Here is a 57671-nt window from a genome sequence, read left to right on the forward strand (position 1 = left end):
AAGCCACCTGGGGTGGGTCAAAATTATTGGCCAGAGGTGGGTCAGTTTAGATGGCCATTAACAATCGGCTCCTTTTGTGTCTGCTAGGTTCTTGGGCCCACCAGGGCGAACAATGCCCCCTGGGGATCGATGCCTTTGACGACAAAGTCTCCACCGGGAATTTCATCAGGGCCGTGGAGGATTTGCCCGCCGTTGTCGACGATGGCCTCACAGGCAATGTCGATATCGGCGCAACGAAAATAGTAATGCCACATCGGTATTGGCGCCTCCTTCGGTTTGGGCATGATGGCGCCAATAAGCCCATTGTGGCGGATAAATTCGTACAAGCCCATCGGGCCCATGTCCATGTCGCCGTCTTTGGTCCAGCCGAACGCCTTGAAGTAGAATGCCTTGGCCGCTTCGGGGTCGGTGGTAGCCAGTTCATTCCAGGCACAGTGTCCCACGCGAGGTTTGTCCGACGCAAAAGCCAGGCTGGCCTCATTGCTGCTGCCCTTCATGACATAAAAGGGAGTGCCTTGCGGGTCGCTGACCATGGCTAATCGACCGACATTGGGAATATCGGTAGGGGGCAGTTGGACACTGGCACCCATCTCTACGATAGTGGCAACGGTTCGGTCGACATCGTCCACGCCGATATAGCCCAGCCACACTGGCTTGAGGCCGCCTTCGCGCATCTCTTCAGTCATTTGCATTAGGCCGCCGACATCATGCGGTGCCCCCGCGTCCTCATCCCGGGCGCTGAGAATGCGGTAGTCCATATTGCGCTGGCCGCTGTCGGTTGCCTGCCAATCCAGAATGGCATTATAAAAGGCAATTGCCGCATTGCTATCAGTGCTGAGTAGTTCGTACCAGATAAATTCGCCGTGTTTGTTGGGCATGGCCTTCTCCTTTATGGTCAAAAGATGAGGGGTAGCACTGCCTAGTCGATGGCCGGCCGAGGATTTCGACAGGCGCAGAAGACCCGAAAGGCCCTCTGCAATGTGGGCATCCCGGCCGGAACACGGTAAACTCGCCATTAGGCCAATGGCTAGATAATAAACAGGATAGATGATGAATAGACTTCTCGTTGTTGCGCTTCTACTAAAAGCCCAACTGTGTTTCGGAGCGAACTTTGAGCAGGATTTAGTGGACGCCGCTATCGACCCTTTCTGACAGCCCCTTAATTGTTCACAATATTGGCGCCGGACCCCGCCTTGACGACATTCTCTTTGCTTTCAAGATAACCGGGCATTATCGGTTTGTTCCCCAAGGGTATCAGGCAGGGCCTACTGACAGTCACCAATAGGCGGCATACAGAATCCGCATTACTCTCAGCATGAATACTTCTGACCTGGCCACCGCCACACCGGATTTTCCGAAACTCCTGATCAACGACCTTGGTTTGCCCAAGCACTTTCTCAAGGCTGGGGGATGCGCTCCTGCGCCTCCTCCAGTGCCGCGACCAACCGGCTTGAATGGAGAGGCCTTGTAATTTCAGTGGGGAAAGGACTACCCTTTCCTATAAGGTAAGCTGTTGGTATCTCATAGGCTTTTTCAGCTTCTTGGCGGGAGTGAAAAAAGACGGATGCTACAGCTTGCCTCTCTTATTTTGTAGGTTGTCGCACTTAGTATATGAATTCGGGAGTCCTAACGATCCAAGGCCGCGGGACACTTCTTTAAGCCGTTTGGCATCTTCCCTATGCCGACCCTGGCCGTTAAGGAGGAGAATATATGGATTCAACAATCATCGCTGCGCTGATATCCGCTGCAGCGTCCATTGTCGCGGCGATCATAGGCAATGCAAGATCCAGTGGGGCGGAAAAAGGACATCCCAACCTGTTGATACCGAGACGCAATCAACGGATGTGGATCATTGCTGTTTCCGTCCTCCTTGGCTGGCTAATCTTCGCCGCGCTTTTCCTACACTGGGATTTGGCAGGAATGAGCGTTCTGGCAATCCCCGTAGTGATGTGGACCTTTGCTGCTGCATTCCCGATTCGGCCTTCCATCGCAGTTGCTGCCGTTCTTTTTCTCTTCCCGTTGGCGTTCACTGCGGAACCTATCGGTAAATGGCGCCGCGGAATGAGCTTCGATAACCACTTCGACGCTGGTGTGGTAGGAACCTTCGTCGGCATAGCATTTGGAACTGCGCTTATTACATGGATCATAGCTTGGTGGCGATCAAAGTCGCTTCCGAGGGAAACCCGAGACGAACAGCTGGCTCCGAACTCCGGAACCCTGGCCAAGGACCTTTCAGAACTTTCGGCACTTCATAAAGCAGGCGCTCTTACCGAAGAAGAATTCGTTCGTGCTAAAGAGAAGTTGCTGTCCAAGCATTGACATTAGCATTGCGGAAAAGGCCTAGCCGGTCCCTGACGCTAAGCTTCAGCTGGAACAGAGGCTCGCCAACAATTGCATGGAGGCGGGACGCTCAGAGCTGAGGCACCACCCACTGGACAATGTCGTTGCTTAAGTCATTGAGGCACTTTCCCGTGGCCGAGCAGACGGTGTGGGTAGTACCCATGTCCAGCACACTGCTGCTGGGCGTCAGCTCGGTCAACGAGGCGAAGCCACAGCTGTGTGTTGCGGTAACCAGGCTGCCGGGCTCGGTGGCGTGAATAAGCCCCGCCGTCACCTTAACCGCCGGCAGGTTGGAGCTGGAGTCCATCCCGAAGGTGAACTCTTCGCTGCCCAGCGCCAGGCCTTCTATATCGATGGCCAACACGGGTGTGTCACCGCCCTGGATTTTGTCGACGGTGCTTACCGCCTGCATAGCCAGCCCCTGCTTTGCGGCGCGCTCAAGGATTTTGCTCACCAGGCTTTCCTCGATCTCACAGGGCAGTTCTTTCTGGACGTAGTTGTAGCCCTCAATGTTAAAGCCCAGGTTTTCGTTCAAGTAGATTTGGGCCGGACGCTCGTCGGCCGATACGGCCGTCGCCAGAGACCCCAGCAACAGCAGCGCAAAGAGATTCAAAGGTTTCATGGTCAAGTTCCTCCCATCGGGGTGGATGGCTCCGGCCCTTAGACCGGCCCCCACATTCGTAATATAGAGCTTACGGCCCGGATTGCAATAACCGTTACCAACCGGCTTGGGTGAGACACTGTCCAGGCCTACGTGTGTTTTGAGGCATTCACGATCAGCCGCCCCAATGAGGGCAAAAAATCCGGGTGTAAGCTGGCCTCAGGCTCATTTAATACCATCGGCATTTGATATTTATTCGTATTTTCAGTCGCGCTTGATAGGGCTTTTAATCGGCTCTATACGAATTACATTAACGCCCTTCGCTTGCACGCAACAAACGTTAATCTCTTGCTTTATTGTGACCTGTGTCTACTCTTCTAAGTGAAGCTCGGAAACGAATTGTTCAGTGAATCCGCTCAATGTGGCGCATTATCACTCAACAAGGTACTGAAGTTTCCCTCAAGCTTCCAATGAATAAATGAAAGTGCTTTCAAGGATAATCACAATGAACGTTCCTCCCCTGAGCTGTTCACACCGCTTCACCATCACCGCCGCCTTGGCTACAGTCATTTACCTAGCGGGCTGCTCTGCAGATGAGAAACCCGAACAGGTTCATTCCCCCCAAACCGGGGAAGCGGCCGCTTCGATACAGCTAAGCCCGCACCTTCCGCTCGAGATTACCGTCACAAAAACGCCGCCAACGTTGGAGTCACTTCAGCATGATTTCGATGTATTTTCTTGGCAGTCGTTTATTGCCCTGAACTGGCCAGCCAAGCCCGACGGGAGCCCGGATACTGATCGGACGATCGGCGACGGTAAAGGCGGCCCCGTAGTGTGGCAACAGTGGAAAGAAAGTAGGGATTTGTTTCTGCCCGATGGCCGCAAGCCGCCCGACTGGAATCAACCCAACCAGCTGCCTGACGTTTGCCGGCACCTTGAGCCATCAAGCGCTCCTGCCAACAGAATGGAGCTAACGCAGGTGGGAAAGACCCCCAACCTTCTGGATGAGAGCGAAGAACCCTTTCAGACAGGGCCTCTGATTGATCAGAACGGCCAATATACCCGCTATGCCATCCTGACCAACGAGACCATGTTCAATTATGTACTGGACAATGAGCTCTACAGTAAAAAGGGCCAGAAGGCGTTTGATCAGGACGCGGACTTTCCTTCAAGCAACCCCAAAGAGAACAAAACCGGCTCGATCATGCTGAAGGCCGCATGGATCAAAATGGGAGGACAGTACGATCCCGACGACTTCCACACCCGTGAGGCATTGGTGTACAACAACCCCGACGAACAACCCGGCGTCGAACCGGCCTGCTCACTGGAGCAAGTGGGACTGGTGGGTTTTCATATTGCCCATAAAACCGAAGATGAGCCCCAGTGGGTCTGGTCGACATTTGAACATGTGGCCAACGCGCCCACAAAAGACCGGGACCGGAAGCGGGAGGCCTACAACTTCTTTGACCCGGACTGTAAGGATTGCGACATCAATGAGCCCCCGGCACGCCCCTGGAACCCCGGAACGCCTCACTCCCAGCCCACTCAGGTTGAGCGGGTGACGCCGATCACCCGCGAGGCTCAAGCTCTGAACAAACGCTTTCATGCGGCGCTGGAGGCCGCCGCTCCCGGCTCCGTCTGGACAAACTACGAGCTGGTCAGCACCCAGTGGCCCACGGATGCCGACAGTAAAACCGACCCCACCGGCGCACCCGCCCCCTCCTTTCTGGCCAACACCACGCTTGAAACCTACATTCAAGGGCACACTCCGCAGGGGTCCAGCAACTGCATGGGGTGCCACGGTAACGCCGCCGACACCAATGGGCGCGCCTCTGACTTCACTTACCTGTTGCAGCGTGCCCGGTAGTGCGGGCTTGAAAAGAGGACTATGAAATGAGCAACGAAATGAGCGAAGAGATGAAGCGGTTTATCGGCCTGAGCGCGGTGCTTACCGGCTTCTCAAAAAGTATTCTGGCACCGGGCATTGACCCGGTCGACATCAAATCGGACTACTTGCCGTTTTTCCGGAAGAAGCTGGCGGAGGAGTTTAAGGATTCGGACCTGTTCGACACCCTCCTGAGCACTTTCAGTGATCTGAGCGCGAAAGGCCTCACGGACACCCAAATAGGACAGCAGTTGTTGAATAACGACAACGGGGATTTTGTTACCGCCTGCCGAAAACTGATCTTCATGTGGTATTCCGGTGCCTGGCCCACCATTATTTCCGCTCGGGACGGTCAGCCCGAAAGCACGGTGAGCACCCTGATCTCCGCCAAGAGCTATACTCAGGGTCTGGTCTGGCAGGTAATGCAGTCCCACCCGATGGGCTCTTCCAATTACCGCTATGGCTACTGGGCCAAGGTGCCGCCCGAGCTGAGCGCCTACACCGGCCATGACAACCAGACGCAGGGAGCGAAGCAATGAGCGAGAACACCCACTACGATGTCGTTATCGTTGGCTCCGGCATTGCCGGAGCCATTGTGGCCTACCAACTGGGGAAAGAAGGCAAAAAAGTCTTGATTTTGGAAGCGGGCCAGAAGGTTCCGGCCAACCGCAATCACTACCTGGATACCTTCTTCAAGGCCAACGCCAAAACGCCCGAGTCCCCTTACCCGCCGACCACCCAGAACCCGGACGCGTCGACGAGCGACAACCCGCTGGGGCTGCCAGACCCGGCTACCGAAAATGCCCCGCGCTATACCGTATTGCAGGTTCAGCCTTGGCAGAACGCCCGGCAGTGCTACTTCGAGTACACGCCGAATGATCGCAAGCTCGCTCCGGATTCTCCCGAGGCGAAATTTGCCTTTGCAAGCTCTTACGAGCGTATCGGGGGCGGCACCACCTGGCACTGGCTCGGCACCTCCCTGCGACTGTTTCCGCAGGACTTTGAACTCAAGTCCCGCTATGGCCAGGGGGTCGATTGGCCGGGAGGTCGTGATTTTTACCAGGACCTGGTCCCCTACTATGAAAAGGCGACCAACGAGATTGGCGTTGCAGGAGATAAGGCATCACTCGACAGGCTCTACAAGCAGTTTGAGGTGGCGCCCGACGGGCACTACGGAGCCGAGTACGACTACCCCATGCCGGGTATCGAAGAAACGCTTGTGGACAACGAATACGTTGAACCGGTGAGCTCACTATCGGTCGACGGCAATCCGCTGTATGTCACGCCCACTCCGCAAGGCCGAAACTCACGGCCGGGCGAGAGAAGGCAATGCGCGGGCAATACCAACTGTATTCCCATCTGCCCAATCCAAGCCAAGTACGACGCCACCGTCACGCTCGCCCGCGCGTTACAGACGGGGAATGTGGAGATTCGCTACCAACACGTGGTAAGCAACATACGCTTGGATGAGGAGACGGACGAGGTTATCGGCCTGGACTATCTCCGGTATGAAGATGATGAAACCAAAACCCGGGCTCCGGAATCTGGGGCGGTCACTGCCGAGCGCTACGTACTGGCCGCTCATGCCATCGAGACGCCCAAGCTGCTTCTGATGTCAAACAAGAACAAAAAATTCCCCAACGGGGTGGCCAACAGTAGTGATCAGGTGGGGCGCAACCTCATGGACCACATTATGTATCTGGCCTGGGGGCTCGCCAAGGACCCCGTTTACCCGTATCGCGGCCCGCTATCCACCGCCGGCATCGAATCGCTGCGCGATGGTGGGTTCCGAAAATCCCGCTCCGCCTACCGCATCGAGATAGGTAATGAGGGCTGGCAGTGGGCCGCGGATGACCCTTTCACCACGCTGGCGGATTTCGTGTTCGGTCAGAACAACAGCCAGCTCAACGGCGACTCGGTCAACGAACACGGCCAGCCCCTTCGTTGGGACCACTCGTTGCCGGCCGGCAGCGCTCTCTTTGGAGAGAGCCTGGTAAACACCTTAAACGGCATCTACACACGCCAGTTGAGGCTGGGCTATCTGATTGAGCAACTGCCGGACCCCGACAACAGAGTGGAGCTTTCGACCACCGAAACCGACCACCTCGACCTCCCAAGGCCCAAGGTCACCTACCGCATTCGCGAAGACTATGTACGCAATGCCTTCGTTTCAGCCAAACAGGTCTCAAGCAAAATCTTCAAGGCCATCGGAGCGCTGGAGTACACTAAAGCTCCACCGCCACCCCAGTTTGATACCGAGGCATCCAAACAGACGCCCACCACCTTTCAATACCAGGGCCAGAACTTTACCTTCTACGGCGCGGGTCATATCGTGGGGACCTACCGCATGGGCGACCGCAAAGAGGATTCGGTACTCAACAGACGCCAACAGTCCTGGGACCACCCGAACCTGTACATGGTCGGCAGCGGTGTTTTTCCCACTGTGGCAACCGGCAATCCCACCTTAACCATCGCGGCGCTTGCCTTTCAGGCAGCGGACAATATTCTGGAGGACTTTTCTACTCATCCCAAACGTTAACCCGTCCAACAAGGAAATTCTGATCAGTTTCTGGAAAGGCGGCGCCCGCCCTCCAAGTTGGGGGCGAGCGCGCCGCCTCTGTTCGGCCTTCCGGTTGCAGCTGCCTTTACGTGACCGGCCGGCCTAAAGGCTCTAGCCAAGAACTCGCCAGAGTGGCTCCGTCGGATTGCGTATACTATATTTTTCTATAGCTAACATTGTTGAGCGGAAGGTTGCGAGCTTATTTACCTTTTCAGTGTTGGTGGTAGGGATCACCTCTTATGCCGCCCCTCGTCTCTTCCAGAGGCACATGGCCGGCGTTATGCGATCAGATTTCCCACAAGAAGAACACTGAGTAAGGATTTAGAATCATGAACTTCCGATACTTTCTTGCTACATTCATAACCTTTCTGGGTGCCTGCAGCACTCAACCGGTACCAGTACAACCTTCAGGGTTAGAGGTCTCCCATGATTGTACAGATGGATTATTCAATGGCTCTAAAGAGCGGGGGTTCGAAGAGCATGTCATCCGTATAAACCGTGACGGCCTTCTGATATCACAAGTAAAACCCTCTAGAAGTGACAGCGATATCAATGAGCTTCTCGACCAGACAAAAGCTGATTCCATGTACAAGAATATTTTCTGCGAGGCTGAAAACTTCGCGCGACATAGAAGCAATAGCGATTCCGAAACTGTGGTCAAATTTCTGGTTTACGTTCATGGCGGTCTGAACAATTTTGACTCTACGGAAGAACGGATTGTAGAAAGGCAGTTGCCCCGAAAGATTATGGACGAAAGCCACGAAGATAACTGGCACTATCCAGTGTTTGTATCATGGCCCTCTGGACCCGTATCCACCTACTTTGAGCAGTCATTCCTTATCCGAGAAGGCCGCAAGGTTAATCCGGCGATTGGCCTCGCGAGTTCCCCTTTTGCAATAGGGGCCGATATTTTCCGAAGTGTAGGAAACTATCCGGCTACCGCATACTATCAGTTATCCACTGAGAAAGATCGTTTTAGTTCTGCTTACAATTCTAGCTGGCTGTCTCAAGCGTGGAAAGACGCGGTCATGAGGTTCTGCAACGTGGAGAGGACCAACAGAACCCTCCAAGCTCCCAAGGATTGTGAAACCAACACCCTACCTCCCGATAGGTATACTGTGAAGGCCAACCTCAGCGGCTACTACGTGACTCCCTACGAGCGCTTCTGGCGGGGGTTGGGACAAACCGTAACTGTACCTTTCAGATATACGTTGTTTTCGCTTTGGCACAGTGGCATATCAGAATCGGCATGGGACAATATGAAGCGGCGAACGCAAAACATTTTCTCCCCTCCTTACGATTTTCATACCGATAAGACCGAAGGAGTCGCCGGCGGGAGTTTCTTTGAAGCTTTGCTCGATCGAGCAGATGAAGTTCAAGACAACTCTTCGATGCGCTACCAAATCACGCTGGTTGGCCACAGCATGGGTGCGATCGTTCTGAACACTGCCCTCGAACGCCATCAGGCTCAATGGGCCAACTCCGGCGCGCTGAAGAACATTGTCTATATGGGGGCAGCGGCGAGCATTGGGGACACGCTCGGCTCGTTGGCTCCTTTGCTAACTGACGCCACCGAGAACGAGAAGCCAATCAATTTTTACAACCTGACTCTCAACCGGGTTGCTGAAGTGTCTGAAACACACGGTTGGGGCGTGGTTCCCTTAGGTTCTCTGCTGGTCTCAATTGATCAGCACTACGAAAACCCAGAGCACCCCCTAAGGCGGACCATCGGATCAGAAGTAAATGTCCTGTCATCCATTGACGTGATTGAGCGGCGCTTACAGGGACTGGAGGGGGATGTGGTGTTTAAGGCGTTTGACCGCTGCACAGGTTACGCTCCCAGCGAACACGGAGATTTTGGGAACATGGCGTTCTGGCGTGAGGCGGCATGGAGTGCGGAAAACACCAGCTGCGCCCAACGGAACTCGATTTCGGAACGCCAGCGCAACTAAGATTCACTACGCAGCGAAGTACTTCTATCTATCAGAAGGTACGAAATTATACATAAAAGGATTATTACTTTTATTCAAGATCTTATTGAAAAGTAGTTAATAGAAATCCTGGTTGAGAATCACGTACTAGGCAGGATCAGCGCCAGAAAGTTGGATTTTTAGAGGTAGCTTTCATGATTTTTAAAACAGTCAACCAGCATAAAAAAGGAATATTATTACTATAAATTCCAATAGACGCCATACCGAGAATGAAGGCAACACCTATGGTATAAACAAAGCCACCGAAGGAGTGAGTCATGAACAGCAGAATTTTTATCATACTTTTTTACTTTCTAATATTTTTCTCTATGCAAAGCTTTTCTGATGGCAGAACAGATAAAGCAATTTTCACAGAGAGAATACAAGCCATTGAGGATAAATGCGACAGCAACAATTGTGGCACTGAAGATCTAAAGGAGCTAAAAGAGAAATCTAGTGCACTTGACGAACTAAATGAGAAATTTAAGTTCGGCGTAGCAATAGGCTTTGAGCATTACAAGGACGGATATATAACAGACACGGAAACGCTGGGCGACAATAGAACAGTAAGAGTTTCTGCTAGCCAGGACTACAAACCCTCCATATGGTTGGAAACGCACTATGTATGGGATAGATGGGGAGGGACACATTCTGCTCCGGGCTTTTATATTGGTGCTCGCTTACTTGGCCCGGATTCAAGTATTTTTGAGGCATTCAGCTTTGGCCCCATGTGGTCCTTTAAGCGCACGCGTATTGGAGATACTCCTCCAGAAGGGCAAATAGCCGAATCCATCAATATCGGGTTAGGTCCTGTATGGCACAAAACAAATAGGCTAGCTTTCGGCATCACTGAAAACGAGGCGCTTTCAGAAAATTTTAACGATGTACAGCTAGATTCGAGAGATGAGGTTAGCTGGATGTTGATGATATCTGCCGGATTCTAAGGTTAGCACAGCACCAATATTTCCGCCAAAATCAACTATTGGGCCTAACCTCCGTTTGGGTCCCATGAAGGTCTATAGGGTGGCACCGAACGTTCATCGTCCGCCGGTAACCAGTGAGAAATAGACGGGGCCGCATAAGCGCCCCACCTTTCTTCTTACAGGGTATTGCTATATGGCGTCTATTGTGGCAATTTGACGCCGTCAATGTACTGACATAACCAAGGTTGCAACCCACCAAAATGCAAGATTTTATTAGAAGGAAATCGTATTTCGCCTGTTCCTTATTAACCTCCAAAGAACAAGTGGTTGCGGCATCCTCCGAAGTAATATCGGGCTTCGATTGAGGCGAAATAAAGCATGCGTTAACCACCAATATTACATTTCGTAAGAGTATGCTATGAACTGGGAAATAATAAATGGAATCACCGGAATAGTTAGTGCTATCGGTGCATTCAGCGGTATTGGATACATGGCGTCGGGCACCCCAAAAACACCTCCATCCAACGGGGTCCTGAGTTTACATAAACTAGCATCATTTACCATTGCTTGCTGTGGATGGGCGCTAGGTTGTCTGGCTTTTCTTTGGATAGCCGAGCCATACGGGCCACTTATGATGGGTAGCGATTATAGGCAATTCTTTGGTATTATCCTCGCTTTTCCGGCCCTAGTAATCTTCTTTTTCGGTGTTGGCTTACTACAAGACGGAGAACGCACCTGCTCAAGCAAGAAGAGCGCGCAGAAGGCGTGCACCCTTTCTTAAAGAGTTAGGCCAGAATCGATTTATGAAAAAATGTACCGATCGACCCAATCCGTACCTGATGGCGCTAACGACTGCCGTGCTTTCTGGCTTGATTTCTGTAGGAGCAGCGTACTTTACCTTCAAGCTACAATCTGAGCAGCTAGTGGCCACAAGGAGCGCAGAGATGAAATCCCATGCGTACTTGAACTTCCTAGACAAGGCTGCCGAAGGCGAGATTAAGGCTGTGAGTCAGATTCAGCATGCAGGAAAGCTTTTAGAAAGGTCAATTACAGATGGCGAACTTCAAGAAGTAGAAGACGCTATTTCTCAGATCCCAGAAAACCTTAATACCCAACTACTAGTTGATTTAAATGCCGAGTTTAACTTGCTGCGGGTTGCCGGAAGTCAGAAGGTCAGGAAGACCATCGACGACTTATACTACGTGTTAGCGCATAGGTATCGAACGCTAGAGTTAGCTGACTACCCCATAAAGGTACAGAAAATTTTTGTTGGGATGCATCCCAACATTAACAACATTAGAAGAGGACAGCTTAGCGCGGAAGGCTGGGAGCTTCGCAACACCCTTGCACGCTTGGGGGAGAGCGACCATGAGTACATCGAGTTAAAGGTCAGTGACGAGGAGCGATTCTCGATTGTTCTAGCTGCAGCTATATTTGAGCACCTCCTAGATCTTGTTGTTGCAGAGCTGGACGCCGGACCCAGAAACACCTAACAGCATACGGCGCTTACGGAGGCCTATCTCAGTCAAAACACCCCCACTGCTCGCCCATTGTCAGTAAGTCACCAGAATGGATCGAAATTGGCGGCCTTACTTTCCTCTCAGATACTGTTTACTGGTGCCTGCCGGTGTCGCTCGTGGGGCTTTGAATGTACACACGTAGCCGTGGTGGCTATCTACCAAAAGGCGCGACCTTATGAAAGGCAGATTGTATTGCGCCCCTCCTAAAAGTACCTTTGACAAACAAGTGGTTACAACAGCAAGCGTGAGTGATGTCGCACACATGGTCTTACACATAACCTAAGAAGGTACTATTTATGATTGAGAGATTACTAGAAATGGCGTTCTCAGGGACGATTGGAAACTTTACCTATGATCGAGTTAAATCGCTATTGAACACACCTAAAGATGATAAAGATCTGGAATCAGAAAAGGAAGAGCCAAGTCTTGACCCAGATATCAAAGATAAATTCGGATCCAATATTATCTATAAGAACAACTATCGAACATTTGACATTGTTCACGACTTGTATGACATTGTGGGCCTCATTAAGTCTCCAATGGTTCATATAGTAATCGAAGACCAACCGTCCTCCGCATGGCACCTGCCTTTGGTTGTCGTCGAAGATACCGCTTCAAGAGAGTGGTACGTATTTTCTAAAGGCCGCATGGCATTTGAAGGTTCCGGGGGCGGCCTGGCAAACTCCAAGGAATTATTGCGATACCTTATAAACAATAGAATTAGGTTTTCAGGATGGGTTCTCGATTATGTAAACTCGGAGAAACTTTCTCAGGGCTGCTTGACCTGGCCTGCGCTAAGGGACCAGTGCTTGCCACTCATCTCGTATAATAAGAATCAATTTTTTACAAAATACGTAGTAGAAGTTTTTGGTGAGTTATCCAGTCCTAATAGGTAACTCAAATAAACTCCAACTTGCAGTGGCATAGTATGCCCAGCTACCTGTCGTGGCATAGTGATTTTGGCCAACTGACTTTGAGGAACACTGACACTTTGACCCACTTCTATTTAGTCTTTGAAAAAATCCCATTTTTGTGCACTCAACCCTTTATTTAGGTGCAAGGTTTACGTAAACTGGTTGCATATCCAGCTTCTGTAGCTTGGCCGTTTTGCTTTCCGTTACGCAATGCTCTGTGTCATTCAGGTTCGTGGCCTCGGCGGAAAATGTGCCAAAAGTTTGCCAAAGAGGGTGGATAGCGAAGAGGAGGAGGCCGAATGCAATAGCAGGCCTCTTTCATACATAAAAGGCGCTAGCCTTGGGTGCGCCAACACCCAAGACCAGCTAACCATCACCGACTAACACGGAGTCGATAATGGCTGACGCGAAGTTTACTCAAAATACGTCCAGCTGTCACAGCCTTCAAGCGCTGACAGCCCTCCCCACCCTTAAGCCGGTCATGTTCTTTGACCCGGCCGCCAATACGCTTGATTTGGTGGATACCGCCACTCACCGGCTGGGCGCGGCCCAGAAGCTACTGGAGCTCACCGCTTCCTGTCATTTGCAGGACGCCGATAGTCAGGCGCTTGGGGTGGTATCTGAAGCGGCCTACTTGCTGCTCTCCGACGGTTACGACCTATTCCAGGCCCTGACGGCCAGGGCGCTGGAGCCAGCGGGAGAAAATTAGCCGCGGGAACGGCCACCTGTCGGTGGCCGGGGTTACGCTCCGGGCTCAGCCGTTGCCGGTGAGCCCGGAGCGAGGCTAATCATCCACCAGGGCGCGGTAGAAGCTGCATACCTGCTCGGCGTATACACACCAATATTCGTGTTGTATCAGCACGGCGGCGGAGGCGTTTTCGAGGCGCTGAAGCGCTGCCAGCTCCGCTTCCAGTTGTAACCAGGCTTTGGCCACTGCCTTTAGCATGTCCGCTGGGCTGTAGCCGACCTGCTCCGCCCACTCCACCAGTTCCCCGACGGGGTACTGTGACGTCATTTCAAACCGGCAGAGACGGTGTTTTACGGTATTGATTAACGACATAAATCACTCCCTGTGAGGTTTTCTAACGTCTTCGACAGAACCGGCACGCTTGAAACCGGCTCGGTTGTTGGAATTATCGCACACTGCGTAGCGGCGCGCCTCTCGGTAGCGCCCCTTTCATGACGGTCCTTACGGAGACCCTTAGGCAATTCTTCCATCAAATGGCGATCTGTCGCAATATTCGTCTGGCCTGGGTCTTGGGAAATGATGCTTAGGCCCAGGAGGTCAAAAGAGCGGCTTAAAGAAAGGTGTATAATGCAACGTTTTCTGAACAAGGGGTGATTATGGAAGTCCGGGATATCAGGGTGTTTATACCCAGCAAGGATTACGAAGCCTCAAAATCCTTCTACCAGGCTCTCGGTTTCAAGATGTCACCAGCCTCTGAAGATCTATCAATATTTGAGTCGGGCAACAGTACTTTTTTTCTTCAGAGGTACTACAACAAGGATTTTGCTGACAACCTGATGCTTCAGCTAATTGTGCCGAATATCGAGGAAGCATATGCCAGCCTATCGAATATTCGTGGCCATAATTTCAGGTTCGAGCCCATCAAAGAAGAGCGCTGGGGAAAGGTGATTTATATGTGGGGTCCCTCCGGGGAGCTTTGGCACATCACCGAGTTGTTCAACTAGCAAGCTCCGATGTTAGAACCTTGACACCATACGGCCAGGCCCGGTGTTTATCGGCGAGCCCAGCCCTGGTGGTGGGGTCAAACATGTGAAGCCAGAGACCTCCAATAACGAATGGCAAGTTCGCTGTCAGCTTGGCTGAGCACGTTACTTGACGATTTCATCTCCCAACACGTCATATAATTGCGCGGTGCTTGATCTCACAAATAAATTGACATATAGTTGAGCGCTCAAACATCGCGCAAAAGGGGCAGATATGACGAAGGAAATAGAAAGCGGGCTGGTGATAAACCTCATAAACCTGCAAAACAAGATTCAGAAGCGCGTTGGCGGCGCACTTTCTGTTCACGGGATTGGCCTATCCGACTACCTCGTCCTGAATCAGCTATACAGTGCGCCAAGTGAGAAAATGCGCCGTAGTGATCTGGCTGAGCGCGTTGGCTTGAGCCCGTCCGGCGTGACACGCCTTCTCAATCCTATGCAGAAAATTGGGCTGGTGGAAAAAGAAGCGAACCCTCGTGACGCCAGAATCAGCCTTGTTGCGCTTTCAATTACGGGCAAGAAAGTGTATGAAGAGGCGCGAGTGTCGTTTGAACATGCCTCAGCCACACTGCTTGACCCGCTCGGTGCCGAAAAACGAAGCACACTTTCTGAGCTATTGAAGGTAGTGCTAAAGGTGTAGCATTTCGCACCTGTGTTAGCTCTTGTATTACACGTAGCAGGAACTAGACACTATTTCACACGCTCTCGATCGGGAATGTGCCTTGGGCGCTCCGGGAAAGCTCAATACAACGTACAGGGGAGCGTTGCAAAAAAAAATTCTCTTTTTTGTGTTTAACATACGGAGATCGACATGTTTAAAAAATCAGCAATTGCGGCCATTGGCTTATTCTCACTGGCTTCTGGTGTAGCGAATGCCGAAGGGAATTACTTTGGCGGCAATATTTCCTCCCTGGACTATACCGAAGATTGGGTTGATGCTTCTCTGACGACTGCCTATGGACGCCTCGGGACTCACTTCAATGAGAACTTCTCCGGCGAGCTCCGTGTAGGCTTTGGTATTGGCGAGGATTCCGCGGATTTCGGCGGAGGCGAGTTGGACGTTGAGCTCGATAGCCTGTATGGCGCTTATGTACGAGGCGGCATCCCCGTTTCCGAAAACTTCTTCCCCTACGTGGTTGTAGGCTACACCAGAGTCGAGGCTACGCTTTCCGTCTCTGGGTTCGGCGACTTCTCTGAATCAGACACTGATGCGTCATATGGGATCGGTGCTGACCTGAATGTGAGCCAAAACATTACCCTTAATGCAGAATACATGAATTATTATGACAGCGATGGTGCTGAGATTTCCGGTTTTGCTATCGGTATCGCAAGCAGCTTTTAAGCGCTGGAAAAGTGCCGGCGGGGCCTTAAGCCCCGCCGGCAGCACCTTAAGGATAGCGTGGACCAAACCACGAACCGTACCAGAAAGCTAGAAGCAGTACCCCCCCTGAAAACACAACTGATATTGATTCGCATCTTCAATAATGATATAAACGCCTCCTTATTCTCTTAAGGTCCGTTCCCGCCTGCCCTGCCAGGCCCGATTTCCGGAGATACGATGAAGATGTTTGCCCGAAACGCTCTGGCGCTGTCCGTGGCTGCGGCCATGATCAGTGGCGCCGCCCACGCCCAATCCACCCCCGGTATTGAGACGGTCACCGTTTACGGCGAGCCCGGCAAGACCGAGGCGGCCACTAAGCTGAACCTGTCGATTTTTGAAACCCCACAGATGGTCTCGGTGGTTTCTCGGGACCAGATGGATGATTTCTCCCTGAATGAGGTCAATGCCCTGCTGGACTACGTCCCCGGTGTGACCGTGGAGCATGTGGAGACGGACCGCACCTATTACACCGCCCGGGGCTTCGATATCGTCAACTTCCAGTATGACGGGGTGGGCGTGCCGTTTTCCTATGGGCTAACCCAGGGGCATGCGGACACGGCGATTTACGAGCAGGTGGAGGTGGTCAAAGGCGCCACAGGCCTGACCACGGGGCTGGCCAACCCCTCGGCCACCATCAACTATGTGCGCAAGCGCCCTACCGAAGAACTGCAGGCGACGGTGTCCGCCTCGGCGGGGAGCTGGAGTCAGTATCGGCTGGAGGGCGATGTGTCCGGGCCGGTTGTGGAGGACCGGCTGAACGGCCGAGTCGTGGTGGCCCAGCAGGACGGTGACTCTTACCTCGACCGTTATTCCAAGGACCTGACGGTATTCTATGGTGTGCTCAGCGGCGAGCTTACCGACCATACCCGTTTCACCGTGGGACACAGCGTTAATGACAACCACAACGAAGGCAACTCCTCCGGCGCGCTGCCGTTGTTTTACAATGATGGCTCACTGACGGACTACGACGTCTCGACCAACACCAGCCCGGACTGGGCTTATCAAGACGTGCAACAGCAACGGACCTTCGCGGAGCTGGAGCAGGACCTGGGCGAGCGCTGGCTGTTGAAGGCCATCCTGACCCGTAATGTTCAAGACAAGGAGTGGGAGACGTTCTACCTGTCCGGCGCGCCGGACCCGGCCACCGAGGAAGGCTTGGTGGGCGTGGCCAGCTATTACGAGGCCCAGGACGAAGAGAACGTCGCCGATCTGTTTGTGAGCGGAAGCTTCTCGCTCTGGGGCCAGGATCACGACCTAGTAGCCGGTATCAACTTGGCGGATATCAAGCTGACCGCCCGCTCGGTGTATGCCAGCGAATGGGCGGGTTACGATGACCCCGTGGGCGGTGACTGGGCCCTGGGCAACACGCCCCGCCCGGCGTTTGATATCGATGACCCGGCGAACTCCTCCACCGATATTGATCAAACCCAGGATGCCTACTATGTGTCTTCCCGCCTGAACCTGAACGATGCCGTATCAATACTGCTCGGTGCCCGCCACGTGGACCTGGAGCAGAGCGGTATCAGCTACGGCGCGCCCCAAGGCGTGTCCGATGCGGAAACCGTGCCCTACGCGGGCGTCACCTATGAAGTGCTGAGCGGCACCATGCTCTATGCCAGCTACAGCGAGGTGTTCAAACAGCAGACCTGGGTGGATGCAGACTTGGCGCCGCTGGGCCCGGTGCAGGGTGAGAGCACCGAAGCGGGTGTGAAGCAGGGGCTGTTTGACGGCAATGCGGTGCTGACGGCGGCGCTGTTTCAGTCTGCCCAGGAAAACTTCGGCGAGTGGTTCGCCCGGGATGTGGATACCGGGTTGAACCTTTACCGTGGAGTCGAGCTTGAGAGCGATGGCTTTGAGGTAGAGTTGACCGGCGAATTACTGCCCGGTCTGAACCTAAGCGCGGGCTATACCCAGGTGGAAGTAGAGGATGAAAACGGGAACGACACCCGCCGGTTCATCCCCACCCAGCAATTCAAGCTGGCCCTGGCCTATCAGGTGCCTGCCGTGCCGGCACTGCGTGTGGGCTCGGGCGTCAACTGGCAAAACGAGATCTACTATGCCAATACCGAGGTACAGGGCAGCTACGCACTGGTGGACCTGTTCGCGCGATATGAACTGAGCGACAACCTGAGCTTGGCACTGAACATCAACAATGCCCTAGATGAAACGTACCGGCAAAGCCCGCAGTGGGGCCAGGCGAACTTTGGGGCCTCGCGCAACGCTACCGCCTCGATCACCTGGCAGTACTAATGCTCGTATTTACACTCTGGATAAAAGGTTAGAGTCATGCGTCGCTACTTCATCTGGCTTCATCGCTACATGGGTTTAACCATCGCCGGCTTTCTGGTGGTGACCGGCCTGACCGGGGCGATCATTTCCTGGGACCACGAACTGGACGAGTGGCTCAACCCGCACCTGCTGGAAGCCAATACCCAGGGCACGCCGCAAAGCGCCACGGCCCTGGCGGCCGAAGTGGAGCGGCAATACCCGCAGGTGCAGGTCAGCTATTACGAACTGGCGCCGGAGCCCGGCCACACCTATTACTACTGGGTGGAGCCGAGGGTGAACCCGGAAACGGGCAAACTATACAAGCCGGGTTTCAACCAAGTGTACGTGGACCCTGTCTCGGGCGAGATACAGGGCACGCGCGAGTGGGGCGCGATCTGGCCCGTCACGAGCGAGAACTTTGTCTCTTTCCTGTACAAGCTGCATTTCAGCCTGCACATTCCCGAGCTCTGGGGCATCGACCACTGGGGCCTGTGGCTGCTCGGGGTGATCGCGCTTATCTGGACCTTCGACTGCTTTGTGGGGTTTTATCTCACCCTGCCCCGACGTAAGCGAAGCTCTCTGGCAGGCGGGGCTTCGGGAGTGGCGAAAGCCGGTGGCTTCTGGCAACGGTGGAAGCCGGCCTGGAAAATCCGCGCCCGCAGCGGCCCCACCAAGCTGAACTTCGACCTGCATCGGGCCTTCGGCCTATGGACCTGGATACTGTTGTTTGTGATTGCCTTTACCGGCTTCTCCCTCAACCTGTACCGCGAAGTGTTCTTCCCACTGATGAGTATGGTCTCTGACGTAACGCCCACGCCCATCGACGAGCGCGCGCCCTCAGGCCATCACAACCCCATTGAACCCAACTACGGTTTTGCTCGCGCGATTGAGTTGGGGGCGCAAGCCGGGCAGGCCAAGGGCTGGGAGGCGCCGGTCGGCAGCCTGTGGCACGCGCGGGAGTTTGGCATTTACCGGGTAGAGTTTTTTACGCCCGCCGAGGGCCACGGTGCCGGTGGCGTGGGCCATAAAGCCGTGTACCTGGATTCCAAAACCGGCGAGCTGCTGGGCGACTGGATTCCCTGGCGAGGCACCGCTGCCGATCTATTTGTGCAGGCGCAGTTCCCGCTTCATTCGGGCCGCATTCTGGGCCTGCCGGGGCGAATTCTGATTTCGGTAATGGGGCTGGTGATCGCCATGCTAAGTATTACCGGGGTGGTTATTTGGTATAAGAAGTTGAAGGCCCGGAAGGCTCGTCGGGCGCGGCAGGCCGTGCCCGCTATGGAAGAGTATGTGAAACCGGGGCTTCCCGACAACGGGTGGCAAACGCGCCCTCAGCCTTAAACCGTGCCTGACCGGCTGTTCTCGGACAGCCGGTCAGAGGTTGTGCCCACTGCGGGCAAATGGGCACCCACCATTTTGCAATCTGGCCTCGGATCTCGCCAGCCAGATTAAGCAAGACTCCCCAGAAGAATTGAACCATACACTTCCCCTCTGCGACTTACCCTTTGCTGAACGTCAGCATTCAATCCAATCAGCAATGAGGAAGTGTTATGAATACCTTGCTTTTTAGATCACCCGCGTACAGGCGTTTCCATCTTTTCAGGTACTTTGCAGTAATAGGTGCCATTGTGTTTTCCCTGAACGCCCATGCCGGCATCGGGTCGGTTTGGTCGGGCGGGGTTACCGACTCAAGCATCACTGTGGCGTGGACGCCGCCTTCTGGAAACTATCAATTATCGGGAAACACGCCTTACTACAAAGTCTGTTACAAGAAGAAAGGCACACTGCCCTTTATCTGTAGCGCCAACCCGCCGCAAACATCAAACTCCATCCCACATACACTTTCCGGGCTGGATGCAAATACGACCTATAAGATTCGGGTGAAGTGTCACTGTGAGCGCAAGAAGCTATTTGGCGGTTGGGGCTGGGACAGGTGGCGCAATATTTCGACTATGGAAGTGACTACCAACGCGAGTTCAGTGGGTTCTTACACCCCTTCCAGCTTCGCCATCACGGGTACAGGCCTTTTCTCTCTGGATGTGACTCTGGAGCACGATGATATGGATATCTTTGAGTCAGTGCGCATCTGTCATAAAAAGAAATATTCTACCGTTTTTGATTTCGAATATTCATGCGCCCACTATCCTGGTGTAACCTGGTCCTACTCGGACCACACCGTTGGCTGGATGGAAGCAACGCCCGCACAACCCCTGACAGCAACGGTTCACCCTACCGCCAGCCTCAAGCCCTGCACCAAATACGACGTTGTCGGCTTTGGCTATTACCCTGGAGGTGGCTTCGATAAAATTGGCGAAGCCGAGGCGAGAACCAAGGGTAGCTGTGGTTTTATGAATATTTTCCAGATGCTTGTGAGTGACTATGCTTCCGACGTTCTGGTCAGCTACGCCGAAAGTTTGGATCAATTTTACGACGGTGGCTTGTATCCTCACCTGGTGGAACACTATGACGAGAACCTGAAGGTGGCCAGGGACTCCATCCGCAAAGACTACCAGGAGGATATTGCCGATACGCTTACATTGCTAAAGGTTCTGGTGGAGTCAGAGTCTCCGATTCTTGAGAGATGGCAGGAAGAGGAACGCCTGAACGCCAAAGGCTTATCCATTGAGCGGTTTATGGAAAGTGAGCATCCCAGACTGTACCGGCAGCTCAACCAAGAGCTGCAAACCCGTGGCGCGGATTGGGGCAACCCACTCTAGACGCTGATTAATTCACCTGAACAGGCCGCTCGGCCTCTGGCTGAGCGGCTTTTACGCTCACAGGCACCAACGAAATAGCCTCCGCAAGCCCGAGCGCTCATTGCCCCCCCTCCAATTCATAGCCACGTCCTGTCGAATTTCCTACCTCCCGCTCGACAAGGCAGGTAAGAGCGAAGATCTTTTACCAAGAACTCAGCTCTCACTCAGCGGCCGGCCACTGAGCGCAGGTCGAAATTTGATCGATATCTGGAGGATTATTATGTCAAACCACACTGGTACCGTTCGCCTACACCGCGTACTACAGGCGCCTGCTGAGCGGGTTTACAAGGCCTTTACCAGCAAAAACGGCTTGGAGTACTGGCTCCCTCCCTATGGGTTTACCGGCACGGTCCACGACATGGATGCCCGCGTTGGCGGCGGCTACCGAATGTCATTCACCAACTTCGGTACGGGCAGCAGCCACTCCTTCGAGGTAGAATTTCTGGAGTTAGTGCCCAATGAGCGTATAGAGCATACCGACCGCTTTGACGACGAGAACCTTCCCGGAGAAATGCGGGTTTCAATTGACCTAAAAACCGTCTCCTGCGGCACGGAAATCACCATTGTGCAGAAAGGAATACCCTCAGTCATTCCAGAGGAAATGTGTTACCTGGGGTGGCAAGAATCCCTGGCGCAACTTGCCCATCTTGTTGAGCCGGAGATTCCCGATAACAGCTGACAACAAAATGGCAGGCCGCTCCAGTGCCAGGGCGGCCTTCGCCACCCCCCGAACTATTGCCAGAAGTCACTTACTGTGGCAAATTATAGGCATGGACGTATGGACGCCTAGCCAATGTGCTATCTTTCCAAAAGGCGTTATTTGACGACAGGGATGCTTAATGTGCGCCCCTCCCGAAACAACCCCCTATAAACCAAGTCATTCCGCATACCGCCAGAATGAAACGTATAACCCCTAAGGAGGGATTCAGTGGTACTCATCCTTAAACTGGCCATTTTCATTTTCTGCATCAGGCACGTTATGACTAAGGGACGGCCTGGCGTTACCGCGATCATTTACGCGGGCGCGCACCTGGCCCTCGGGCTACTATTAATGGTAGTGCAGCCATTTTCATGGCTTTACGTAGCCGCGTTGGGCATTACATTGCTATACCACCTCGCCACAGGCTTTTTGTTCTTCTGGCTGATTGACAGATACCAGGATAGCTATTTTGCGTTGTTTGCCATTATTATTTTGGGCATAGCGGCCAGTATTGCCATCAGGTTTATCTTGTCGGCGGCGATGGGAATATGACCAACAACGGAAGCATGCAACAAGGATTAACAATGAGCAAGATTGGTTTTTTCATTCGTTTTACGCTGACTTACGCACTAGTGATGGCAGCGGCGGGAATTACGATAAGTATATTGGAGGTAAAGTCTGCGAGCAGCCTTAACACCGTCCTGCTGATGGCTGTTGCTTACTGGTTTTTCTACTCCTTCTCCACCAAGAACTCAAGAATCATAGAAGGGAATGAGAAGTGGTCCCTGATCTTTCTCGCCCTGGCCGGCGATGTTCTTACCAGCGTTGTACTCGGAGTGCCAGCAATGCTCGCCAACGACCTTCCGCTGGGATACTTTCTTATTGGCCTGGCCATAATAACGCCACTGCATTTCTTGGTGCTGGTGGTAGTAAGTTTTGGCGTGAAGAGAATTCTTACAAAACACCACCCCGATAGGGTAAAGGGGCAACAGGCCGTCTCTGGCGGTGAGTAAAGCCCCTACAGATAAAGTAGCTCTAAGACCAGCATAGTGGTAGCGCCATTTAAACAAGGTTCACATGGGAATTTTGGGGTGCAACCCAGAGCGATACTGCACTTCGAATTTTCAACGACGGAGAGCTCATGAACTCTTATCCAGCATTCGTGTTTTTGGCCGCCCTCACCATCGCCTTGCCAGGTCCTGGGGTTCTGATGACAATTAGTAATGCCGCTCAAAACGGATGGCCTAGCTCTATGGCTGGGGTTTTAGGCATCAGTTTAGGAGTATTAATAGTGGCGGCTATCTCTGCTACCGGGGTCGGTGTTATCTTGGCAAAGTCAGCATTGGCCTTTTCGGTAGTGAAATACCTCGGCGCCTTATACCTAATCTATCTTGGAATAAAAATTTGGAAGACCAAAGATCAAGAGAACTTAAGGTATCCTGCTTCAAAAGCTTCAGGGTCTAGACACTTCTACGAAGGGATCCTGGTTTCGCTATCAAACCCCAAGTCAATCGTATTCTTTGTATCCATTTTTCCTCAGTTTATCAACCCGTCCGAGAGTTATCTCTCTCAGCTTGCTCTTCTTTCACTAACATTTAGCACGTTAATCTTGTTTATTCATATGATATATACTTTTCTCGCAATTTGGTTCAGAGCCAAGTTCTTCAAACAAAAAGGTATGCACCTCCTGAACAAAGCATGTGGAGGCCTATTAGTCAGCTTCGGCGTTGGACTTGCCTCATCTACGAGGTAGCCATTGGAGCGCTTTAAGATCTTGACTGGAATTCACACTCACAACAGCACGGTATACGTTGGCTCTATTAAGACCATGAGCCAAAAAGGGAAGCTATGACGTTTAATGTAACAAGTAACCAGGGCAAAGTTGCTCTTATCACCGGCTCCACCTCAGGCATTGGTAAAGCTATTGCTCTTCGACTCGCCGATGACGGAAACTTGGGTTCAGGCTTATCAGCTGTGGGAGGAAAGGTCGCCGATGAGGCGAGGAGCACAACCAAGTGAAATTGCGCATACCGCTTCAATGCTTGTTTCCAGTAGTTACCTCACGGGCGAAATTATCCTCTCAGATGGTGGGCTCAATCTCACATGAAAACGCGTGCTACTCAACGCCGCCGCCCTACCCCGATTAATACACAAGCCAATAAGGCATAGATTCCGAGCAGCCCTACCACATTGAGTCTAACCCGTAGCGCTCCCAGCTCCGGCACATCGAGGAACGGGTAAGGATACCAACTGTGAGTCAAACCCAGCGCCATCACCACCAGTAGGTAGATGACCGGGTAGCACACCCACCAGAGCACGTGCCGGTAGCGAAGGTCGTGTTTAGGAACGAAAAACCACCAATAGAGGAGGAACGCCAAGGGAATCACGTCGTGCAACAGGCTATCCACTACTAGCCGCACCCCTTCAGGGTGCCATTGGTCGCGCAGGGCCAGCGTGTAAACCAGCGCCACCAGTAACAAGCTGGTGGTCACAAGCGTCGCAAACCCAGGGCCAGCCAAGGAGGCTAGTCGCGCCCGGCGCAATACGGTTGACGGAACCAGGGGGGCCGTTGCGGCAACGCCGGCGACCAACGCGGTGAGTACCGTAAAGTACCCAAAACTGCCCACTATCGCCCCGACTACAGACTCATCTGCCTGAGCCGCTTCCACGGCCACCACCCCCAGCCGCAACGCCAAGGTCCCCCAGACCAGAAGTGCCAGAGCCCGCAGCCAGGGCCGGCCTTTGAAACCTGATTCATTCACTGGAGAAGCGCTCATGTAGACTCCTATATGTGACCTGTGGGCGCTCGATATCCTGGCTGACTTTCAATCAACAGTCCGTTAGGTTTTCCCATGCCGCCATCGCGCTTTCAGCCACCGTAAGAAGTGACTGACGAGACGCACCGTCCCTTGCTTGTATGGACATACCTTGCTGCACCGCAACGTAATAGCGGGCAACCGCCCGGAGGTCGGTTTGGTCGCTGAGCTCGCCTTCAGAAACGGCTCGTTTGAAAATCTGCATCAGGGTAGCAATGCTCTCCGCTCTATATTCTTTGAGCTTCTGGTAAACCGCATCGCTATCACCAGCGGCGTGAATGGCGCCAAGAACAACCAAACACCCTCCCGGCTTGTTCGGCTGGGAGAACTCTTTCGCACTGACTTTTAGCATGGTTGCAACGGCAGAGCGAGCCGTAGGCTCAGCCAGTGCTGCCGTCCATATTCTGCCTCCCTCCGTGGTCCTGTAAAGCGTTACGGCTTCCTGAAAGAGGTTCTCTTTTGAACCGAACGCGGCGTAAATGCTCGGCGAGTTAATATTCATGGCTTTCACCAGAGCTGCCATGGACGTGCCTTCATAACCGTGGGCCCAGAAAGCCATCATGGCCTTTTTTAGCGCCTCTTGCCTGTCGAAGTTGCGAGGACGCCCGCGCTTTTTCATATTGCACACCTCTATTAAGATCTTATTAATATATAACGATCATAACAGAAAGTGGTTGATAGATCCTCCTTGATGCTCTAAATTATGTGTCGATCGTTATATATTATAAAATAGGGTGAAATATCATGAGTAAATTAAAGGGAAAAGTGGCACTAGTAACCGGCGGCAGCCGAGGTATGGGAGCCGCAATCTGTGAGCGCCTGGCACATGAAGGGGCGGATGTAGCCCTGACGTATAACCGCTCGGAGAATCAAGCGTACGAAGTAGCCGAAGCCGTGGAGCGTTTCGGTCGGCGCGGCCTGGCACTGCGGGCCGACAGCCGAGACCCAGAGGCGGTTAAAAGCTCGATTGAAAAAACCGTCAAACAACTAGGAAAGATCGATATTCTTGTGAATAACGCGGGCGTTTTCAACGTTAAGGCGATTGATGCTCTGACGCTTGAGGACTATCGGGAGACAATGGATACCAATGTCCGCGCGGCATTCGTGGCCTCAAAAGCCGCTGCAGAGCATATGGGAGAAGGGGGCCGCATCATCTCCATTGGGAGTAATCTTGCAGAGCACGCAATCATGCCGGGGTTGAGCCTTTACAGCATGAGTAAGGCGGCTCTTACCGGCTTTACGAAAGGCCTGGCTCGTGACCTGGGACAACGTAAGATCACTGTGAACGTAGTGCATCCGGGCTCCACCAACACCACGATGAACCCGGCCGATGGCGAATTCTCCGACGCCCAACGAAGCGCAATGTGTATCCCACGCTATGCGGAACCGGGTGACATTGCGGGCTTGGTGTCATGGCTCGCCAGTGAAGAGGCCCGGTGCATTACCGGCGCTGGAATTACCATGGATGGTGGCACAAACGCCTAATTATTGGGCTCAGGCCAATGGAAGCGGTTACTCCCAGAATATCGCGATTGCCCACCTTTCTTATTGGTCTGCTTGCCTTCACCAGCTTCGTCGTGGTGACAAAAGAGGTCTGGAGGCCTTTATAGGCGGCGTAGCAGAAAATCGGTACGGGGTGGAGGCAGGCGGGCATATGTTAACCTTCGTTGATCGTTAGAAAGCCTGACTAGCGGTGCAGCACCACTTTCATATAACAATTTGTTTTCAAATAAAAACTTTGGCATTATTCCCCGCTAACCGCCACCAACCATAACACCTCAGAGGCACCGCCATGCGTTTGATTCGACTGCTCCCCCTGATGGGCCTGACGGCGCTGACCGTAACCGGCTGCAACACCGCCTCCGATTCCACAACCAGTGCCGCCGAGCGGGAAGAGTGGGTCGAGCTGTTTAACGGAGAGGACCTGAGTGACTGGATCATCAAGATTGCCGGGTCCCCGCCGGGGGAGAATGCGCTGAACACCTTCTCTGTGCAGGGCGGAAAAATCGTGGTCAGCTATGACGAATACGATGAGCTGGGCGGTCGCTGGGGCCACCTTTTCTACAAGGAGCCTTTCTCGCACTACCGCATAGAGGTGGAGTACCGCTTTGTCGGGGAGCAGGTGGACGGGGCCCCAGAGTGGGCGGTACGGAATAACGGCATTATGTACCACGCCCAGTCACCCTATGAAATGGAGATTAACCAAGGCTATCCGGCCTGCATGGAGGTGCAGCTGCTCGGGGGCAATGGCGAGGATGAGCGCCCCACCTCCAACCTGGTGACACCGGGTTCCCACGCGGTGTACCAGGGTGAGCTGCGGGAGGACCATATTATCGAGTCCAGCAGCGAGACCTATCACGGGGACCAGTGGGTCACTGCCGAGGTGGAGGTCCACGGGGATGACCTGGCCATTCACCGGGTGGAGGGCGAAGAGGTGATTCGCTACAGCGGCATGCAGCTGGACGATGGCACGCCCTTGACCGAGGGCTATATTGCCCTGCAAGCAGAGAGCGCGCCCATTGAGTTCCGCTCGGTGCGGCTGTTGAACCTTAAAGGCTGCATGGACCCACAGGCACGCAATTACAAATCCTATTATGTGGCAGGCGCCCCGGACAGCTGCGTCTATTAAAGCGCCGGACTCCCCTTTTAAAGCCGGTGTCGAATAGGTACCGGCTTTTTTCTGTGCCATCCTCCGATATACTAGAGTGCTATTGAGACCGCTTTTCGGGAGCACTGCATGCTGGAAGCCATTTGGATCGCCTTTGCCTTTACCCTGGGGTTTTTCGTCCGTCGTCTCGGTCTCCCCAATCTGATTGGCTATCTGGCCGCCGGGTTTGCCATTAGCGCCGCCAGCCCCTACCTCTCACTGCCGGATGAGAACGGCAAGATTCTTGACCACATCGCGCACCTTGGGGTGTTGCTGCTGTTGTTTACCGTGGGGCTGAAGCTTCGCCTGCGCAACTTGGTGCGCCCGGAGGTGATTGGCGGTGGACTGCTGCATTTTACCGTCTCTTGCCTGTTGCTAGCACCCGGTCTCTACTGGCTGCTTGACCTTGAACCTTACACCGCCGCAATGCTGGCCATTGCGCTGGCTTTCTCCAGTACGGTGCTGGCGGCCAAAGCGCTGGACAGCAAACGCGAGCTGCGCGCTTTTCACGGGCGGGTGGCGATCGGGATTCTGATTGTGCAGGATTTGATCGCCCTGGTGGTGATGGCCATTGCCAGCGGCGATACCCCCTCTGCCTGGGCGGTGCTGATTCTCTTGATACCCCTGCTGCGCCCGCTGATTTACCGGCTGCTGGATCAGAGCGGCCACGACGAGCTACTGGTGCTTCTGGGCCTGTTGCTCGCCCTAGTGGTGGGCGGCCAGGGGTTCGAATCCGTCGGGTTGAGCTCTGAACTGGGCGCCCTCGCCTTTGGTGCACTGCTGGCCAACCACCCGCGGGCCACGGAACTGTCCAACTCTCTGTGGAGCATCAAGGAGTTGTTTCTGGTGGGCTTTTTTCTGCAAATTGGTATGGAAGGCCTGCCGGATAAGGGCATGATCATCTTCGCCCTGGTAATGACGCTTTTGCTGCCGCTAAAGGGCATTCTGTTCTTTTTGTTCTTGCTGGTGTTCAAGCTGCGTTCGCGCAGCGCCTTTCTCACCGGGCTCAGCCTGACCAACTACAGTGAGTTCGGGCTGATTGTCGCCAGTGTGGCGCTTCCGGAGTGGCTGATACCGTTGGCGCTCACGCTGGCGCTGTCATTCGTGGTGTCAGCGCCGCTGAACCATATTGCCCACCCGCTGTATGAACGCCTGGGCGATCGCCTGCGCCGGTTGGAGCGCGACAGCTGGCACCCGGATGAGGTGCCCGTATCCCTGGGCGATGCCGAGGTTATTATCATGGGGATGGGCCGAACGGGCAGCGCCGCCTACGACCGGCTTCAGGCGCAGGGCTACCGCCTGCTCGCCCTGGACTCGGACCCCGGCAAGGTGGACAAACACCTGAAAGCCGGGCGGCACATTCTGTTCGCGGACGCGGAAGACCAGGCTTTCTGGGCCGGGCTGGATATGAGCGGCATTCGCTCCGTGGTGCTGAGCATGAGCGACCCGGAGGCGAAAATTATCTCTGCCAAGAAACTGCGCGCCAACGGTTTCTCCGGCTACATTGTCTCCCACAGCCTGTATGAGGACGAAGCCAACCGTATTGATGAGGCCGGCGCCGACCGGACTTACTTAACCATGAACGAAGCGGGTACCAGTTTGGCGGAGCACGTCTCTCATTATATGCAGGAGGGGCAGCCCGGTGCCTCGAGTCCAGTAAGGCGCCCTTTATGACGGCAGCCCCGACATTGTCATCTAAGCGATGTACAATAATGGGCAATGAATCATGCTTCGTGAGAACGGGGGGCAACGAATGACATCACACACGGCTGAGTTAAAGCACCGGTTACAGACCGTCGGGGAAGAGACCGCCAACACCATCAGCCACGGCATCGGCCTGGTTGCGGCCATCATTGCGACGCCGTTTATGGTGGTCCGGGCGGTACGGTTGGGCGACCCGGCCTTTGTGGTGGGCGTGAGTATTTTTTGCGCCACCATGATTGTGCTGTATCTGGCCTCCTCCGTTTATCACATGCTGCCCCAGGGGCGCGCCAAGCGGGTGTGTAAGGATATCGACCACTCCGCCATTTACCTGCTGATTGCCGGCACCTACACGCCCTTTACGCTCGGGGCGCTAAACGGCCCATGGGGCTGGACGCTGTTTGGCATTGTCTGGGCGCTGGCGGCCTTCGGCGTGCTGTTGAAAAGCCTGAGAAAGCTGAATCACCCGGTGCTATCGGTGGGGCTGTACTTGGTGATGGGTTGGTTGGTACTGGTGGCCATGCACCCGCTTACCCGAGAGGTTCCCGCCGCCGGGATTGCTTGGCTGGCCGCGGGCGGGGCGTCCTACACGCTGGGTATCGTGTTCTATGTGTTGGACGCCCGGTTCAAATTTGCCCACTTCGTGTGGCACCTGTTTGTGCTGGGCGGCACCTTCTGCCACTTTATCTCCATATTTGGCTACGCCCACTGAGCGGCTTTCACGTCAGCCGCTAAAACACCCAGGCGATCATCAGCCAGAAGATCACAAAGAAGAGGAAGAAGCCGAGCAGCATAAACTGCAGCTCCCCCAGCAGGCCGTCGCCGGCAAAAACGGCAAAGGCCAGAAATAAAACCACCGTCACAAAGAAGGCGATAATCGCCGCCGTTTTCAGGCCCAGGCCCGGCTGCAGATGCGCCGCCGCGAACTCGGACAGCGAGGGCAGCAGAAGCATGGCGGCGATGCCCACCACCACAACCAATGAAATCAGGACGATGGCAATCTTGCGGGATTCGTCCTTATCTTTCCGATCTGCCTCACCCACCACGGCTGGTACCCCCATTTTGCCGGGCTTTAATCAGCTCCCGCACGCGGTTGGGGTCCGGCATGCCTTTGGCTTCAATCTCGGGCTTGTCGCCGGCGGTGTAAATTTGGATCGCGCCCACGCCAAAAATCCGGTTAAAGAAGCTTTGGTGCACCCGCACGGTACGAATTCCGCTGATGCTGAACTCCGCCCGGTTCTTGCTGAGCAGTCCCTGCTCGTAAAGGATGTCGTGCTCTTTCACGGTCAGTTTGGAGCTGCGAGTCTGAATGTACCACCACAGCAGGATCAATAGCCCCAGCCCAAATGCGGGAATCAGGATGATGCTCGCAATAAACCCGATGGGGTTGTTCTTAAACATTACCGGGTGTTCGGAATAGAGTTCACTCACAGTGTGCTCCTTCTGGTTGTGTGGTGCCAATGAGCCCCAATCATAGCACCCTGGCGGCGCGAAAACAGTCGCGGGCCACAAGGCTCCACGCCTGAACCCTGGTATTATAAGCCGCCACGGCACCGGGCCACCAAGACCACACTCTGTTATAGGGGCAGGCGCCGCATCACCTTTTCACGGAACATAAAACCGGCTGAGACAGAACCATGCAGCACGTTTTAATTGACATTGCGGTTTACCTGAGCGCCGCCGTTATTGTTGTGACACTGTCCAAGCGGCTGGGGTTCGGCTCGGTGCTGGGGTATCTGGTGGCGGGCAGTTTGCTCGGTCCGCATGTGCTGAATTTTGTCAGCCACCCGGAAGCTGTTTTGCACTTTGCCGAATTCGGTGTTGTGATCATGTTGTTCCTGATTGGGCTCGAGCTTCGCCCCTATCGGCTCTGGAACCTGCGGCGCGCCATTCTGGGGATGGGTGGCGCCCAAGTCGTAATCTCGGCCCTGGTGCTGTCCGGCGCGACGCTGGCTCTGTCAGTGTCCCCGGCCGAAGCCATACTGATCGGGCTTGCCGTGGCGCTGTCCTCCACCGCGATTGTGTTGCAGACATTGGAGGAGCGGGGTCTGCTCGACTCGAGCGTGGGCCAGAACAGCTTTTCGGTGCTGTTGTTTCAGGATGTGGCGGTTATCCCTATATTGGCCGCAGTCCCCCTGCTCGCCCGAGGCGATGGCGCCGGCGCAACCGGGGTAATGGGCCAGGACCTGCTGTCATCGTTTCCCGCGTACTGGCAGGCCCTCATTACGCTGCTTGTCATTACTGGCATTATCGTTATCGCCCGCTACTTACTGCGCCCGGTGTTCCGAGTCATTGCCAACGCCCAGCAGTCAGAGCTGTTTACCGGCTTCGTGCTGCTGATCGTGGTGGGCGTAACCCTCGCCATGACCGCCATTGGGCTCTCGCCGGCGCTGGGGGCGTTTATCGCTGGCGTGGTATTGGCTGAGAGCGAGTTTCGGCACGAAATCGAAGCCGACCTTAACCCTTTCAAGGGCCTGCTGATGGGGCTGTTTTTCCTGAGCGTGGGCGCAAGCATTGATTACGCCTTACTAGTGGACCGCCCATTGCTGATTTTGGGCGGAGCCGTCGCGCTGATGCTGATTAAATTTGCCGTGCTGTATGGAGTGGGTACGGTTTTCCGGTTTGGGCCGTCAGAGAAGGTATTGTTTGGCATCTCGCTTTCCCAGGGCGGGGAATTTGCCTTCGTCATATCCGCGGCGGGATTGACCGCCGGTGTGCTCAGCCAGGGGAACGCCCAGGTGCTCAATTTGGTGGTGGCGGTTACCATGGTGGGCACGGCAATACTGTTTATGGCGTTTGACCGCTTCTCCTCCCTTCGCCAGCGCAAACCCTCCCCCCAATATGAAACCCCGTCCCCCTCCAAGGGAGTGATCATCGCCGGCTACGGCCGCTTTGGGCAGATAGTGGGCCGGATGATGAATAGCTACAAAATTCCCATGACCATTTTGGACAGCAGCCCCGGGCAGGTGGATTTGGTACGCCGTTACGGCAACAAGGTGTACTACGGGGATGCCTCCCGGCGCAGCCTGCTCAAGCAGGCCGGTGCGGACCATGCCACTTTGTTGGTGGTGGCCGTGGACAACCCGGTTAAATCGCTTTCCATTGTGGACACCGCCCGCAAGCACTTTCCCGAACTGAAAGTGATCGCCCGAGCGGTCGACCGCAGCCATGCCTACGAGCTGAGAAAGCGCGGCATTCAAGCCCTTCGCCGGGAGACTTTCCACTCCGCCCTGAAGGTGGGCGAGGATGCGCTCATCGCACTCGGCCAAACGCCGGAACTGGCGGCACGGCACGCCCAAATGTTCGGCGAGCACGACGAGCGCACCTTTGAGGAGTTGGCCCCCCTATGGGGCGATGAGAAACGCTACGGGCAGGCCGTACACCAGAACCTGGAGAGTCTTCGTCGCGTACTGGAGGAAGACCGCCAACGCCAGGAGACTCGCGACTAAGACATTGAAATTTGAAAACCTTTTCTTATTTCAAATTATTCTGATGACCTGAGCAAAGTGCGACACAGCTAATATCTCGGGCCGGCCTCGATCACTAGACTGTCGCCCGGCCGCTGTAACCGACTATCATCTCTAAAAAAGAGGAGCAGCGCGCCACTTTCACTCACTGTCATCAGGAGCGACCGCGCTATGTCTTACTCTTACGGGCGGCTTTTTAAAGCCCTGCTTTTGCTATCGGCAATGGTTACCGCTCTGCTCTCGGGCGCCGCCACCGCACAGACCCGCATCATGCCCCTGGGCGATTCCATCACTGGCTCACCGGGTTGCTGGCGGGCCCTGCTCTGGAACCAGCTTCACGAGGCTGGCCACACCGATATCGACTTTGTCGGCACCCTGCCCCCCCAGGGCTGCGGCATGGCTCACGACGGCGATAACGAGGGCCATGGCGGTTACCTCGCCACCAACATTGCCTACGACGACCTCCTGCCCGGCTGGCTGCGGCAAACCAACCCGGATGTGATCATCATGCACCTGGGGACCAACGACGTCTGGAGCAACCGGCCGACCGACGACATTCTCGAGGCGTTCACCACCCTGGTGGAACAGATGCGGGCGAACAACCCCGCCATGGCCATTCTGGTCGCTCAAATTATTCCCATGGACCCGAACGAGTCGTGCGGCCAGTGCAACCAGCGGGTGCAAGCGCTGAACGCGGCCATTCCGGGCTGGGCCCAAAACCTTGGGACCGAGCAGTCCCCCATTGTTGTGGTGGACCAGTACAGCGGCTTTGACTACAACGCCGACACTTATGATGGCGTCCACCCGAATGACAGTGGCGATGAAAAGATCGCCGAGGCCTGGTTCGGCTCACTCACCGAGGTACTGGATGGCGGTTCAACCAGTGAGTCAAGCTCTTCCAGCATCAGCTCAAGCATGGCGAGCGCCAGCAGCCTGAGCAGTTCAACGTCCACGACGTCGTCCTCAAACCCTTCCAGCTCAACCAGCTCGAGTAGCGCTATCAGCACACCCACCCAGGCGCGCTGCAACTGGTACGGCACCCCCTACCCTCTGTGCGACAGCCAAGCCGACGGCTGGGGTTGGGAGAACAGCGAAAGCTGTATTGGCGAGAACACCTGTGAGAGCCAGCCCGCCCCCTACGGCGTCGAGGGCGAAGCGCAGAGCAGCAGTACTCAGAGCAGCGCTGCATCATCCGTCGCCTCCGGCCAGTCTTCCCAAGCCACCCAACAGCAGTGCGACTGGTACGGAACCCTTCACCCCTTGTGCGCCAACCAAGACCAGGGCTGGGGCTATGAGAACAACCAAAGCTGTATTGGACGCACCACCTGTAATGACCAGTACGGCAGCGGCGGCGTCATCAACCTTTAACCAATAACAACCGGAGTTTTTTATGAAACCGCTTTTTAACCGGTTCGCCTGGCGAAGCGCCATGGCGGCTACTTTGCTACTTTGCGGCGGTGCGGCCCACGCCAACACCGTCAGCGGGGCGCACAATACCAGTGCCACCCTTTCCATCCAAAGCGACTGGGGCAGCGGCTACTGCGCCTCCGTCACGGTCAGCAACAACGGCAGCGCCGCGGTCAGCGCCTGGGAGCTGACCATGGACCCCAAGCAATCCCAAATTAGCAATTTGTGGAATGGCAACTTCAACGGCGAGACCGTCACTCCCATGGGGTACAACCGCGAAATTCGCGCCTCGGGCAGCGTGAACTTCGGTTTCTGCGCCAATAGCACCGGGAGCAACTATTTGGCCGAGCTCATCGAGCTGACGGTGGAAGGCGGCGGGGGAGCCTCCAGCAGCGCCTCCAGCCTCTCATCCAGCATTAGCAGCTCGGCCTCAAGCGCGGTGTCATCCAGTGTGGCCTCGTCAGTGGCTTCCTCTGAGGCCTCTTCGGTGGCGTCCTCCATGGCTTCTTCCGTTGCCTCGTCGGTGTCGTCCTCGCTGTCATCGAGCGTGGCCTCTTCGGTCGCCTCCAGCGCTTCCTCCAGCACGTCCTCAAGCGCTGGGGGCGACGAGATCATTCCCAATGCCACCAGCAACGGTTGGCCGTATTGCCGCTCGGCGGATTCCGATCCCGACGGTGACGGCTGGGGCTGGGAAAACAGCTACTCGTGCATTGTGTACGAGTCGGCCGCGGATCCGGGTGCGGGTGATTTCCCTTACTGCATGATCGGGGAAGAGGAAATTACCCTGTGCAACACCGATACCGGCAGTTGGGGCAGCGAAGGCGGTGCCATTTGCCTGTCGCAAAGCATGTGCCCCGGCATGGGCAGCAATACTCAAGGCCCCATGCGGGATGAGCCAGTGAACCCACACGCCGATGAAACCACCGAATCGGTCTACAGCTACCTGCAATCGGTGTGGGGGAGCAAGATGCTCACCGGCCAGATGGACCAGACCTGGCAGGACGACATCGACCAGTATCAGCGTGTTATCAATGACACGGGCAAAGCGCCCGCTATTATGGGCTACGACTTTATGAACTACGGCCTGTACTGGGACGGCATTTCCGGCCTGACCCAGACCGAAGAAGCCATCGAGCATTGGGAGCGCGGCGGCCTGGTCACCTTCAACTGGCACTGGCGCGACCCCGACGCCCCGGAGGGTGAGATCGGTGAGTTCTACACCGAGGATACCGACTTCACCATCCCGGTGGTGGAAGGGGAGCTGGATACCACCAGCACCAGTTTTGCCAACATTGAAGCGGACGTGGATATGATTGCCGCCGAACTGCAAACGCTGGAAGATGCCGGCGTGACCGTGCTGTGGCGTCCATTGCACGAAGCCTCCGGGGGCTGGTTCTGGTGGGGCCGCAATGACCGCACCGACGAGGTACCCTCCGCCTACGCCCAAGTGCTGTTGTGGCAATACCTGTACGACCGGCTCACCAATTACCACGGCCTGAACAATCTACTGTGGGTATGGAATGGTCAAAGCGCGGCTTGGTATCCGGGTGATAACTACGTGGATATTGTCGGCCACGATATCTACGACGGCGCTCAGAACTATGAGTCTCAAATCGGCGTTTACGAGTTGGCTGCCAGCGAGCCCCATGAACAAAAAATGGTGGCTCTCACGGAAAACAGCAACATCCCCGACCCGGACTTAATGGCCGAAGACGGCGCCTGGTGGCTGTACTTTATGGTCTGGAACGACATTGACACCGCCGAAGGCGTGACCAATGAGTCGAACTTCTGGACCGGTGAGTACTTCAACACCCAGGCCCACAAGGAGCATGTCTACAACCACGAGCTGGTCATTACACTGGATGAGCTGCCGACGTTCTAACAACGGCTGTTTTCTCCACCACGGAAAAGGCCCGTCCAATGACGGGCCTTTTTTTGTACAGGTTTTTTGTCCGGACGCCCTTTATAGAGCGGGGTCCTTATGAAAAAACGGGAGGGCTCATTCTGTCGCCGCACGGCTTCGCGGGTCGCGTTGACGCTCGCACTGCTGCAAACGCCGCATCATGCCGTGAGCATTGAGCATGATCTCACCTTTGTGCTCGAACCCGCCTTTCGACAACACCCTGCCACTGGCCACATTGTTTCGCATGTAGTGGGCGTGGATGACCGATAAGCCGAGCTGGTGAAAGCCATAATGGACGATGGACTGAACGGCTTCGGTGCAATAGCCTCGCCCCCAGTAGGGAACCCCTATCCAGAAATCCAGGTGGCCTGCCTCGCCCGAGAAGTCCGTCAAGCTGACCGAGCCCACCAGTTCGTTGGCCTCGGGGAGCGTGACGGCATAAACCACTTTTTCCCCTTGGGCAAAGGCTGGCGCCAGGGAGGCGATCCAGCTCTCCGCCATGCCGGGCTCATAGGGTTGGGGAATATTGATGGTCATTTGCGCCACGCGCCAGTCGCCCGCCAGGGCCGCCACACGTTTGGCGTCGGCTTGTTTAAAAGGGCGCAGCTCTAACCGCTCGGTGTTAAGAATCGGCTGTTCCATAATCACTCTCCTTACAACTCTCCTTGCTTTTTAAAGATTTCGGTAGTTTCCGTCCGATGGGCAGCCCTGTCAACCGCTGGGGCCGCCGTCCCTGGCGGCCCCCTTTTACTGCGGCGCTTCGGGCGCTTCGGGTTGCAACTCCAGGTAGTATTGCTCGTAACTCGGGCTGTAAGGCCCCGGCGGCAGTCCAGTGGCATAACCACTGAATACCTGTTGGTGCGCCTGCCGGGTTAAGGGCAGGTAGTTGGGCGCGGCCCGTTCAATGGCTGCGGTGACCGCCGCGGCAATTAAATCCGCCAGAGGGTTGCCGCTGCTATTGTTTTGGGGGGTGTATTGCAGCCTCTTCCTGGCGGACCACAGCTCGGCGCCATCGGCATTCACGATTCGATACTCGAAGTCCACCTCTGTGGTGGTGGAAAGCAGAACGTATTTGGACGTCCATTCGTGGATGGTCACGTAAAGAATGGCATCGGCCTTAAACAGGTTGGCCAATTGCTCCGGTGGCTGGTTATGAATTTCCGCCGGCTCATACAGCCCTTCATATTCCAACAGCGTTTTCACCGTGTTTACCGGGTAAACATAATAGCCCTTTTCCCCTAAGCGAAATGGCAGTGTCGCCAGTACGGACGTGGGGGCCTGCACATCGGTGGACTGATTCACCACGGGGACCACCAGTACCGACCGGGGCTGGGCATTGTGAAACGCATCCAACCGACTTTCATCCGGCGCCGTGGTCGCACAGCCGGTAAGCCAAACCACGGCAGCGGCGCTGATCCATTTTATCCAGTTACCCATCAATCTGTCCCTCCAGGTTCTCAATCAGCACGCTCAGCATGGGCCGGCTTTCAGGCCAGGCGTCATGTTCCATCTGATAAAATTTAACCGCGCTTTCAATGTCGCCCTGCTCCAGCATAAAAGTGCCGGCTTCGGCGTAAAGGCCGGGCGCAATCGGGTGCTCCTGAGTACCGCCCTGCTCAATGAAAGCAATGTACTCTTTAAGCGCCTGTTCCTTCAGCGCGGGGTCATGGTAGTGAATAAAGAGGGTTTGCTCGTATTGGCCCCAGTCGTACAACGTCTGGGGGCCGGTACAGGCACTCAGCAGTACCACGATGACGGAAACAAGAAAGGACTTACTGATCATTGGCGCCCACCTTTATCACTCGGTTAACGCCCGCGCCCAGATACACTTTCTGGCTATAGACCACTTCACCTCCGGCAATCAACTCCACACGGTGCGTGCCGTCGATGAGTCTGAGTACATTTTCTCCTTCCTGGTACTGCCCCACGGCGCCGTAGGAAATGCCGTCCACCTGCAGTTCATACTCGGTGGCGGCTTCATTCGCCAAACTAAAGGTCAGCCCCGGGCGGTCATCCACCACTTGCGTGTTCTGAGTGGGAGACTGAACACACCCCACTAACAACATAAAAAGCGCGGCTATCACTGCATATTTCATTGTTCACTCTCCTTTTCTGAATGATCCTTAACTTGAAGGTCCTTAATATCGTGTCCGGCCAGGGAACCGGAAACGAGCTTTCCATAGGCGCCCTGGTCCAGCGGGTCCTCACCAAACAGGCCCACAATTTCAATCTCGGCCACTTTTTCGCCCGGCAGGGTAATGACGGAGCCGGTGGCCTGGGACTTAACTTTCTTGCCTCGGGTTTGAACGTCAAACACCATTCCCGGCTCCACGCCCTGACTGGCGCCACCGCTGATGTAGACGCGCCCTTCTTCCAGGGCGAGGATATCCGCCGTCCAGGCTTTGTCGATAAAAAGCCCGGTCATCTTATCCACTGCGGAAATCACGGCGGCGGCAATGGCACGGTCATTCAGGCTGCCATCATAGCCCGCCGCGGAGCCGAACCCCATAGTGCGCCCCTGTTCGACAGAAGAGGAGCCGGTTCCGGTGACGGAGGCAAATACCCGACCGGTGGTCACATCGACCAGCCGCAGGTCCACGGTGGCCGTGGCTTCCTGCTTCTTGGTGGAGGACAGAAACCCCCGCTCTCCAGTGGTGGCACGTCCGAACTGGGTCAGTGACCCGATTACCAGGGTGTCCACCCCGGTGATGCTGACCTCCTGACCGGACAGTTCCGCTTCGCGGCTTAAGAGTTCGATATCCGGTCGCTCGAACACCAAATAGCTTTCGCTGTTGGTCAGTGCTTGCAAAAACATATCGGTGACTTTGTTTCCCAGCTCGTCGGTGCTATCCGCTCGCAGAAGGCTTCGGCCATAGTTGGTCTCATTGGAAATGCGCCCAACCGCGATTTTCCGCTTCAGCGCCAGTGCCTCGGGCTGCTTTTCCGCCTCCTGGGTGGCCTGCTGCGCCTTGCGCTGGGCTTCCTGGGACACACCCGGTTCCACCTCTGTCATTTGAGGCGTTTGAGTGGCACACCCCGAAAATAGTGCCACGGCGAGCACCAGCGACATTCCGGTCAATTTACTGTTCATCGTTAAACTCCCTGTGGATATTGAGTGACTGATCAACATAAAGAGTCATCAGCCTGCCCCAATTCTATAGTCGATTTTGACGAATTGATACGGCTTGGCGGCTGATCTGCCCCAACGCAAGCCTATAAAGGCTGTTCTCGGAATATGTGGTAGGTTATCGGCTCAATTGGCGTAGAGCAGACCGACACACTATGGCATCCACCCCCTTCCTACTCCGTCCGCAACAAGGCCCGGGGCCCCAAAGGGTCGTTTTCTGGCTTCTGTGGGTCCTACTGGGTTTTTTCGGCTCCGCTAGGGCCGATACCGTGCCGCCCGTGGCACCTGAGGATAGCTGGCTGGACGTTGTCCGCCAGACGCCCTACTGGGAAAGCCAGGGAGTGGCGGAGAACTTGGCCACCATTCGCCAGTGGGTGTTATTCAGTACAAGCTACTGCCACGAGCCTGAACGCCACATCCTGTTTGATCGGCGAGGTCGGTTTTTGGCCTACATCGACAACGCGGGCTCAAGCAAGGCCACGATCGAGCGGCTCAACCTGACAAGAAAGCGTTTGGCGGCGGAAACCAGAACAAAAACGTGGAGCCCCGGTTCAACCAAAACCCGAGGCTACCCCTTTGCCCTCGCTTGCCATCAACCGTTTGTGGATATAAACGAAGCTATTGAGAGGCTCACAGGCAAAACCGAGGAATACCAGCTGTGGGGCACGTGGGACGGAATGACGGTGGGCGCAAAAGATGAGCAAGTCTCTTTAGTAGAACTGTTCAAAACCGTCTACGAACACCGGAAAGTCCAGGGACGCTTCACTTTTCCAGAGACCATCATGCCCACTTTCCTTGGGAAAACCATTATTGAAAGCGGCGGCCAGAAAGACGCCCTCTCCCGGCAGGCCGCTCGGGGAATTATGCAGCTTCGCCCCGAAGTATTGGACGACTGCCAAGTGCCCAAAGAGTACCGACTCCACCGAATGGTGCAGGTGGACTGCGCCCTGCGTCTGGTGGAGCAAAACCACCGAAACCTGGAAGCGCCCTTTAACACAGTGTTTGGCCATCTTCCCGAGGCCAAGCGCCAGGGGCTTTATAACCTGCTACTGACGCAGGCCTACCAGATTGGCGTCGGCCGGGCCGAGCAACTGCTGACCGGTGTTGAGCTGGGGCAGGCCGCGCGTTACTTCGCAAAAAACCACACCTCGATGAGCCCCGAGGACATTCTGGTCGGTTTGATTTACCACAACCTGGGCAGGGAGGATATAGGCCTGCGCACCCTATACTATGTGACCGACACCTATTTGGCCCGAGACGCGCTCTGCGCTTCCGCCGCCATGGAGCAACATTCCTGGTGTAACAGGCTCACGCCTTGACCTTCCCCCTCGCGGCGGAGCTATAACAGGAAAATGGCGCCACGATATTGTTCTATTGGGCGCCCTTTTCCTTTATTTTCGCCCGTTCTCTACCCGCCAACCTTCCTCAAAGGCTTTATCACTAATTTGGATACGGTTACACGGATAAAGTGTTATATATCAATTTGCAATATTAAGCGTTGGATAATGCGCCAGAATTAAAGCCTTCCTCTTTCGCCCAATAAATCCCCCGCGTCTCTATCGAGGTTCGCAAACCCTTGTAGCGACTGCGCTCTACCGTCGCGATGAACAGCATCTACCCCCAAGAACAACGCTTCATCTTATAGTCTTTCAGAATATATACGATGAAACAAATGCCTCATGAATTATAGTTATGTTGACTTTAAGAGGTGGGTTAACGACACTCAATCCTGCTGGTTCAACCGTCATCGGCAGCGGGGAACGGATTAAAAAAGCGTTCGGAGCGACACCCAATTATAAATCCAATGCTCCGACGCCTCATGAGCCTGCGCAGTCAATCATTCCTGACAAGGCCTCGAAGGTTACTAACGATACTTAAGCAGTATGGATGCCTAGGCACCATTTTTGCGCCGATATAAAAATACATCGTCAGTAACAACAATAATCAAGTAAGAGGATCCACTATGAAACGTGTTGATGTTCAGCCTAAAAAAGGCGGATGGATGAAGTTCCTTTCCACCACCCTAATCAGTGGTGCCGCCGCCTTTGGCATCTCCGCCGCCAACGCTCAAACCATTTGCGACAACCAAACCGGGAATAACGGTGGTTTTTATTATACCCACTGGTCCGATGGTGGAGGCTCTGCCTGCATGACCCTGGGTGACGATGGCAATTACAGTTACGAATGGTCAAACACCGGTAACTTTGTGGGCGGTAAAGGCTGGGGCACGGGTGCCTCCAACCGCATTATCGGCTACAACGCCGGGAACTATTCTCCCTCAGGCAACTCTTACCTAACCCTATACGGCTGGACCAGAGGCCCTCTGGTGGAATACTACGTCGTCGATAGCTGGGGCAGCTATCGTCCGCCCGGTGGCACCCCAGCCGGCACGGTAACCACCGACGGTGGCACTTATGACCTGTACAGAACGCAGCGTGTCAATAAGCCGTCCATTGATGGTAATACCACTTTTTACCAGTACTGGAGTGTTCGTACCTCGAAAAGACCGCAGGGCGACAACAATACCATTACCTTCCAGAACCACGTGGATGCCTGGGCCCGTCAAGGTTGGAACCTCGGCAGCCACCACTACCAGGTACTGGCAACCGAAGGTTGGCAGAGCAGCGGCAGCTCCAACGTCTCCGTTTGGGAATCCGGCACCGGTGGTGGCGGTGGCAACACTGGTGGTGGCGATAGCGGCGACTCCGGCAACAGCGGCTCCAACGAGATCACTGTTCGCGCCCGCGGCACCAATGGCGATGAGCGCATCAACTTGCGCGTTAACGACACCACCGTTGCAAGCTGGACTCTGTCCACCTACATGAACAACTACACCTGGAACGGTAACGCCAGCGGCGGCATTGTGGTTCAGTACGAAAACGACGCCAGCGGTCGCGACGTTCAAGTGGACTACATTCAGGTGAACGGTTCTACCCGGCAGTCCGAGAACCAGAGCTATAACACCGGTGTTTGGCAAAATAATCAATGCGGTGGCTCAAACAGTGAATGGCTTCACTGCAGTGGGTCCATCGGTTATGGCAATCTATAGCACATTACCTTCACTCGCTATTAGATAGTCATTATAGGGGATTCTCCTGGAATCCCCTTTTTTGCTCAAAGGGAGCCGACGTTACCCAAACACGGTGAATGCCATGAAAGCATTGTCCTTCTCAGCATACTGCCTTTGCTTGGCCCTCAGTGCGCCTTGCTTGGCGCAGGTTGATATTTACCAAAGCGATGCTTACTCCGTGGAAGAAATGTGCGCACGGGAGGCTGAACAGGCGAAGGCGACAGACTATAGCAGCGCCTATGAAAACTGCATCGAGAAAAACAGTAATAAACCCATGTATCAATCCGCTGCAAATCGCGCGGACACCAGGCTAGCCGGAGAGAGCGATTCGCTCAGTGACACAGTAGAAAGCAAGCCGTGATAACCCTTCATTCAAGGATGTTTTGCTGTTGTATGGAAGCGTTATATGCGCAAGGGTCGACTCTGGTCTTTTAATGGCTTTGGCACAGCGTTTCCACTTTCCGGCCACCGGCAACACTACGTTGCCAACCAGCACCACCCATCCTGAAAACAGCGAAAGGAGTTATCAATGAAACACCTATTACGACATACACTCATGTTTGCATCGGCGGGTCTTTTATTCGCCGAGGCGGCCCATGCGGTCACCTCGGGACCCGGCGAAGCAACCCTATCGGTTACCAACAACTGGGGCTCGGGCTATTGCGCCAATGCCACCATCGCCAACAACGGTGATGCGAACATTACCGGTTGGACCGTGGGCCTTGACCTAGACGGCACAAGCATCAATAACCTGTGGAACGGTAACCTCAGTGGCACAACCGTGACACCCGCGGCCCACAATGCCAACGTGTCACCGGGAAACAGTGCAAGCTTCGGCTTTTGCGCGAGCGGCAACGGTACGCCCTCCATCACTGAGTTCAGCGTCGACGGCGGTGGTAACGGCGGCACCTCAAGCAGTGCCAGTTCAGTCGCCAGCTCTAGCGCCAGTTCAATCTCCAGCTCTCAGGGTACAGGTGGCAGCAACAGCATCACCGTACAAATGAGCGGTGTCGTTGGAGACGAAAGCGTGAGCCTCGAAATCGGTGGTCAGACCATCGAAACCTGGACGCTGAGTAGCGGTATGATGAACTACAGCGTTGAAACCGATGCTACCGGCGAACTTCGTGTTGCCTTCACCAACGACTCTGGTGACCGCGACGTGCAGGTGGATTACGTCATCGTCAACGGCGTGACTTACCAGGCTGAAGACCAGCAGGACAACACCGGCGCTTGGGACGAAGAGTGCGGTGCGGGTTCTTACTCGGAAATGCTGCACTGCGACGGTTCCATCGGCTTTGGCAACCCGTTTGACGGAAGCACTTCTTCAAGCTCTGCGCCCAGCTCCAGCAGCTCTTCAAGCGCAAGCAGCACTCCTCCGACGAATCCGGGCAACCCTGACTTCCCTCCCTTCCATGTGGGCAACATCACCACTAGTGGCCAAGTCCGTTCCGACTTCACCCAGTATTGGGATCAGATTACGCCGGAAAACGAAGGCAAGTGGGGCTCTGTAGAGGGCACTCGCGACCAGTACAACTGGGGCCCTCTGGACGCCATCTACGACTACGCACGTGCCAACGATATTCCCGTTAAGGCGCACGTACTTGTGTGGGGCAGCCAGCGTCCGAACTGGATCGACGGCTTGAGCGCATCCGAGCAACGGGCGGAAATCGAAGAGTGGATCAGTGACTACTGTGACCGCTACCCGGACACTGAAATTATTGACGTGGTGAACGAGGCATTGCCCTCTCACGCCCCGGCCAATTACGCGGAAAACGCCTTTGGCAGCGACTGGATTACCGAGTCCTTCCGTTTGGCGCGCGAGCATTGCCCGAACGCGGTTCTGGTTTACAACGACTACAACTTCATGACCTGGGACACGGATGCAATCATCGACATGATCCGCCCCGCCGTGAATTCTGGTTACGTGGATGCACTGGGCCTTCAGGCTCACGGCCTGTACAACCCGCAGGTTTGGACTGCTCAGCAAATCGAAGACAAGCTGGACCAGATCGCCGCATTGGGTCTGCCGCTGTACATCTCTGAATATGACATTCAAGAGTCCAACGACCAGTTGCAGCTTGAGTATATGCAGACACACTTCCCGATTTTCTACAATCATCCGGATGTGGTCGGCATTACTCTCTGGGGCTATATCGTAGGCGCCACCTGGCGCGAAGGTACCGGCCTGATGACCAGCAACGGTCAGCAGCGCCCAGCCATGCAGTGGTTGATGGAGTACCTGAACCGGTAACCCCCTCCCTTAATCTGGAAGCTCTCAAGGAATGAGAGCTTGCCGGATCACTTCCTAGCTCCTTCTGTTTGATCGAACCCCCTGTTCTGTTGACAGTTTCCACGGTACCTCTCTACTATGCGGTCAAATCGCTAGCGTTGCAGCATCGCCTGGATAGCGGAAACAGGACCCGCCGCCAGAGTCCAATGCCCTAGTGCCTCCAACAATTCCTACGCATTTGAAGCTTACAAGCAACGCTTTGGGCATGTGCGGGGATTAATATTATTACTGAGTGACGGTTCTCGCCCAGAACGGGTAGAGCGCAAGCACCCCGATGTTGGCTAACACCGGGGCCTCGCGGGGGAGTCTATGGGTTAATAATCGACCTTACGATCGTCGCCTTTCGGGTGCCAAGGGTCGGGCACATAGAACCGGTGTTCCTGTTTTTTATAGTACTCCAGGCTGTGTTCCGGCTCGGGGGAACCTTCTGGCAAGGGCAAGCCGTTTACGCTTTGGAAATAAGCCACGGAGGAGTCCCTCCAGCGAATGGCATCGCGCAGCTGAATTTCCAGCAACGCTTTTACGTGCTCATACCGCTGCTGGTCGATCAGGCCTTTAACGTCCTGCCACTGGGCTTGCATCTGCCGAACTTGCTCGACACCTTTATCGTATTTGTGGACCAACTCTTCCCACAAGGTGCGCCCGGAATCCATTTCGTAATCCCAGCCCAGGTGGTGGAACCAGAGCAGGTAGTCTTCGTCAATTTTTTCGGGATCACCAAACCGTTCGGCAATCGGTTCGTGATACTGCTCAATGGCGTTTGAGCCGGTTTCGGTGCGATCAAAACCGATGCCCTCTTCATCCGCCCGATGGTAATAGGTGGCGGTCCAGTCCGGGCGGCCGGACTTATCGTGCCACGGCGCGGGGCCATAGTGGTGACCCTGAGCATAGAGGTGGGTCAGCCCGAGAGGGCTGCGGTAGTTGACCCCCGCTTCGCGGGACATGGCCATGACCTCGCCAATCGGGTCCAGAAAGCCGGTGTCGTTGGTGAAGGTCATACGCATCCACTCCTCGGCAATGGCCTCGGAGCTGAGCTCGTAATCCCAGGCCAAACGCCCAAAGGCGTACCAACTGGACTGTACGAAGGGGTGGCCGGTCCAGTTGCGATCGGTACCCGGGTTGATCACTGCGGCCATGCCGGTCTGCTCGTATTCAAACACTTCTCCCCCGAGCAGTTTACCAATGGTGCTGCCCTCGCCTTTGGCGTAAGTATCGGTATCCAGTACTTCTTCAAATAGGGTGCCCATGTAGGCCAGGTGATAGGAAAAACCGAAGTACTCCTGGGTCACCTGCAGCTCCAACATAATGTTGGTGTCTTTCAACGCGCCGAACAGCGGCGAGAAGGGCTCGCGGGGCTGGAAGTCGATGGGGCCGTTTTTGATCTGGAGAATGACGTTGTCCTTGAACTTTCCATCCAGGGGCATGAACTCGTCATAGGCTTCACGGAAGCGGTCGCCCTGCTCCGGGGAGTAGACAAAGGCTCGCCAGAAAACAACGCCGCCGTAGGGCTCCAGCGCCTCGGCCAGAATATTAGCCCCCTCCGCGTGGTTGCGCCCATAGCCCTGGGGGCCGGGCTGGCCTTCGGAGTCTGCCTTCACCAGGAAGCCCCCGAGGTCAGGGATATGCTCATAGACTTTCGCTACCCGGTCCTTCCACCACTGCTGCACCTTGGGGTCGAGCGGGTCGGAGGTTTCCAGGTCGCCGAAGGCCCGTGGTGAGTCGTAGTTGATCGACAGGTACGTCTTAATGCCGTAGCGGCGGAACACCCCGGCGAGGGCCGCCACTTTCTCCAGGAACTGGTCCGTGAGAATGCGCGGGTCGGCGTTCACATTGTTGATCACCGTGCCGTTGATGCCCAGCGAGGCGTTGAAACGGGCGTAGTCTTCATAGCGGGGGTTTTCATCGTATTGGGGAAGTGTGCCCCAGTCCCACAGCGACAAGCCCGCATAGCCGCGTTCCACCAAGCGGTTCAGGTTGTCCCAGTGGTTAACGACCCGGTGCTGCACCTTCGGCGCCTCGGCGATGGCGAGGTCCTCCACCGCTTGGTGGGTTTGCATCAGGCGCAGCAGGTGGAAGGCCCCGTAGAGCACGCCGCGCTCGCCTTCGGAGGCAATCACGGTCACGGAACGGCGGCCCATTCGAGTGGTTTCAATCAGGTAGCCCTCCGGCCCCTGCTGGGCCAAGCGGTCCTCCCAGCCCAGGTCCGCGATCAGCTCGGAGCTGTCCGGCGTGCCGATTACCAGCGAGCCACGCCGAGCGAGCTTGTCCGAGCGCTTGGGCGCCTCGCCCAGCATATCGGAAAGGCCTCGCTCCAGCTCTTCGGCCGCGGAATTGAGAATGGCGGCCTCGCCCGGCGCCACCAGGGTGCGGAACTGTCGTTGGTAGTCCTTGACCAGGGAGCGGTCTTCAATCGGGGGGTAGCGCAGCCACATTTCGTAGCCGTCGGCGGCATTGGCACTCAAGGTACCGAAGATGCAGGCCAGTGCCAGGCCTATCGCCAGGAGTTTCTTCATAGCGGGAACCTACTCTCTCTCAAGGTCTTTGGGGTCGTTCATATCATCGTTATAACAACGACCATATTATAGTCATTTTTACCCTATAGGAAGTCGCCCCCTAGTCGCCGGGGGACGACGAAAGGGCCGCGTTATTCCGAGCGCTGCCCGATATGATCGATCAGACTTTCAATGTCTTCCACCGCCTGGGGGGAGGCATCAATGATGTTAAAGCCGGCCCAGTGCTTGCCGTTGTGGTCAGCGTTGCGGGTCCAGAGGCAGTCCACGCCCAGGTGGATGCTGTTGCGCCCGTTAATGGCCTGGGGGAGGTGCAGGTCCAACTTGTAGAGTTTGTCTTCTTCCAGGGGCTGGTCCCCCAGTAGCATCAGGCCGTGGCGATGGATGTTTACCAACCGCCCGAGGTACAGGTCTCGCAAATTGTCGTAAACATCGACGGCGTTGTTTAACGTATAACGCTGCCACTGGCGCTGATAATCAACCATGTGCTGCTTCCTCCGCCGACTCGCCGCCCGCCTTGGCATTGAGTTGTTGATAGATGTTTTCCAGGGCCCGCTCGAAGAACGGCTGGGTGCTGCCGTGAATGATCCTGGCTCGCCCGGCGATCATGTCCCGCGCCAGCTGCAGAGCAGAGCTCATGGCGACTTTGCGCCCCTGTTGATCCACTAGCATGTAGTGCAAGGTCCGCTTGTGGTACCAAGCTACTTTCAGGCGCCGGTGACTTTCGTACTCGAACCAGGTACCGAACTCAATCAGCTTCAGGTCCTCGACCACCTTTTGCTCTTCTTCGGTGACCGGCTCGGGCGTTAAGCGACTCCGGCCGGCCTTCCCCGCGGCAATGCTTTCGAGCCTAGAGCGCATGGGCTCGGGCGCCGGTTCCGCCCGGCGGCTTTGCAGCGCCATTCTTTGCAGGGCGGCCACCGCTTCGAGGAGCTTCTTGCCCTTGGCCTGATCATAGCCGATATTGTCCAAACCCGCTTGAAGGGCGCGAAGCACATTCCCCTGGATTTCACGCTGGCGAGCCTTCTCGCCTTGCCGGGTTTTCGGGTCCAGCGTCCAAAGCAACTGGTCCATCACTTTTACACACTGGTGCCAGCTATTGGAGCTCTCTCCGTAACGCAGAATGACAAAGGACAGGTAATCCGACCAGGGCTGTAAAAGCAGCAGCAAAACCGCCGACGGCAGCTCCCGGTTGTCGGTACGCTGGCGCACCTCATCGTTGACCCGTTGTTTTGCCTCGCGGAGCTTTTCTTCGCCCTGGACTTTTTCCAGGGCACGGCACTCCGTCAGCTCCTGGCGGCGAGCCACGCTAACGGTATATGCATTGAACTCCACTAAAACTTCGGCAAACAGGCGAGGGTCATTGTTAAATTTCGCCAGAAGCCCGAAAACCGTGGTTTTGATCTTGTTATACATGTCGTACTGGCAGGTGCCGTCATTGCTGACCCACCGAGCACCGGCCTCGGCCAAACTGTTGAGCAGCACCCGTGCCGGATGGTTGGTTTGCTCGAAAAAGTCCGTGTCTATAAAGGCCAATTTAAGGAACGGCGTGTGCAGGTAACTCAACAGAGCCTTAACCGAGTCGGGCAGGTTGTCATCGAAGAGCATGTATTCGAACAACAGTTCCACCAAGTCGATGGTGTACAGGTCGCCGGGGGCCAGCGCATCGCTACCCTCGCTGCCGGTGGCGAGCTGCTCCAGCACTTGCTCGCTCACCTGCCGGACCGGCTGCGAGGCTATGAGCGGGCGGGCCTCGCTTCCAGAGCCCTGAGACTGGGTCAGCGCCAGGACCTGGAGGTCGTGCAATAGGCTCACCAGCTGCTCGAGGTTTCGGGGTCGATGGTGGGGTTCGGTGCCGTTGGTAGGTGGGGCGGCGCCCTCAGCGTCACCGTCAGGCTCGACGAGATGATTGAGGTGCCCCTGGAGCAACCGAATGGCGTTATACAAACCGGCTTGGTAGTGGGTGCCGGCCGACGTAGCCATGCCGCTTAGCAGCCGGTCAGAGGCTCGCCGCTGAGGCGTGCCGATGTCTGGGGAGGGCGCTTCGGCCTCATGTCCGACGGCGGACGCGCCCGCGGCGGGGCGTTTCGAGGACGGTTCCGAGGCGGCGGTATAACGCAGGTTCGCCAGCAAGTCCACTTCGACAAAGTAGCGGTTCATCACCTCATAGAGCTCGCCCAGAGGAGCGATTACCTCCTTGTCAAAGACTTTGAAGCCTATAACTCTGGTTCTGTTATCCAGGGCAAGAGGGAGCAGTGAGGTTCGCAGCGCCTCGCAGAACTGCACCGGACTGACCGGGTTCCCCGGCTCGGCTATCTTCTCGCCGCCATTGAGCAGTGCCATTCGCTGGTGCAGAAGCCAGAGTGGGCCCGAAAAGCAGCCATCCGCCCGATGAGTGATCGATGTAATGGCGATGGTTTCTTCAAGGTCGGAAGGCTCCACCCGCGAGAGTAGGCTCCCACTGAAACGCTCCTCTCCGGCCAGGGTCTTCAACTGCTTGTTTTTGAACTGATCAAAGCCATTGCCAAGCTGCTGGCAGAAAGCCTCTTCAAGCGCATACTGGGAGGCTTCAAGCAGGCGTTTGCACTCGAGCAATGACGTGGCGTCCGTGTTGGAGCGGGCCCGTTCGGCACACTCCCCAAGACGTTCACACCATTGGCGCCAGAAAATCGGTAAAAACCGGCGGGCATAGTCGATCGCAAGATGGCGGCAGTGCTTCAGGTGCTGCGCCAGCCGAGGGTCGTTTGGGTCGCCCGATGCCTTGTCGGTACCGGCGTGTTCGGGGTCGGTCATGTTCGCTCCAGTGGTCTTCTCCGTGATCTTCACTGCGTTGTCCTCGTTGGGCCAATCCGGGACTCCACCCCCCTTGCGCCTCCTGCGGGTTACTTAAGCATAGGCAGACTTCCTTCAATGTGCCACAGAGTGAAATATTTGTCACATTTTTAAGCGTCCTCAACAAGAAACCCAAAGCAGCCCACCCGTGGCCGGCCCCGACACCAATGACGGAGCAAGGAGAAAGGGCTGATAAGCGGTCGCGACAATCCCCCCTCCATCTCCTATACTCGGACGGCACAACACATGGCATAAATACGGCCGCCAGGGCGACTAAGATCATCCACCTGGCATTTTTTTCATCCGGGCAGTGATCCCTGCCATCGCGCACCGCGTACCTGTTCAAAACTCCGATGTTCTGCCCAGCACACCGGTAGAACCGGCCAACCGACGAGTAGGGGACGAGCGAGGCGCTGTATGTTGAAGACTAAGGCACAGTCGATGAGTAGCACGAGCTCCGCCAATGGAGAGGGCCCCGATTGGGGGGAACTGCTGGCCAGGGTCGCCAACCAAGGCGATACCCAGGCTTTTAAACAGGTCTATAAGCATTTTGCCCCCCGAATTAAGGCCTATGCCATTAACCAGGGCATGCATCAGCAGGCCGAAGAATTGGTCCAAGAGGTAATGACCAGCGTATGGCGCAACGCGGGAAAGTATCGAGACTCTTTGGCGTCCGCTTCTACCTGGATATTTACGATTACTCGTAATCAGCGTATTGATCTTCTGAGAAAGAAAGGCCGTACTAGCAAGGAGATAACAGTCGATACCGAAGAATTGTGGCAAATTCCGACCGAGGACACCACCATTCGCTCCATTCAGGCGATGTCGACTGAAAAGCGGATGCGCGAGTCCATCAGTGAGCTCCCCGAAGAGCAGATGATCGCCGTGCGCAAAGTCTATTACGAAGGCAAAACCCACCAGGAGGTGGCGGAAGAACTGAACGTTCCCCTGGGCACCTTGAAAGGCCGACTGCGGCTCTCGATGAAGAAGTTACGTGTAATGCTAGAGGCAGCTGAACTATGAGCGCACACCACCCTGACGACCTGACGCTGCTGGACTATGCCGCCGGCAGCCTGGATTTGGCCCAAGCCTTGGCGGTATCGGTCCACCTGGGATTTTGCAGCCAATGCCAGAGTCAGCTTCGCAAACTCAACGCCTTGGGCGGTGTTCTCCTGGCGGAGACCAAGCCGGCTAGCGTGGGCGCCAATGACGACCAGATTGCCGAGGGCGCTCAGACGGAGGCGCTGGATGAGGGATTCGAGGCGCTAATGGCACGTATTGAATCAGAACCAGAGGCGTCCCCAAAGCAGAGCCCCGCCCCTAAAACGACGGGATACCACAACCCGCTGGAGCGCTACCTTCCAGCGTCACTGGATGAGTTGAACTGGCAGCAGCAGACTCGAGAAATCGCGAAGTTCGATCTGACCAATGTCGTGGATTTGGGCAGCGCGCGGGTGGCCCTGCAGAAAATCAAGGCGGGCGCCAAGGTTCCGGTTCACACGCACCGGGGCAATGAGCTGACCGTGGTCCTGAAAGGCGGCTTCTCGGACGAATTGGGTGTGTATCACGCCGGGGACTATATTGCGCGCGACTCTAGCCACAAACACTCCCCCACGGCCCTCCAAAATGAGGACTGCGTATGCCTCACGGTGCTGGATGCGCCCATGAAGTTTACCGGCCCGCTGATGCGCTGGCTGAACCCGCTGTTTGCTTGGCGGGCCTGAAAGACGCCCGATTACGCCTTATACTCCGGCCCACCGTGGCGATCAGACGCCCACAAAAAAAGCCCGCGCTGGAATAGCGCGGGCTTTTTTGTGGGGAAAATCTCCGAGGACTTAGTCTTCGGAGGTTTCCTCACTGGCCGGTGCGTCAGCTGACGCATCCGCTTTGGCCTCTTTGATGGACAGCTTAATACGACCGCGCTGATCCACATCCAGGCACTTGACCTTAACCATTTCACCTTCTTTCAAGTAATCGCTCACGGCGTTAACCCGCTCGTCCGCGATCTGAGAGATGTGAACCAGGCCGTCTTTACCCGGCAGGAAGTTAACGAACGCACCGAAGTCCACGATACGTACAACCTTGCCTTCGTAAATCGCGCCAATTTCCGCCTCGGCGGTAATCTCTTCGATTTTGGCGACGGCCGCTTTCAGGGCATTGCCATCGTCCGCGTAGACCTTCACGGTACCGTCGTCATCGATATCGATGGATGCGCCGGTTTCTTCGGTAATGGAACGGATGGTCGCGCCGCCCTTGCCGATGATGTCGCGAATCTTGTCCGGATGTACTTTCAGGGTTTCAAAACGCGGTGCGTTTTCGCTGACCGTCTCGCGGGAGGCAGCTAGCACCTTGTTCATTTCACCCAAAATGTGCAGACGAGCACTCAGGGCCTGCTCCAGAGCGGTTTCCATGATTTGCTCGGTAATACCCTGGATTTTGATGTCCATTTGCAGCGCGGTCACGCCACTGGTGGTACCGGCCACTTTAAAGTCCATATCGCCCAGGTGGTCTTCATCACCGAGGATGTCGGTCAAAACCGCAAAACCATTGTCGTCTTTCACCAGACCCATGGCGATACCGGCCACCGGCGACTTCATGGGCACACCCGCGTCCATCAGGGCCAGACTGGCGCCACACACAGAGGCCATGGAGCTGGAGCCGTTGGATTCGGTAATTTCGCTCACAACACGCATGGTGTAGGGGAAGCCGTCTTCTTTCGGCAATACCGCGCCCACGCCGCGGCGGGCTAAGCGACCGTGGCCGATTTCCCGGCGACCAGTGCCCCCCATGCGACCACACTCGCCCACACAGTAGGGCGGGAAGTTGTAGTGCAGCATGAACGGGTCTTTGCGCTCGCCTTCCAGGGCGTCAATAATCTGAGAGTCGCGCGCGTTGCCCAGCGTAGCGGTTACCAACGCCTGAGTTTCACCCCGGGTGAACAGGGCGGAGCCGTGCGCCTTGGGCAAAACGCCCACGTCCACCTCGATGGGCCGCACGGTGCTGTTATCGCGACCGTCGATGCGGGGCTCGCCGGCGACAATGCGTGAGCGCACCAAATTCTTCTCGATGCTGGCAAACAGGCTTTCTACCTCGCTCGCCTCGACCCCGGCTTCCTCGTCGGCCACCTGCTCGACCGCCTGATTGCGCAGCTCGGACAGCTTGGCGTAACGCTCGGCTTTGTCGGTAATGCGATAAGCTTCGCCAATCGGGCCGGCAAAACTTTGCTCGATTTTGGATTTCAGTTCGGTGTTTTCTTGAACCGGCGTCCACTCCCAGCGGGGCTTGCCGCCGTCGCGGGCCAGCTCTTCACAGGCTTGAACCACCACCTGCATTTCCTGGTGAGCGTACAGCACAGCTCCCAGCATGATGTCTTCCGGCAGCTCCTGCGCTTCGGATTCGACCATCAGGACGGCGTCTTTAGTGCCGGAAACCACCATATCCAGCTCGGACTCTGCCAACTCAACGTAGCTGGGGTTGAGCAGGTAGCCCTTATCCTGGGTATAGCCCACGCGAGCCGCGCCGATGGGGCCGTCAAACGGAATGCCCGAGATTGACAGACAAGCGGAGGTGCCGATCATGGCCGGAATATCCGGGTCCACTTCTTTACAGGTGGACATGACGGTGCACACCACTTGCACTTCATTCATGAAACCTTTGGGAAACAGCGGACGGATGGGACGGTCGATCAGGCGAGAGGTGAGGGTTTCTTTCTCGGAAGGGCGACCCTCGCGCTTGAAGAACCCACCGGGAATTTTACCCGCCGCGTAGGCGCGCTCCTGGTAAAACACCGACAGCGGAAAGAACGGCTGGTCGGGCTTGGCTTCTTTGGCGCCGACCACGGTACACAGTACCGAGGTATCACCCATGGTTACCATGACCGCACCGGTGGCCTGACGGGCGATGCGTCCGGTCTCCAGGGTGACCGTTTCGCCACCGTATTGAAACTTTTTGATAATCGGATTCACTCTTCTATCCTTCTCTTCTTCACGTTCATTTCATTCAGTCATTGACTGTCAAGACGTGGAACCGTTCAGCGCGTATTTCTCATTCGCGACTTCAGAAGGGTTCTGGCCATCTTGCAGATCGCTTGCGGGCGGCATCAACGTCGCCCGCGGGTGGCTCCTCGGATAATTTCATCAGAGCCGGTACAGCTCTCCAGCCCGAGGGCTGAAGGGCGGAAAAAAGAGTGCCCGCCGAAGAGGCGGGCACTAAACTTTTACCGACGCAGACCCAGTTTCTGAATCAGGTCAGCATAACGCTTGGTGCTCTTACCTTTCAGGTAATCCAGCAGCTTGCGGCGCTGGTTAACCATACGGATAAGGCCACGGCGCGAGTGGTGATCCTGTTTGTGGCCCGAGAAGTGCTCCTGCAGCTTGTTGATATTGGTGGTCAACAACGCTACCTGAACCTCCGGGGAACCGGTATCACCATCACCCTGCTGGTGTTCTTTTACTACTTCCGCTTTTTCTGCAGCACTCAGTGCCATAATCGTTTCCTCTTTGAATATGCCATTCATAAAAACAGCCGCACCCGCGCATATTTACAGGTGGGTTGTATACCCGAGACTCAAGCCTCGGCGTTTGCCAGCCGAAGCTGGCGAACACGGTTGGGAGGCGCCTTGGCGCCGGAGCCATGCCCCGCGCTCAGGTCGCCACGGTAGCGGCCACGAGCCGCTTGGGGGCCACGCGGCCTTCGTCATCCAGCTCGCCCAGGCCCAGGAAGCGCGGGCTCTCGGCCTCGCCATGGCCGCCTTGAAAGACCCGCACCATATCACCTTCATCGCCCAGGCGATAGACCTGGGGATCCATCACCGGGTTGCCCAGACGGAAGTAATAAGCACTGTCCGCGGGCAGGGTCAGGGCGGGCAATTCCGCCACCGGCGTGTCGGCCGGGAGCAGGTGGTGGTCCAACTGCTCCGCCAGCCCGTCGCCTCGTTCCTCTTCGAGCGCCTCCAGGCTGACAGCCCTGGCCACATCAAAGGGCCCGCTGCGAGTTCGGTGCAGTTGTTCCACGCGCGCCCCACAGTCCAGGGCTTGGCCGATATCCTCGGCCAAGGTACGAATATAGGTGCCTTTTGAGCAGTGCACTTCGACGTCCACTTCGGCCTTCGGTCCCGGGCGGAAACCCAGCAGCTCGATTTTGAAAATGGTCACCGGCCGGGGCTGACGCTCCACTTCCTTGCCCTCTCGGGCCAGCTTGTACAAGGGCTGGCCGTTCAGCTTCAGAGCCGAGTACATGGGCGGCACCTGCTCAATATCGCCCACAAAGTGCTCTAGCGTCTGCGCGACTTGTTCGCGGGTAATCCCAGAGGCGTCCGATTCGTACAGCACTTCGCCTTCGGCGTCACCGGTGCTGGTCACCACACCCAGTTTGAACGTGCTCCGGTAGCCCTTTTCGGCATCCAGAAGAAACTGAGAAAATTTGGTGGCCTCTCCAAAGCACAGCGGCAGCAGGCCGGTGGCCAGAGGGTCAAGGCTGCCGGTATGGCCGGCCTTGGCGGCAAAAAACAGGCGCTTGGCGCGCTGCAGGGCGTGATTGGAGCTCATGCCCGCCGACTTGTTCAGTAACAGGACGCCGTCAATCAGGCGACCTTTGCGACGCCGACCCATTACGTCTCCCCGTCGGAATCATCCTGTCCATCGGACGCTTCCCGGCGGTGCCGGGCCCGGTCATCGGCCACGGCGCGGTCAATCAGGCTGGACAATTCCTGCCCGCGGATAGCGGTTTTATCGTAGTAGAACTGCACTTTGGGGACCGTGCGCATGTTCATTTCCTTGGCCAGCAGCGTGCGTAAAAAGCCCGCGGCACCGTTCAAGCGCTTGGCGCCCTCGATGCCGTCCTCATCGCTTTCACTGCCCACAAAGGTCACGTACACCTTGGCAAAGGCCATATCCCGGCTGACCGTTACATCATTGATGTTAACCATCCCAATACGCGGATCGCGCACTTCCTGCGGGATCAGCTTTGCCAGGAGTCTCTGAATGGCGTCGGACACCCGGTCCGCGCGCGTAAATTCTCTGGGCATTGCCCACTCACCTCACTCAATTTTAGCGGCGCATTAAGACAAGAGCGCCCCGGCAATCATTGATCGCCGGGGCTGCTGCCTGGAATCGGTCCCGGATCAGAGGTTGCGAGCCACTTCTTTCACTTCGTAAACTTCGATCTGGTCGCCGACTTTCACATCGTAGTTCTTCACGCCGATGCCGCACTCCATGCCATTGCGCACTTCGCTGACGTCATCCTTATACCGACGCAGGGACTCGAGCTCGCCCTCGAAGATCACCACATTGTCACGCAATACGCGAATGGGTTTGTTCCGGTACACGGTGCCTTCGGTCACCATACAGCCGGCCACTTGGCCGAACTTGGGCGAACGGAACACTTCACGCACATCGGCAATACCGACAATGGTTTCCACCCGCTCCGGTTCCAGCATACCGCTCAGGGCACCTTTCACGTCATCCAAGAGCTGATAGATGATGCTGTAGTAGCGAATCTCAACGCCCTCGGCTTCGGCCAACCGGCGAGTGGCCGCGGAGGCCCGCACGTTAAAGCCGAATACAATCGCCCCGGAGGTCAACGCCAAGTTAATGTCGTTCTCGGTAATACCGCCAACCCCGGAGGAGACGATGTTAACTTCAACCTCCTCGTTGCCGATTTCGGCCAGAGACGCTTGCAACGCTTCCAGGGAACCGCGCACATCGGCCTTGACCACCACCGGAAGAACCTTGGTCTGGTCGGATTCCATGTTGGCGAACATGTTTTCGAGCTTGGCCGCCTGTTGGCGCTGCAGCTTCTCTTTGCGTTCTTTCTCCGCCCGGAACTCCGCCACGTCACGGGCTTTGCGCTCGTCTTCCAGTACCGCGAAGTCATCGCCCGCACTGGGGGCATTATCCAAACCGAGGATTTCCACCGGAGAGGAGGGGCCCACTTCTTTAACTTGCTGGCCCAGTTCGTTGGTCATGGCGCGGACGCGACCGTAGCTCTGTCCGGCCAATACCAAGTCACCATGCTTGAGCGTACCCTGCTGTACCAGCAAAGTGGCGACCACACCGCGACCTTTCTCGACGCTGGATTCGACCACCACACCCTGGGCCGGCGCATCGGCCACGGCGCGAAGCTCGAGGATTTCCGCCTGTAGCGAAACGGCCTCCAGCAGCGCCTCAATACCATCGCCGCTGTGAGCGGACACTTCAATAAACTGGGTGTCACCGCCCCACTCTTCCGGAATCACGTCCTTCGCGGCCAGTTCGTTCTTCACCCGATCCGGGTCCGCATCTTCCTTGTCGCACTTGTTAATGGCCACGACCATCGGCACGCCTGCGGCCTTGGAGTGCTGAACCGCTTCCTCGGTCTGGGGCATAACGCCGTCATCGGCGGCCACCACCAGAATTACCACGTCGGTGCACTGGGCACCGCGAGCACGCATGGCGGTAAAGGCCGCGTGCCCCGGGGTATCCAGAAAGGCGATGTCGCCGTGGGCGGTGTGAACCCGGTAGGCACCAATGTGCTGGGTAATACCACCGGCTTCGCCCGAAGCCACCTTGGTTTTACGGATGTAGTCGAGCAGCGAGGTTTTACCGTGGTCGACGTGACCCATTACGGTCACCACCGGCGCGCGGGGCTGGCCTTCACCTTCAATTTCCAGCTCTTCTTCGAGCTTGTGCTCGATCTCGTCTTCGCTCTTCAGAACCGGATTGTGCCCGAACTCTTCCACCAGCAGCTGGGCCGTTTCCTGCTCCAAGGGCTGGTTGATGGTCGTCATGACGCCCATCTTCATCAGCTGTTTAATAACTTCGCCCGCTTTGACGCTCATCCGCTGGGCCAAATCGGCCACGGTGATGGTCTCGGGAATCTCTACGTCTCTAATAACTCTACCTGTCGGTTTCTTAAAGGCATGTTTGTTGGAAGCCTTGTGAGCCGCCCGCACGCTGCGACGACGGGCCAGCACGTCCTGAGACTCGGTTTCTTCGGCCGCCATGGCGTACAGGTCTGCCTTGGAGTTTTTCTTGGAGCCGCCCATACCGCGTTTGCCCTTACCGGCACGCTTGCGATGCTTGGAGCCCTCGTCATCATCGAATACCTTGCCGTGACGCTCTTTCTTCTTGCCCGGCTTGGCATCGTCTTTTTCTCCGGTCGGCGCATCCACCACGGCGGCGGCTCGCTCGGCCCGGGCCGCTTCCTGGGCCTTGCGCACCTCTTCCTGGGCCTTAAGCTCGGCTTCGCGCTTCGCCTCCTCGGCCTTGCGGCGCTCCTGTGCACGCAAGCGAATCTCTTCGGCATCGTCAACAAAGGAGGTGCGAGCCGGTTCGGGCTCGGCGTCTGACTCTTTTGCCGGCGCCTCTTCGGGCT

Annotated in this window: 53 protein-coding genes and 1 pseudogene (1 of these 54 running past the window's edge); 34 read left to right on the forward strand and 20 right to left on the reverse strand. The window is 55.9% G+C overall.

Features of this window, described 5'->3' with window-relative positions:
* Positions 1–83: 83 nt before the first annotated feature.
* Positions 84–878, reverse strand: a complete 795-nt coding sequence (locus AAE514_RS11660; protein ID WP_347331720.1) for a VOC family protein — start codon at positions 876–878, stop codon at positions 84–86.
* A gap of 281 nt (positions 879–1159) precedes the next feature.
* On the opposite strand from AAE514_RS11660, the pseudogene AAE514_RS11665 reads away from it, so the two are divergent.
* Positions 1160–1285: pseudogene (locus tag AAE514_RS11665) on the forward strand (DUF1287 domain-containing protein); the annotation flags it as partial.
* 425 nt (positions 1286–1710) lie between these two features.
* A complete protein-coding gene (locus AAE514_RS11670; RefSeq protein ID WP_347331721.1) occupies positions 1711–2319 on the forward strand; it encodes an SHOCT domain-containing protein in 609 nt (202 codons plus the stop codon).
* A 91-nt stretch (positions 2320–2410) separates the two neighbouring features.
* Here AAE514_RS11670 and AAE514_RS11675 read toward each other — a convergent pair whose 3' ends face one another.
* Positions 2411–2962 (reverse strand): hypothetical protein, encoded by a 552-nt coding sequence (locus AAE514_RS11675; RefSeq protein ID WP_347331722.1) that lies wholly within the window; start codon positions 2960–2962, stop codon positions 2411–2413.
* 484 nt (positions 2963–3446) lie between these two features.
* Here AAE514_RS11675 and AAE514_RS11680 point away from each other — a divergent pair, with 484 nt between their 5' ends.
* The 8 genes from AAE514_RS11680 (at position 3447) to AAE514_RS11715 (ending at position 13422) form a co-directional block, all read left to right on the forward strand.
* Positions 3447–4808 carry a hypothetical protein gene (locus AAE514_RS11680; protein ID WP_347331723.1) on the forward strand — a complete coding sequence of 454 codons (1362 nt, stop codon included), beginning with the start codon at positions 3447–3449 and terminating at the stop codon, positions 4806–4808.
* Positions 4809–4834: 26 nt separating this feature from the next.
* Positions 4835–5365 carry a hypothetical protein gene (locus tag AAE514_RS11685; protein ID WP_347331724.1) on the forward strand — a complete coding sequence of 177 codons (531 nt, stop codon included), beginning with the start codon at positions 4835–4837 and terminating at the stop codon, positions 5363–5365.
* Positions 5362–7365 carry a GMC family oxidoreductase gene (locus tag AAE514_RS11690; RefSeq protein ID WP_347331725.1) on the forward strand — a complete coding sequence of 668 codons (2004 nt, stop codon included), beginning with the start codon at positions 5362–5364 and terminating at the stop codon, positions 7363–7365. Before AAE514_RS11685 ends, AAE514_RS11690 begins: the two co-directional genes overlap by 4 nt.
* A 350-nt stretch (positions 7366–7715) precedes the next feature.
* Positions 7716–9338: a lipase/acyltransferase domain-containing protein gene (locus AAE514_RS11695; protein WP_347331726.1), complete on the forward strand. Its 1623-nt coding sequence runs from the start codon at positions 7716–7718 to the stop codon at positions 9336–9338.
* A 296-nt stretch (positions 9339–9634) separates the two neighbouring features.
* Positions 9635–10300: a hypothetical protein gene (locus AAE514_RS11700; RefSeq protein WP_347331727.1), complete on the forward strand. Its 666-nt coding sequence runs from the start codon at positions 9635–9637 to the stop codon at positions 10298–10300.
* A gap of 923 nt (positions 10301–11223) precedes the next feature.
* The gene (locus AAE514_RS11705) at positions 11224–11772 is read left to right on the forward strand and encodes a hypothetical protein (RefSeq protein ID WP_347331728.1); all 549 of its coding nucleotides are present in this window, start codon (positions 11224–11226) and stop codon (positions 11770–11772) included.
* A 323-nt stretch (positions 11773–12095) separates the two neighbouring features.
* Positions 12096–12695, forward strand: coding sequence for a hypothetical protein (locus AAE514_RS11710; protein WP_347331729.1), 600 nt, complete (start codon positions 12096–12098; stop codon positions 12693–12695).
* Positions 12696–13110: 415 nt separating this feature from the next.
* The gene (locus AAE514_RS11715; RefSeq protein WP_347331730.1) at positions 13111–13422 is read left to right on the forward strand and encodes a hypothetical protein; all 312 of its coding nucleotides are present in this window, start codon (positions 13111–13113) and stop codon (positions 13420–13422) included.
* A gap of 75 nt (positions 13423–13497) precedes the next feature.
* On the opposite strand, the gene AAE514_RS11720 is transcribed toward AAE514_RS11715, so the two are convergent.
* Positions 13498–13773 (reverse strand): hypothetical protein, encoded by a 276-nt coding sequence (locus tag AAE514_RS11720; RefSeq protein ID WP_347331731.1) that lies wholly within the window; start codon positions 13771–13773, stop codon positions 13498–13500.
* Positions 13774–14021: 248 nt separating this feature from the next.
* On the opposite strand from AAE514_RS11720, the gene AAE514_RS11725 reads away from it, so the two are divergent.
* From AAE514_RS11725 to AAE514_RS18595, 11 genes are all read left to right on the forward strand, one after another.
* Positions 14022–14405: a VOC family protein gene (locus AAE514_RS11725; protein WP_347331732.1), complete on the forward strand. Its 384-nt coding sequence runs from the start codon at positions 14022–14024 to the stop codon at positions 14403–14405.
* A 253-nt stretch (positions 14406–14658) separates the two neighbouring features.
* Positions 14659–15084, forward strand: a complete 426-nt coding sequence (locus tag AAE514_RS11730) for a MarR family winged helix-turn-helix transcriptional regulator (RefSeq protein ID WP_347331733.1) — start codon at positions 14659–14661, stop codon at positions 15082–15084.
* A 171-nt stretch (positions 15085–15255) separates the two neighbouring features.
* A complete protein-coding gene (locus tag AAE514_RS11735; protein ID WP_347331734.1) occupies positions 15256–15786 on the forward strand; it encodes a porin family protein in 531 nt (176 codons plus the stop codon).
* Positions 15787–16002: 216 nt separating this feature from the next.
* Entirely contained in the window at positions 16003–18075 is a 2073-nt protein-coding gene (locus tag AAE514_RS11740) for a TonB-dependent siderophore receptor (protein ID WP_347331735.1), read from the forward strand.
* 36 nt (positions 18076–18111) lie between these two features.
* Positions 18112–19434, forward strand: a complete 1323-nt coding sequence (locus AAE514_RS11745; protein ID WP_347331736.1) for a PepSY-associated TM helix domain-containing protein — start codon at positions 18112–18114, stop codon at positions 19432–19434.
* A 209-nt stretch (positions 19435–19643) separates the two neighbouring features.
* On the forward strand, positions 19644–20810 hold the full coding sequence (locus AAE514_RS11750; RefSeq protein WP_347331737.1) for a fibronectin type III domain-containing protein: 1167 nt from the start codon (positions 19644–19646) through the stop codon (positions 20808–20810).
* Positions 20811–21069: 259 nt separating this feature from the next.
* Positions 21070–21528: an SRPBCC family protein gene (locus AAE514_RS11755; protein WP_347331738.1), complete on the forward strand. Its 459-nt coding sequence runs from the start codon at positions 21070–21072 to the stop codon at positions 21526–21528.
* A 249-nt stretch (positions 21529–21777) separates the two neighbouring features.
* Positions 21778–22101: a hypothetical protein gene (locus AAE514_RS11760; RefSeq protein WP_347331739.1), complete on the forward strand. Its 324-nt coding sequence runs from the start codon at positions 21778–21780 to the stop codon at positions 22099–22101.
* A gap of 32 nt (positions 22102–22133) precedes the next feature.
* Positions 22134–22562 (forward strand): ABZJ_00895 family protein, encoded by a 429-nt coding sequence (locus tag AAE514_RS11765; protein WP_347331740.1) that lies wholly within the window; start codon positions 22134–22136, stop codon positions 22560–22562.
* A gap of 128 nt (positions 22563–22690) precedes the next feature.
* A complete protein-coding gene (locus AAE514_RS11770; RefSeq protein ID WP_347331741.1) occupies positions 22691–23302 on the forward strand; it encodes a LysE family translocator in 612 nt (203 codons plus the stop codon).
* A gap of 189 nt (positions 23303–23491) precedes the next feature.
* Positions 23492–23656, forward strand: a complete 165-nt coding sequence (locus AAE514_RS18595; RefSeq protein ID WP_430623899.1) for an SDR family oxidoreductase — start codon at positions 23492–23494, stop codon at positions 23654–23656.
* A gap of 13 nt (positions 23657–23669) precedes the next feature.
* Here the strand turns inward: AAE514_RS18595 and AAE514_RS11775 are convergent, their stop codons facing one another.
* Positions 23670–24326 carry a Pr6Pr family membrane protein gene (locus AAE514_RS11775; RefSeq protein ID WP_347331742.1) on the reverse strand — a complete coding sequence of 219 codons (657 nt, stop codon included), beginning with the start codon at positions 24324–24326 and terminating at the stop codon, positions 23670–23672.
* Between the two features lie 52 nt (positions 24327–24378).
* Positions 24379–24984, reverse strand: coding sequence for a TetR/AcrR family transcriptional regulator (locus AAE514_RS11780; RefSeq protein ID WP_347331743.1), 606 nt, complete (start codon positions 24982–24984; stop codon positions 24379–24381).
* Between the two features lie 125 nt (positions 24985–25109).
* Here AAE514_RS11780 and AAE514_RS11785 point away from each other — a divergent pair, with 125 nt between their 5' ends.
* From AAE514_RS11785 to trhA, 4 genes are all read left to right on the forward strand, one after another.
* Complete coding sequence (locus AAE514_RS11785) at positions 25110–25850, forward strand: SDR family NAD(P)-dependent oxidoreductase (protein ID WP_347331744.1); 741 nt, start codon at positions 25110–25112, stop codon at positions 25848–25850.
* A gap of 307 nt (positions 25851–26157) precedes the next feature.
* Entirely contained in the window at positions 26158–26994 is an 837-nt protein-coding gene (locus AAE514_RS11790; RefSeq protein ID WP_347331745.1) for a 3-keto-disaccharide hydrolase, read from the forward strand.
* Positions 26995–27102: 108 nt separating this feature from the next.
* On the forward strand, positions 27103–28686 hold the full coding sequence (locus AAE514_RS11795; protein ID WP_347331746.1) for a cation:proton antiporter domain-containing protein: 1584 nt from the start codon (positions 27103–27105) through the stop codon (positions 28684–28686).
* Positions 28687–28765: 79 nt separating this feature from the next.
* Positions 28766–29425: a PAQR family membrane homeostasis protein TrhA gene (gene trhA / locus AAE514_RS11800; protein WP_347331747.1), complete on the forward strand. Its 660-nt coding sequence runs from the start codon at positions 28766–28768 to the stop codon at positions 29423–29425.
* 19 nt (positions 29426–29444) lie between these two features.
* On the opposite strand, the gene AAE514_RS11805 is transcribed toward trhA, so the two are convergent.
* Together AAE514_RS11805 and AAE514_RS11810 are read right to left on the reverse strand one after the other, a co-directional pair.
* Complete coding sequence (locus AAE514_RS11805; RefSeq protein ID WP_347331748.1) at positions 29445–29756, reverse strand: hypothetical protein; 312 nt, start codon at positions 29754–29756, stop codon at positions 29445–29447.
* Positions 29749–30144: a PH domain-containing protein gene (locus AAE514_RS11810; RefSeq protein WP_347331749.1), complete on the reverse strand. Its 396-nt coding sequence runs from the start codon at positions 30142–30144 to the stop codon at positions 29749–29751. The genes AAE514_RS11805 and AAE514_RS11810 overlap by 8 nt, the downstream gene beginning before the upstream one ends.
* Before the next feature lie 206 nt (positions 30145–30350).
* Between AAE514_RS11810 and AAE514_RS11815 the strand changes: the two genes are divergently transcribed.
* The 3 genes from AAE514_RS11815 (at position 30351) to AAE514_RS11825 (ending at position 35469) form a co-directional block, all read left to right on the forward strand.
* Positions 30351–32162 carry a monovalent cation:proton antiporter-2 (CPA2) family protein gene (locus tag AAE514_RS11815; RefSeq protein ID WP_347331750.1) on the forward strand — a complete coding sequence of 604 codons (1812 nt, stop codon included), beginning with the start codon at positions 30351–30353 and terminating at the stop codon, positions 32160–32162.
* 189 nt (positions 32163–32351) lie between these two features.
* Positions 32352–33548, forward strand: a complete 1197-nt coding sequence (locus tag AAE514_RS11820) for a GDSL-type esterase/lipase family protein (RefSeq protein WP_347331751.1) — start codon at positions 32352–32354, stop codon at positions 33546–33548.
* A gap of 22 nt (positions 33549–33570) precedes the next feature.
* Positions 33571–35469, forward strand: coding sequence for a glycosyl hydrolase (locus AAE514_RS11825; RefSeq protein WP_347331752.1), 1899 nt, complete (start codon positions 33571–33573; stop codon positions 35467–35469).
* 117 nt (positions 35470–35586) lie between these two features.
* On the opposite strand, the gene AAE514_RS11830 is transcribed toward AAE514_RS11825, so the two are convergent.
* The 5 genes from AAE514_RS11830 to AAE514_RS11850 form a co-directional block, all read right to left on the reverse strand.
* The gene (locus AAE514_RS11830) at positions 35587–36132 is read right to left on the reverse strand and encodes a GNAT family N-acetyltransferase (RefSeq protein WP_347331753.1); all 546 of its coding nucleotides are present in this window, start codon (positions 36130–36132) and stop codon (positions 35587–35589) included.
* A gap of 105 nt (positions 36133–36237) precedes the next feature.
* A complete protein-coding gene (locus tag AAE514_RS11835) occupies positions 36238–36927 on the reverse strand; it encodes a DUF799 domain-containing protein (protein WP_347331754.1) in 690 nt (229 codons plus the stop codon).
* Positions 36920–37273, reverse strand: coding sequence for a DUF4810 domain-containing protein (locus tag AAE514_RS11840; RefSeq protein WP_347331755.1), 354 nt, complete (start codon positions 37271–37273; stop codon positions 36920–36922). The genes AAE514_RS11835 and AAE514_RS11840 overlap by 8 nt, the downstream gene beginning before the upstream one ends.
* The gene (locus AAE514_RS11845) at positions 37263–37586 is read right to left on the reverse strand and encodes a hypothetical protein (protein WP_347331756.1); all 324 of its coding nucleotides are present in this window, start codon (positions 37584–37586) and stop codon (positions 37263–37265) included. The genes AAE514_RS11840 and AAE514_RS11845 overlap by 11 nt, the downstream gene beginning before the upstream one ends.
* Positions 37583–38581, reverse strand: a complete 999-nt coding sequence (locus tag AAE514_RS11850; protein ID WP_347331757.1) for a CsgG/HfaB family protein — start codon at positions 38579–38581, stop codon at positions 37583–37585. Before AAE514_RS11850 ends, AAE514_RS11845 begins: the two co-directional genes overlap by 4 nt.
* 191 nt (positions 38582–38772) lie before the next feature.
* Here AAE514_RS11850 and AAE514_RS11855 point away from each other — a divergent pair, with 191 nt between their 5' ends.
* The 4 genes from AAE514_RS11855 (at position 38773) to AAE514_RS11875 (ending at position 43938) form a co-directional block, all read left to right on the forward strand.
* Positions 38773–39936: a hypothetical protein gene (locus AAE514_RS11855; RefSeq protein WP_347331758.1), complete on the forward strand. Its 1164-nt coding sequence runs from the start codon at positions 38773–38775 to the stop codon at positions 39934–39936.
* A 644-nt stretch (positions 39937–40580) separates the two neighbouring features.
* The gene (locus tag AAE514_RS11860; protein ID WP_347331759.1) at positions 40581–41666 is read left to right on the forward strand and encodes a glycoside hydrolase family 11 protein; all 1086 of its coding nucleotides are present in this window, start codon (positions 40581–40583) and stop codon (positions 41664–41666) included.
* A 103-nt stretch (positions 41667–41769) separates the two neighbouring features.
* Positions 41770–42048: a hypothetical protein gene (locus AAE514_RS11865; RefSeq protein ID WP_347331760.1), complete on the forward strand. Its 279-nt coding sequence runs from the start codon at positions 41770–41772 to the stop codon at positions 42046–42048.
* A gap of 168 nt (positions 42049–42216) precedes the next feature.
* On the forward strand, positions 42217–43938 hold the full coding sequence (locus AAE514_RS11875; protein ID WP_430623900.1) for an endo-1,4-beta-xylanase: 1722 nt from the start codon (positions 42217–42219) through the stop codon (positions 43936–43938).
* A 353-nt stretch (positions 43939–44291) separates the two neighbouring features.
* Here the strand turns inward: AAE514_RS11875 and AAE514_RS11880 are convergent, their stop codons facing one another.
* From AAE514_RS11880 to AAE514_RS11890, 3 genes are all read right to left on the reverse strand, one after another.
* Complete coding sequence (locus AAE514_RS11880; RefSeq protein WP_347331761.1) at positions 44292–46490, reverse strand: alpha-glucuronidase family glycosyl hydrolase; 2199 nt, start codon at positions 46488–46490, stop codon at positions 44292–44294.
* 131 nt (positions 46491–46621) lie between these two features.
* Positions 46622–46972 carry a PilZ domain-containing protein gene (locus AAE514_RS11885; protein WP_347331762.1) on the reverse strand — a complete coding sequence of 117 codons (351 nt, stop codon included), beginning with the start codon at positions 46970–46972 and terminating at the stop codon, positions 46622–46624.
* Positions 46965–49280, reverse strand: a complete 2316-nt coding sequence (locus AAE514_RS11890) for a DUF1631 family protein (RefSeq protein WP_347331763.1) — start codon at positions 49278–49280, stop codon at positions 46965–46967. Before AAE514_RS11890 ends, AAE514_RS11885 begins: the two co-directional genes overlap by 8 nt.
* A gap of 480 nt (positions 49281–49760) precedes the next feature.
* On the opposite strand from AAE514_RS11890, the gene AAE514_RS11895 reads away from it, so the two are divergent.
* On the forward strand, positions 49761–50342 hold the full coding sequence (locus AAE514_RS11895; protein ID WP_347331764.1) for a sigma-70 family RNA polymerase sigma factor: 582 nt from the start codon (positions 49761–49763) through the stop codon (positions 50340–50342).
* Positions 50339–51043, forward strand: a complete 705-nt coding sequence (locus tag AAE514_RS11900) for a ChrR family anti-sigma-E factor (RefSeq protein WP_347331765.1) — start codon at positions 50339–50341, stop codon at positions 51041–51043. The genes AAE514_RS11895 and AAE514_RS11900 overlap by 4 nt, the downstream gene beginning before the upstream one ends.
* Positions 51044–51154: 111 nt before the next feature.
* On the opposite strand, the gene pnp is transcribed toward AAE514_RS11900, so the two are convergent.
* The 5 genes from pnp to infB form a co-directional block, all read right to left on the reverse strand.
* On the reverse strand, positions 51155–53284 hold the full coding sequence (gene pnp, locus AAE514_RS11905; protein WP_347331766.1) for a polyribonucleotide nucleotidyltransferase: 2130 nt from the start codon (positions 53282–53284) through the stop codon (positions 51155–51157).
* Positions 53285–53535: 251 nt separating this feature from the next.
* Entirely contained in the window at positions 53536–53805 is a 270-nt protein-coding gene (gene rpsO / locus AAE514_RS11910; protein WP_347331767.1) for a 30S ribosomal protein S15, read from the reverse strand.
* 157 nt (positions 53806–53962) lie between these two features.
* Positions 53963–54928, reverse strand: coding sequence for a tRNA pseudouridine(55) synthase TruB (gene truB / locus AAE514_RS11915; RefSeq protein WP_347331768.1), 966 nt, complete (start codon positions 54926–54928; stop codon positions 53963–53965).
* On the reverse strand, positions 54928–55344 hold the full coding sequence (rbfA, locus tag AAE514_RS11920; protein WP_347331769.1) for a 30S ribosome-binding factor RbfA: 417 nt from the start codon (positions 55342–55344) through the stop codon (positions 54928–54930). The genes truB and rbfA overlap by 1 nt, the downstream gene beginning before the upstream one ends.
* A gap of 96 nt (positions 55345–55440) precedes the next feature.
* Positions 55441–57671: the 3' portion of a translation initiation factor IF-2 gene (infB, locus tag AAE514_RS11925; protein ID WP_347331770.1), read on the reverse strand. 499 nt of this gene lie beyond the right edge of the window; the window shows 2231 of its 2730 coding nt (coding positions 500–2730); its start codon lies beyond the right edge, outside the window — the gene reads right to left on this strand; its stop codon occupies positions 55441–55443.

Source organism: Marinimicrobium locisalis, assembly GCF_039822625.1.
Lineage (GTDB): Bacteria > Pseudomonadota > Gammaproteobacteria > Pseudomonadales > Cellvibrionaceae > Marinimicrobium > Marinimicrobium locisalis.

Bases quoted from the DNA above. Each gene is read 5' to 3' on its own strand.
- AAE514_RS11660 (WP_347331720.1), bottom strand. From the start codon at position 878: ATGCCCAACAAACACGGCGAATTTATCTGGTACGAACTACTCAGCACT.
- AAE514_RS11670 (WP_347331721.1), top strand. From the start codon at position 1,711: ATGGATTCAACAATCATCGCTGCGCTGATATCCGCTGCAGCGTCCATT.
- AAE514_RS11675 (WP_347331722.1), bottom strand. From the start codon at position 2,962: ATGAAACCTTTGAATCTCTTTGCGCTGCTGTTGCTGGGGTCTCTGGCG.
- AAE514_RS11680 (WP_347331723.1), top strand. From the start codon at position 3,447: ATGAACGTTCCTCCCCTGAGCTGTTCACACCGCTTCACCATCACCGCC.
- AAE514_RS11685 (WP_347331724.1), top strand. From the start codon at position 4,835: ATGAGCAACGAAATGAGCGAAGAGATGAAGCGGTTTATCGGCCTGAGC.
- AAE514_RS11690 (WP_347331725.1), top strand. From the start codon at position 5,362: ATGAGCGAGAACACCCACTACGATGTCGTTATCGTTGGCTCCGGCATT.
- AAE514_RS11695 (WP_347331726.1), top strand. From the start codon at position 7,716: ATGAACTTCCGATACTTTCTTGCTACATTCATAACCTTTCTGGGTGCC.
- AAE514_RS11700 (WP_347331727.1), top strand. From the start codon at position 9,635: ATGAACAGCAGAATTTTTATCATACTTTTTTACTTTCTAATATTTTTC.
- AAE514_RS11705 (WP_347331728.1), top strand. From the start codon at position 11,224: ATGAAATCCCATGCGTACTTGAACTTCCTAGACAAGGCTGCCGAAGGC.
- AAE514_RS11710 (WP_347331729.1), top strand. From the start codon at position 12,096: ATGATTGAGAGATTACTAGAAATGGCGTTCTCAGGGACGATTGGAAAC.
- AAE514_RS11715 (WP_347331730.1), top strand. From the start codon at position 13,111: ATGGCTGACGCGAAGTTTACTCAAAATACGTCCAGCTGTCACAGCCTT.
- AAE514_RS11720 (WP_347331731.1), bottom strand. From the start codon at position 13,773: ATGTCGTTAATCAATACCGTAAAACACCGTCTCTGCCGGTTTGAAATG.
- AAE514_RS11730 (WP_347331733.1), top strand. From the start codon at position 14,659: ATGACGAAGGAAATAGAAAGCGGGCTGGTGATAAACCTCATAAACCTG.
- AAE514_RS11735 (WP_347331734.1), top strand. From the start codon at position 15,256: ATGTTTAAAAAATCAGCAATTGCGGCCATTGGCTTATTCTCACTGGCT.
- AAE514_RS11740 (WP_347331735.1), top strand. From the start codon at position 16,003: ATGAAGATGTTTGCCCGAAACGCTCTGGCGCTGTCCGTGGCTGCGGCC.
- AAE514_RS11745 (WP_347331736.1), top strand. From the start codon at position 18,112: ATGCGTCGCTACTTCATCTGGCTTCATCGCTACATGGGTTTAACCATC.
- AAE514_RS11750 (WP_347331737.1), top strand. From the start codon at position 19,644: ATGAATACCTTGCTTTTTAGATCACCCGCGTACAGGCGTTTCCATCTT.
- AAE514_RS11755 (WP_347331738.1), top strand. From the start codon at position 21,070: ATGTCAAACCACACTGGTACCGTTCGCCTACACCGCGTACTACAGGCG.
- AAE514_RS11765 (WP_347331740.1), top strand. From the start codon at position 22,134: ATGAGCAAGATTGGTTTTTTCATTCGTTTTACGCTGACTTACGCACTA.
- AAE514_RS11770 (WP_347331741.1), top strand. From the start codon at position 22,691: ATGAACTCTTATCCAGCATTCGTGTTTTTGGCCGCCCTCACCATCGCC.
- AAE514_RS18595 (WP_430623899.1), top strand. From the start codon at position 23,492: ATGACGGAAACTTGGGTTCAGGCTTATCAGCTGTGGGAGGAAAGGTCG.
- AAE514_RS11775 (WP_347331742.1), bottom strand. From the start codon at position 24,326: ATGAGCGCTTCTCCAGTGAATGAATCAGGTTTCAAAGGCCGGCCCTGG.
- AAE514_RS11780 (WP_347331743.1), bottom strand. From the start codon at position 24,984: ATGAAAAAGCGCGGGCGTCCTCGCAACTTCGACAGGCAAGAGGCGCTA.
- AAE514_RS11785 (WP_347331744.1), top strand. From the start codon at position 25,110: ATGAGTAAATTAAAGGGAAAAGTGGCACTAGTAACCGGCGGCAGCCGA.
- AAE514_RS11790 (WP_347331745.1), top strand. From the start codon at position 26,158: ATGCGTTTGATTCGACTGCTCCCCCTGATGGGCCTGACGGCGCTGACC.
- AAE514_RS11795 (WP_347331746.1), top strand. From the start codon at position 27,103: ATGCTGGAAGCCATTTGGATCGCCTTTGCCTTTACCCTGGGGTTTTTC.
- trhA (WP_347331747.1), top strand. From the start codon at position 28,766: ATGACATCACACACGGCTGAGTTAAAGCACCGGTTACAGACCGTCGGG.
- AAE514_RS11815 (WP_347331750.1), top strand. From the start codon at position 30,351: ATGCAGCACGTTTTAATTGACATTGCGGTTTACCTGAGCGCCGCCGTT.
- AAE514_RS11820 (WP_347331751.1), top strand. From the start codon at position 32,352: ATGTCTTACTCTTACGGGCGGCTTTTTAAAGCCCTGCTTTTGCTATCG.
- AAE514_RS11825 (WP_347331752.1), top strand. From the start codon at position 33,571: ATGAAACCGCTTTTTAACCGGTTCGCCTGGCGAAGCGCCATGGCGGCT.
- AAE514_RS11830 (WP_347331753.1), bottom strand. From the start codon at position 36,132: ATGGAACAGCCGATTCTTAACACCGAGCGGTTAGAGCTGCGCCCTTTT.
- AAE514_RS11835 (WP_347331754.1), bottom strand. From the start codon at position 36,927: ATGGGTAACTGGATAAAATGGATCAGCGCCGCTGCCGTGGTTTGGCTT.
- AAE514_RS11840 (WP_347331755.1), bottom strand. From the start codon at position 37,273: ATGATCAGTAAGTCCTTTCTTGTTTCCGTCATCGTGGTACTGCTGAGT.
- AAE514_RS11845 (WP_347331756.1), bottom strand. From the start codon at position 37,586: ATGAAATATGCAGTGATAGCCGCGCTTTTTATGTTGTTAGTGGGGTGT.
- AAE514_RS11850 (WP_347331757.1), bottom strand. From the start codon at position 38,581: ATGAACAGTAAATTGACCGGAATGTCGCTGGTGCTCGCCGTGGCACTA.
- AAE514_RS11855 (WP_347331758.1), top strand. From the start codon at position 38,773: ATGGCATCCACCCCCTTCCTACTCCGTCCGCAACAAGGCCCGGGGCCC.
- AAE514_RS11860 (WP_347331759.1), top strand. From the start codon at position 40,581: ATGAAACGTGTTGATGTTCAGCCTAAAAAAGGCGGATGGATGAAGTTC.
- AAE514_RS11865 (WP_347331760.1), top strand. From the start codon at position 41,770: ATGAAAGCATTGTCCTTCTCAGCATACTGCCTTTGCTTGGCCCTCAGT.
- AAE514_RS11875 (WP_430623900.1), top strand. From the start codon at position 42,217: ATGAAACACCTATTACGACATACACTCATGTTTGCATCGGCGGGTCTT.
- AAE514_RS11880 (WP_347331761.1), bottom strand. From the start codon at position 46,490: ATGAAGAAACTCCTGGCGATAGGCCTGGCACTGGCCTGCATCTTCGGT.
- AAE514_RS11885 (WP_347331762.1), bottom strand. From the start codon at position 46,972: ATGGTTGATTATCAGCGCCAGTGGCAGCGTTATACGTTAAACAACGCC.
- AAE514_RS11890 (WP_347331763.1), bottom strand. From the start codon at position 49,280: ATGACCGACCCCGAACACGCCGGTACCGACAAGGCATCGGGCGACCCA.
- AAE514_RS11895 (WP_347331764.1), top strand. From the start codon at position 49,761: ATGAGTAGCACGAGCTCCGCCAATGGAGAGGGCCCCGATTGGGGGGAA.
- AAE514_RS11900 (WP_347331765.1), top strand. From the start codon at position 50,339: ATGAGCGCACACCACCCTGACGACCTGACGCTGCTGGACTATGCCGCC.
- rpsO (WP_347331767.1), bottom strand. From the start codon at position 53,805: ATGGCACTGAGTGCTGCAGAAAAAGCGGAAGTAGTAAAAGAACACCAG.
- truB (WP_347331768.1), bottom strand. From the start codon at position 54,928: ATGGGTCGGCGTCGCAAAGGTCGCCTGATTGACGGCGTCCTGTTACTG.
- rbfA (WP_347331769.1), bottom strand. From the start codon at position 55,344: ATGCCCAGAGAATTTACGCGCGCGGACCGGGTGTCCGACGCCATTCAG.